Origin of the sequence: Acidovorax sp. NB1, assembly GCF_005405905.1 — a bacterium.
Taxonomy (GTDB): Bacteria; Pseudomonadota; Gammaproteobacteria; order Burkholderiales; family Burkholderiaceae_C; genus Acidovorax.
Window position 1 is genome coordinate 282,875 of the sequence record NZ_BJHU01000021.1, and the last position, 56,343, is coordinate 339,217.

A 56,343-nucleotide genomic window follows, 5' to 3' on the forward strand; every position below is an offset into this window, starting at 1 on the left:
TACAGAGAAACCATATTGGCGCACGATCAACTGCGTCAGTTGCGCGCCGCCAAAGGCTTGGTCGCGGTCATAAAGGACTTCTTCATTGCGAATAACCTGCATGCTGGTGGTCAACGCCCCGACCTCGAACAATGCCACCATCGCATCGACACCTTTGTTGGGCAGTGCCTCAATCACACGTCCCGCAGCCAGCCGGGAGGCATGGGACTCGATATCCACTACCACCGGCTTCAGCCCCGCAGCTTCCGCCAAGCCCTGTCGATCCTGGACCTTCTCGCGCCGCGAGGCGGCGATGAGCACATCCACGTCGCCGGGAGCATTTTTGCTCGGTCCGATCACGCAGAAGTCCAGGCTCACTTCATCCAGAGAAAATGGAATGTATTGATTGGCTTCCGACTCGACCTGAACTTCGAGTTCCTGTTCCGTCATTCCACCCGGCAGAGTGATCTTCTTCGTGATGACGGCGGACGGCGGCAGAGCGAGTGCGACATTTTTTGTCCGCGTACCGCTCTTCTTCACAAGCCGACGCAGCGCGTCTGCGACCTCGTCGAACTTTTCGATGTTGCCATCCGTGATCCAGCCACGTTCTAGTGGCTCGATGGCGCAGCGCTCCAGAACCAGGCCACCCGCCTTATCACGCCCCAACTCCACCAGTTTGACACTGGAGGAACTGATGTCGATTCCCAGCAGCGGAGCAGACTGGCGACTGAACAAAGACCCCATTGAGATCAAGATTGGTCCCCTGTAACTTGCCAAAATGAGGCAACAAAACTTAACACTTCACATGAATGCTATCAGTAAGATAGTTCTCCAGCAAAGATTTTTCCCGTTGTAACGTCTGCGTAGCGTTGCCAAAAGCAGACGAAATTTCGACGGCCGGCAATACCGTTCGACAAGGATCGGACGCCTTTCGGCAGCAGCGGAATGGCTGGAATTTGAGATTCCAGGGACGCTCGGGCAGACATTTTTATAATGGGCAGCCTTACCCATCCGGAGCGATATGCCGCCCTCCCCCTCGAAGTCGTCCGACAAGTCGGACACATCCTCCGCTCGCCCCCGGTCCACCTGGCTTCGCTGGCTTCTTCGCATCACGCTGTGGATGGCGGGGCTGGCGGCGGCTGGGGCTGCCGGGCTTGCACTGATCATTGCGGTGGCGCTCTCGGTGGCCTACCCCAACCTTCCTGACATCTCGGATCTGGCCGACTACCGGCCCAAGCTGCCCCTGCGCGTCTACTCTGCCGAAGGTGCCTTGCTGGGTGAGTTTGGTGAAGAGCGCAGAAACCTCACGCCCATTGAAGACATCCCGAAGGTGATGAAGGACGCGGTCCTGGCGATTGAAGACGCGCGTTTCTTCCAGCACGGGGGCGTGGACTACAAAGGTGTGTTGCGTGCAGGCCTTGCCAATTTGGGCCGCGTGAAGAGCCAGGGGGCATCGACTATCACAATGCAAGTGGCACGCAATGTTTATCTGTCTTCAGAAAAAACATTTACCCGCAAAATTTACGAAATCTTACTGACATTCAAACTGGAGCACTTACTGACCAAGGATCAGATTCTTGAGATTTACATGAATCAGATTTTCTTGGGCAATCGCGCTTATGGTTTTGCGGCAGCTTCGGAAGCTTATTTTGGCAAGCCGCTGAAATCACTCTCGATTGCAGAAGCCGCCATGCTCGCGGGCCTGCCCAAGGCCCCATCGGCCTACAACCCCATCAGCAACCCCAAACGTGCCCGCGTTCGCCAGCAGTACATCATCGAACGCATGGAGGAAAACGGGTTCATCACGGCGCAGCAGGCGGCAGAAGCCAAGAAGGAAGAACTCAAGATCCGGACCGGCCCCGACAACACGCGGGTCCATGCCGAATACGTGGCCGAGATGGCGCGCCAGCTGATTTTTACGCAGTACGGCAACGAGGCCTACACGCGGGGCCTCAACGTCTACACCACGCTGAATGCGGCAGAGCAAGAGGCGGCCTACAGCGCTTTGCGCCGAGGCATCATGGACTACGAGCGGCGCCAGCAGTACCGGGGCCCCGAGAAGTTCGTGACGTTGCCTACGGCCCAGCAGGAAGTCGAGGATGCAATTGACGACGCCCTGGCCAACCACCCGGACAACGGCGATGTGCTTTCAGCCGTGGTGCTGGAGGCCAGCCCGCGCAAGATCGTGGCGGCCCGCGCCAATGGCGATGCACTGGAGATCACGGGCGACGGCTTGAAGCCTGCGCAGTCCGGCCTGAGCGATAAGGCACCGCCCAACATCAAAATCCGCCGTGGAGCAGTGATCCGCGTAGTCAAGACCCCCAAGGGTGCCTGGGAGATCACGCAACTGCCTGAAGTGGAAGGCGCCTTTGTGGCCCTCGACCCGCGCAACGGCTCCATCCGAGCCCTGGTGGGTGGTTTCGACTTCGATAAGAACAAGTTCAACCACGCCGCTCAAGCGTGGCGCCAGCCGGGCTCCAGCTTCAAGCCGTTCATCTACTCGGCAGCCCTCGAAAAAGGCTTCACCCCGGCCACGGTCATCAACGACGCGCCCCTTTTCTTTGACGCAGGGGTCACTGGCGGCCAACCTTGGGAGCCGAAGAACTACGACGGCAAATACGATGGCCCCATGAGCATGCGCACGGGTCTGGCCAAGTCTAAGAACATGATCTCGATCCGCATCCTGCAGGCCGTGGGCCCCAAGACGGCGCAAGAGTGGGTGGGGCGTTTTGGCTTCGACCCCGAAAAACACCCCGCCTACCTGACCATGGCGCTGGGCGCGGGATCCGTCACGCCGCTACAGATGGCGACCGCCTACTCGGTGTTTGCCAACGGGGGCTACCGCGTGAACCCCTGGTTGATCACCAAGGTGACCGACCACAAGGGCCGGGTGATTTCCGAGACCACACCGCCGGTGACCAGCGAACAACCTCGGGCGATTGAGGCACGCAACGCTTTTCTGATGAACAGCCTGCTGCAGGAAGTCACCCGCTCCGGGACTGCGGCCCGTGCCCAGGCCACCCTCAAGCGCCCCGACCTTTACGGCAAGACCGGTACCACCAACGATTCGGTGGACGCCTGGTTTGCGGGCTACCAGCCGACCATCGCAGCCGTGACCTGGATCGGATACGACACGCCCCGCAACCTGGGCAGCCGTGAAACCGGGGGTGGACTCAGCCTGCCTGTCTGGATCAGCTTCATGGAGCGTGCGCTCAAGGGCGTGCCGGTCATGGAGCCCACCGTGCCGGCAGGCGTAGTCAATGTCGGCGGGGAATGGTTCTACGACGAATACGCACGCAGCTCTGGCGTGTCCAGCGTGGGGCTGGAAGACCATCGCTCAGCCTCACCGGCGGTTACCCCCCAGGCGCCCCCGCCTTCCGAAGAGCGCAGCCGCATTCTGGACTTGTTCCGCAACTGATCGGCGCTTCCCCCCGACACTGCATTGGTGTTGGGGGGCTGAACAGCCCGACAGGATGACGTTGCAGCAGGGGCCACCCGGCGCCAGCCGTTTTGGGGGTTGAAGCCGGTCGGCCGGGCAGGGGCGCCTAAAGGGCGGCCGCAAACTGCAGGGGCAGCCCTGATTGCTGGGTCGCATCGCGGCTCAGGCACACGAAAAACTCTCCCGCCCCCTTGGTGTCTTGCCACACGCTGCCATCAAACCGGTAGTGGTAGCCCCCGGAGCGGGCGGCCATCCAGACCTCCTGCAGAGGCTTTTGCAGGTTGATCACGATCTGGCTGCGGTTGGGGAAAGTCAACGTCACCATGCCTCCCGACCGCTGGGCGTCCACATCGGCATCCGTGGTGTCGTTGATGCGATCACAACTGCGCTCGACGGCAAGCAGCAGTTGTTCGGCGTGGTCCATGTATTCAAGGTCGGTCATTACAATTTGCGCATGTTGAAAGCTCCCCAAATTCTAGTCAGGACGCTTGTCCTTGCTGCCAGCGCGGCGGCCCTGTTTGGCTGTGGACAGCGGGGGCCGCTGTATCTTCCTACCGGGCCCGCTGCAGGGCAACGCGCCACGCTGCCCGAGACGCTGACGCCCGGCAGCAGCGCCGGGGCCACGCAGGCGCCCACTCCGGCAGCATCGGCCCCTCGCTAGCCCGACCGGGGCAAGCGCCGCGAGCGCCTCTTCACCCAGGGGCGCCAATGCCCATTCACTTGATTTCTATCAAGTACAAACCCTAGGGGCACTCGTACAGTCTGCGCTTTATTGCACCGCAGGATGGCCATGGCCCTGGAACTCTACCGCGACAAGAATCACGCTTGCCTGATGTTCACCGACCTCATTGAGGAGGACGGCCAGGCCGTGCAGGCCAATCAGTTTTTGATCGTTGATGACGACACGGGCGCCATCATCGACCCGGGTGGCAACCTGGCCTTCAACGAGCTGTTCATGGGGATGACCAAACATTTCCCACCCCACAAGCTCTCGTACCTGATTGCATCGCACGCCGACCCGGACATCATCGCCTCGCTCGACCGCTGGATGACAAGCACCAAGGCCAACCTGGTGATCTCGCGCGTGTGGGAACGTTTTGCGCCCCACTTCACCAAGGTGGGCAAGACCGAGAACCGCGTGATCGGCGTGCCCGACAGCGGCGGCCACCTGCCCCTGGGCCGCCATGAGCTGGTGCTGCTGCCTGCGCACTTCATGCATTCCGAAGGCAACTTCCACTTCTACGACCCGGTCAGCCGCATCCTGTTCACAGGTGACCTGGGCGTGTCGATGATGTCGGGCGCCGAAGCCCGGGTGCCGGTGACCGACCTCAAGGCGCACATCCCGCGCATGGAGGGTTTCCACCGCCGCTACATGGTGTCCAACAAGATCCTGCGCCTGTGGGTGCGCATGGTGCGTCAGCTCGACATTGCCATGCTGGTGCCACAACACGGAGCCCCCATCATGGGCAAGGAAGCCATCAACGACTTCTTTGAGTGGATAGAGAACCTGATGTGTGGCATTGACCTGTTCGACGACCGGGCCTACCAGATCCCCACGGCCTACATCGACCCGGTGACCCGGCAGATGCGCCCTGCACTGCGGGCCGTCAACGGATAAAAACCTGCCCCCACAAGGAAAAAGAGCCTTCTCCGCGCGATGGGCAAGCAAAGTTTGCTATTAAACATATAGCAAACAGCTAGTGATGCTATGGCGAACCCGCCGGATTGCCGCGCCCGCGCTGGGACGCGGTCACAGTGGGCTGCGGCCTGCGCCAGCGGTGCCAGGCACGCCAGCCCAACAGCGCAGCCAGGATAGAGGCATACAGCGCGACCTCGGCAAAGTCATTCTTCCCGGCGCGCATCCAGAAAAAATGCAGCACCGCCAGGCCCGCCACCGCATAGACCGTACGGTGCAGCGCTTGCCAGCGCTTGCCTCCCAAGGCCTTGATCGCCCGGTTGAACGAGGTGCCCGCCAGCAGTGCCAGCAGCAGCAACGCCAGCGATCCCACCAGGATGAAGGGCCGCTTGGCGATGTCGCGCAGGATGTCGGCCACATCAAAGCCCATGTCGAACCAGGCATAGCTCAGCAGGTGCAGCACCCCGTAGAAAAACACGAACAGGCCCAGCATGCGCCGAAACCGCGCCAGCTGTGGCGTGGCCGTGAGCACCCGCAGCGGCGTGACAGCCAGCACCAGGCACAGTGCCCGCAGCGTCCAGTCACCCGTGGCGCGGATCAGGGCCTCGGCCGGGTTGGCGCCTAGTTGGCTGGTGGCGGTGGCCACCACCAGCCACACCAGGGGGAGCAGGCACAGAACGAACACCAAGGGTTTGGCAGCGGGGTGGAGCAGGAGTTTGCGCATGGGGATCAGTGCCTGGCCTTGCCGCTGCAACCCACACGCGGCGGGCCGGGCGCAACACAAGAACCAGGGAGCATCAGGCCGTGATCGTCGGAGGTCGTCGATGACTACCGGAATCAGTAGAACTTCTTGAGGTCCATGCCCGCATAGAGCTGGCCGACCTGGGCTTCGTAACCGTTGAACATCAACGTCTTGCGCTTCTTGGCAAACAGGCCGTCTTCGCCAATGCGCCTCTCGGTGGCCTGGCTCCAGCGCGGGTGGTCCACCTCAGGGTTCACGTTCGAGTAGAAACCGTATTCCTGCTTGGCCGCCTTGTTCCAGGCCGTGCCCGGCTCCTTTTCGACGAAGCGGATTTTGACGATGCTCTTAGCACTCTTGAAGCCGTATTTCCAGGGCACCACCAGGCGCACCGGCGCACCGTTCTGATTGGGCAGCACTTCGCCGTACATGCCAAAAGCGAGCAGAGTCAGTGGGTTCATGGCTTCGTCCAGGCGCAAGCCTTCCACATACGGCCAGTCGAGCACCCGCGAGCCCACGTAAGGCATGGTGGCCTTGTCGGCCAGCGTCACAAACTCCACGTACTTGGCGCTGCCCTGCGGCTCCACGCGCTTGATCAGCTCGGCCAGCGAGTACCCCACCCAGGGGATCACCATAGACCAGCCCTCCACGCAGCGCAGCCGGTAGATACGCTCTTCTTGCGCGCTGAGCTTGATCAGGTCTTCGATGCCGTATTTGCCGGGTTTCTTGACCAGGCCTTCCACTTCCACTGTCCAGGGGGTGGTCTTGAGCGTATGGGCATTGCGCGCGGGGTCGGCCTTGTCGGTGCCGAACTCGTAGAAGTTGTTGTAGGTGCTCGCGTCTTTGTAGTCGGTGAGCTTTTCCATCGTGATCGCACCGGCCACGGTGGACTTGGCGCCCGCCAGCGCAGCCAGCTTGTTGGGCCGCATCACCTGGGCCTGCTGCGCCAGCGCTTCGCGGCCCGCCCAGGCCGCCATCGCGGCACCTGCCGCGCCGCCCGCCATGAGCTTGAGCATCTGGCGGCGGTCTTCGTAGACCGCGCGGGGCGTGATTTCGGAGGGATGGGGGTGGTTGAAACCCGAGTCGCGCGAGGGGATCAGCATGGGGAGGCTCCGGTCATGGTCTGGTGGAAACAGCTGCAGCGGTAGAGCTGCACAACTGTTAGTTCGTTCCCTGAACCACGCAGGTTACACCGACGACGCAATAGTTGCAGCCTCCTGCGCCGATGCCCGACAGGGGCGCCATCCCTTCAACCCTTAGAGCCTGTTTACGATCTCGCGGGGGATCGCGCTGGCGCGCAATCGGGATGAGTGGATGCTTCGGATGCGCCGCATGGGCTCATGCCCATGCAAGCAGCCGGGGCGTTCAATCGCCCGATTTCGCTCCAACCCTTCGGGCAGTGGTCTTTGCGGGCAGTCTGCGGCGTTGCGGCGCTTGTGGGTAGCCGGGCTATTCACACCGCGCACCGCGCCTTGCATCCCATCCCGCAAAGACCGCTGCGCGACCCCTGGGAGATCGTAAACAGGCTCTTAGAACGTGTTGACGTTCTTACAACGTGCCATAGCTGTGCAGGCCGCTCAGGAACATGTTCACCCCGAGGAACGCGAACGTGGTCACCGCCAGGCCCACCAGCGCCCACCAGGCGGACACTGTGCCGCGCAGCCCCTTCATGAGGCGCATGTGCAGCCAGGCGGCGTAGTTGAGCCAGACGATCAGCGCCCAGGTCTCCTTCGGGTCCCAGCTCCAGTAGCCGCCCCAGGCCTCGGCCGCCCAGAGGGCGCCCAGCACCGTGGCGATGGTGAAAAACGCAAAGCCCACGGCGATGGACTTGTACATCACATCGTCCAGGATCTCGAACGACGGCAGGCGCGCCGCAATGCGCTTGCGGCCCAGCAGGATGCCCGCGACGATGAGCGCGGAGATGCCGAAATACACCATCCAGTAGCTGCCGCCGTTTTCGGTCGCCCCTTGGCGGAACACGATGGGCTCAAAACACAGCACCACGCCCAGCAGCCACAGCGGGGCCAGTTTGTACCAGCGGGTTTCGGTGGCCTGTTGCTTGATGAGATACGCAAACGCCACCATGGCAGCCAGCGCAAAGGTGCCGTAGCCGATGAAGTTGGCGGGCACGTGCAGCTTCATCCACCAGCTCTTGAGGGCGGGTACCAGGGGCTGGATTTCGTGCGCCTCGCGCACCACGGTGTACCAGAGCAAAAAGCCCACGGCCGCGCTCACCACCAGCATCACAAAGCCACCCAGGGCGCGCGTGTCGTACTGCTCTTCGTAGTACAGGTAGAACGCCGCCGTCATCCAGCAAAACAGCACGAATACTTCGTACAAATTGCTCACGGGAATGTGGCCGATGTCGGGGCCGATGAGGTAGCTCTCGTACCAGCGCACCAGGGTGCCGATGAGCGCCATGGCCACCGCCACCCAGGCGATGCGCGAGCCGAGCATGCCCATGGTCTTGCCTTCTCCGCGCGAGAACATGCCCACCCAGTAGAAGATGGTGCTCATGAAGAACAGCATGCTCATCCACAGGATGGCCGACTGGCTGGAGAGGAAGTATTTGAGGCCGAACACGGTATCGGCCCGCGTCAGGCTGCCCGCCCCGTCCTGCTGGTAGAGCCCGATCGCCATCAGCGCCACGGCTGCCACGATGAGCAGCAGCACCCGCAGCGGGCGCCAGAACCAGCACAGCCAGATCGTGCACGGGATGGTACCGAGCAGGATGCCTTTTTCGTAGCCGTCCATGAAGCTGCCGTAGCGCTGCAGCGCGTAGAGCCCCCCCACGGTCACGACGACCGCAAACAGCCAGTCCAGCCAGTTGCGGCGGGCAAAGAAGCCCTCGTTCAGGGTGATCGTGGTAGCGGTCGAGGAAGAAGTCGCGGTGTTCATGCGGTGCCTTCGCGGGGCGATGCCCCGATCAGTTTGTGTGCGAGCTGGACGAACTCCTGATCGCCATCCATGGTCTTGCGGTTGGTGGACAGGGCCATGGTGGCGTGGGTGCGTCCATCCTGCGGCGCCACCCAGACCCAGACGCGCCGCTCGCGCACGTAGAGCATGGCAAAAACGCCCAGAATCAGCAAGGCGCAGCCCAGATAGACAACATTCTTGCCAGGGGCGCGCGCCACCTGGAACACGCTGGCCTGCACCTGGGTGAAGTCCTTGAGTTCGAACGCCAGCGGCGCGGGGTAGATCTGCGCGTCAGACAGCGAGAGCACGGCCTGCGTCATGAAGCCCTGGGTGCGGTCATCCTGCTGCAGCGGCGCCTGGCCCGCCTGCTTGCGCGCGAGCTGGGCCACCTCGAACAGCGTACCGTTGAGGATGCGCACCAGCACCTCGCCCGCCCGCGCACGCTCGGCCTCGGGCACATTGGTTTCCATGAAATCCGACACCGCCTGCAGACCGCCCGTGGGCTTGCCATCGACCATGCCCTGGCCCGCAAACAGCGCCAGCGCGCGGGATGCCGAAAGGCGAAGCTGCTCGGCCAGCTCGGGCCGCGACGAATCCATGGCCTGCGACACATAGCGGCGCACAGCCTGCTCGCGCGCATCGGGGTCGGCCAGCAAGGCCTTCATGCGCAGGAACCCATCCATGCTGCCGTTGTCGTCGGCAGGCACACGCAGATACCGGAAGGGGTCGGCGGGCGACTCACGCACGCCGAGCAGGAACACCGGCACGCCATCGCCGGTGTCCACCGGCAGCATGTAGTTGTGAAACTCGCGCGCCTGGCCTGCGGCGTCGCGCAGCTTGTAGCTCACGCTGGGGCCCACGTTGCGCAGCTCTTTTTTGGTCACGGTCTTGTTGGCGGCCCCCAGACGGGATTCCACCGATTCGCGCAGGTCCACCTTGCGCACGTCCGCGCCGCTGCCGCCAGGGCCCGCGCCGCCAAAGTTCTCGACGTTGATGGTGCGCAGGGCCGTGAACTCCAGCGTCAGCGTATCGCTGCCCGGGCCGCCGCCCTTGTTGGTGAGCTGGGTGGAGCCGCCCACCACACCCTCCACATCAAACGGCTTGGCACCCGCCACCATGGGCGCAGCGCGCAGCTTGAGGTGCGAGCCGCCGTCGTCAAAACTCGACTGGTAAATCTCGATGCCTTTGTAGCTGGCCGGGTGGTTCACCTCGACGCGCGCAGGGGTCTTTTCGCCCGTGGCCTTGTCGTGGATCACGATCTCGCTGGCAAACAGCTTGGGCATGCCAGTGGAGTAATGCTCCACGATGAACTTCTTGAGTTCAATGGCAAACGGCAGGTCCTGCAGCAGCACGCCGTCGGACTGGTTCAGGATGGCCGTGCTCGACTGCGTGCCTTCGGCCACCAGCAGATTGCCACGGAAGGTGGGGTTGCGCTCGGACAGCCGGTGCTCGGGCTTAACGTCGGCAATCAGCCCGCCGCCCTGGTACGGCGTCTTGCCGCCCAGCAGCATCTGGGCGCGCACAATGAGGTCGCCGTCCAGCAGGCCGCCCACACACACCAGCACGATGGCGCTGTGCGCCGCGATGTAGCCGATCTTGTTGGCCGCACCCGCCTTGGCCGCCACCATCCAGCCCGTGCCGGGGCCTGCGGCGGTGTCGCGCTGCTGCAGGCGCACCTTCCAGCCACCACCGGCCAGCAGGGTGCCAATGCGGCGTGCCTCGGCCTCGGCAGAATCGCTGAGCGCAGCCTCGGCCTTGTGGTGAAACGCTTTCAGGCTTTGCTCACGGATGTTCTCTTTATAGACCTTGAGGTCGGTGAGGATCTTGGGCGTGTTGCGGGCAATGCAAAGCGAAGTGCTGATCACGAGGAACGCCAGGATCAGCAGAAACCACCAGGCGCTGTACACCGCATTGAGCTGGATGGCACCAAACAGCTCGGCCCAGAACGGCCCGAACTGGTTGACGTAGTTGGCCGCAGGCTCGTGCTGCTTGAGCACCGTGCCGATCACCGAGGCAATGCAGATCACCGTCAGCAGGGAGATGGCGAACCGCATGGAGGACAGCAGTTCGATCCCGGCACGCCATGCCTGGGAACCAGACTGGATGCGAAGGCCTTGGGTGTTGTCGGACATGGATAAAACGGGTCTGCGAAGCGCGAAAGAAAAAGGGCGGGACCATCTGTTCAGATGGACCCGCCCTTTTTGGGGTTGTTATTGGCGGTAGGTTCCGCGTGACCCGGTCAAAAAGACGTCATGGGGCCACGGTTTGACGAAGATCAATCAGCGCAGGCCGGCGATGTAATCCGAGACGGCCTTGATTTCCTTGTCGTTGAGCTTGGCAGCCACCTGGGTCATCTGCAGGCTGTTGGCGCGCGAACCGTCGCGGAACATGTTCAGCTGGGCAGTGGTGTAGTCGGCGTGCTGACCCGCCAGACGGGGGTACTGGGCGGGGATGCCTGCGCCATTGGGGCTGTGGCAGCCCGCGCAGGCGGCGATGTTGCGGTCGGCAATGCCGCCACGGTAGATGCGCTCGCCCAGGGCGACCAGGTCCTTGTCCTTGGCGAAACCTGCCTTGGCGGGCTTGGAAGCCAGCCAGTAGGAAATGTTGCGCATGTCGTCGTCCGACAGGGCGGACGCGAAACCCTTCATCACGGCGTTGTTGCGCTTGCCCGACTTGAATTCCTGCAATTGCTTGACCAGGTATTCAGGGTGTTGCTGCGACAGCTTGGGGTTGGCCGCGATGGCCGAATTGCCGTCGGCGCTGTGGCAGGCCGCACACACGGCGGTGAAGCTGGCCTCGCCTTTGACGAGATCCGGCTTGGCCGCCTTGGGGGCGTCGCCCGCCGCGTAGGCCGAGAAAACAGGTGCTGCCAGTGCGGCAGCCGTCAGCAGGGAGGCGAGCAACTTCATATCGAGGGTGTATGTTTATGTGCGCAAAACCGCGCGATTCTACAATGAGGCTTCCTCGCATCCCAATTTCTCATGACGACTTCTCCTACCGCGCCAGTTGCTGGCTCCCTTCCGCCCGCACCCGACGCCAAGATCGCCATGGGCTGGATGCACACGGCCAGGTTCCTGACCACGGCCGCGCAGCTGCACCATCTGCCCCCCATTGATGTGCCCGAAATCGCGTTTGTGGGCCGCTCCAACGCCGGTAAGTCCACCTGCATCAACACGCTGACGCAGCAAAAGCAGCTCGCGTTTGCGTCCAAAAAACCTGGCCGCACGCAGCACATCAACCTGTTTTCGCTGGGCAAGCAGGGCGTGACGGACGCCGTGCTGGCCGACCTGCCCGGCTATGGCTATGCCGCAGTGTCGCGCTCGGACAAGGTGCGCTGGCAGCAGGTGATGGTGAACTACCTCGTCAGCCGCACCAGCCTCACCGGCATCGTGCTGCTGTGCGACCCCCGCCTGGGCCTGACCGAACTGGACGAAGCCCTGCTGGAAGTGGTACGCCCCCGCGTTGAAGAGGGCCTGAAGTTCCTGGTCGTGCTGACCAAGGCCGACAAGCTCACGCGCGCCGAGCAAGCCAAGGTGCTGTCGATTACGCGACTGCACGCGGGCGGCGGCGAGGTGAAGATGTTCTCGGCCCTCAAGAAGCAAGGGGTGGACGAAGTGGCCCAGCTGCTGTGGCAGTGGGCCCACCCGGTACGCCCTGCGGCAGAACCCGAGGCGGCCGACAGCGCGCAGCCTTCTGCAACAGGCCCTGCCCCTGAGGATTCAGACAAAAACAGCCCCTAGCGCGCGACCATCATGCGCTAGAAGCTATTCAATTAGTAGCAAAAGCGCCATGATCCAACAGCCCCCCGTCGCCCTCCCCCATGGCATCACCCTGCACTGCCGCGTAAGTGGCGTGGCGGGGCGCCCGGTGCTGCTGTTCCTGCACGGGTTTCCCGAGGGGGCCTTCATCTGGGACGAGCTGATGCTGCACTTCTCCCGTCCCGAAAACGGCGGCTACCGCTGCGTGGCGCCCTACCTGCGCGGGTTTGGCCCATCGAGCAGCCCGACCGAGGTGGAGGCCTACCGCGCCAAACACCTGGTGCAGGACCTGGTGGCGCTGATCGCCCACGAATGCCCTGGCGGCGCACTGGAATGCCTGGTGGCCCATGACTGGGGCGGCGCCGTGGCCTGGAACCTGGCCAACCAGCAGCCGCAGCTGATGAAGCGCCTGGCGATCATCAACTCCCCCCACCCCGGCGCCTTTGTGCGGGAGCTGTCGCACAACGCGGCGCAGCAGGCGGGCAGCCAGTACATGCACTTCCTGTGCCGCCCAGACGCCGAGGAACTACTGGCAGACAACGATTTCCGCCGCCTGTTCGGCTTTTTTGACGACCCGCACGGCCGTGCACCGGCCTGGCTCACCGACAGCGTGCGCGCCCAGTACCGCGCGCTGTGGCAACAGGGCCTGAAGGGCGCCTGCAACTACTACCGCGCCAGCCCCATCCGCCCGCCACGCGATGGTGACCCCGGCGCGCAGGCCATCACCTTGCCCGAATCGATGCTGACAGTGGACTTGCCCACCCTGGTGCTGTGGGGCATGGACGACCCGGCACTGCTGCCCGGCCTGCTCGACGGGCTGCCGGGCTGGGTGCCCCGGCTGCAACTGCGACAGGTGGAAGCCGCCTCGCACTGGATCGTGCACGAGCACCCGGAGCGCGTGGCCCAGGAGTTGCAGCGCTTCTTTCATCAGAAAGCATAGCTACCAAGGCATACTGGGAGCGCGGAGGCGACCATTTTCACCAAGAATCATGAAGCCCATCAGCGGACCCACGCCACCCAGGCAGAGCCCCACCACCCAAGATCAGTACACCGAATCCTCGCCCTCAGGCCGGGTCTTGAAACGCTTGTGCACCCAGTAGTACTGCTCGGGCATGGTGTCGATCACGGCCTGCAGCTCGCGGTTCATGCGCACGGTGTCGGCCTCGGCATCGTCCGTGGGGTAGTGGGCCCACGCGGGCGAGACCTCGGCCACATAGCCCGTGGGTGTCATGCGCGAGTACACGCCCACCACCTTGGCACGCCCCAGCCGCGCAAAACGCGACAGCGACGGAATGGTGGCCGCGGTCACGCCATAGAACGGCACAAACAGCGAGTCGTTGCGGCCATAGTCCATGTCGGGCAGCAGGTACAGCAGGCCGCCCTTGCGCAGGCTGGAGATGATGGGCTTGACGCCATCGGCGCGGTTGAGCATGCGCACATCACCAAAACGCTGGCGCCCGGCCATGAACCAGGCATCCACCGCCGGATCGGGGTGGGTAGCAAAAATCGACGTGAAGGCGCGCTGGGTGTTCAGCGGCAGCGCCAGGCCGCCTGCGTCCATGCCGTAGAAATGGGGCGCGAACAGGATGGTGGGCGTATCGCCCTCCAGCTCATGGACCGCCCCGGTCAGGCGCACGCGCTGCTCGACCACCGCGCGCGGTGCGGCCCACAGCCAGCTGCGGTCCAGCCAGGTCTGGCAGAACACCACAAAGTTGGCCCGCGCCACAGCCCGGCGGCGCGCCTCGGTCCAGTCAGGGAAACACAGCGCCAGATTGCGCAGCGCCACCTTTCGCCGCCGCACCACCAGCACATAGGCCACCTGCCCCAGCACCCAGCCCATGCCGCGCAGCACGGGCAAGGGCAGCAGCGCCAGCACGCCCATGAACCACACACCCAGGCGGCCGGTCACGCGGCACCTCCTGCAGCAGGCTCGGCGGGCGCGGCGTCCCCGCGTGGCTGCTTGTAGCGGCCGTAGCCCCACAGGTACTGCTCGGGGCATTGGCGGATGAGGTGTTCCATGGCCTGGTTGATCTGCAGCAGGGCCTGGCCCATGTCTGCGGACAGCGGCGCGGGCAGAGGCTCGAAATGCGTGACATAGCCCCGCCCCCAGGACAGGCGCTCGCAGCGCACCAGCACCACGGCGGCGCCGGTCTGCTGCGCCAGGCGCGCGGCAAGGGTCATGGTGTAGGCATCGCGGCCAAAAAACGGCGCCCACTGGCCCTGGCCTTCGGGTGGCACCTGATCGGGCAGCAGGCCCACGGCCTCGCCCCGGCGCAGTGCCTTGATCATCTGGCGCACGCCCGCCAGCGTGGTGGGCACAGCCAGCATGCCGGGGCGGTTGCGCGCGGTCTCCATCACTTTGGCCAGCCAGGCCTGCCGCGCCGGACGGTACAGCACCGTGATCGGGCCCCGTTCGCCACTCCAGCGCCGTGCCACCGCCTGCGCCGACAGCTCAAAACACCCCTGGTGCGGAGTCAGAAGAACGATGCCACGACCGGCAGCATAGGCCTGCTCCACACAGGCTTCGCCTTCGATGCGGCAGGGCAGCGGCGCCCCCAGCCACAGGCGCGGCAGCTCGGCCACCATGCGGCCTGCATGGGCCACGGCGGCCCGCACCGCACCGAACGAATAGCCCGCCAGTGCCGAATTGGCAAGGAAGCGGCGCCGGTAGGTGGGCGACGCGCAAAACGCCATCCAGCCCATGGCCGCGCCCAGGGCATGCAGCAACCACAGTGGAAACACGGAAAAGAATCGGAAGACGACTGGCATTAAAATGATGGGGTCGCTGAGTTAAATGAGCAACTTGCAGGGCGACGTTAAAAAAATCTGCTAAAGCGTTCGCCAGATCTCCTTCGGGGTGAGGGCAACGCCCCAAATGCCGGAACACAGGAGTTTATTCAAATGGCGAACGACTTTCTCTTTACCTCGGAATCCGTTTCCGAAGGCCACCCCGACAAGGTGGCCGACCAGATCTCGGATGCGATTCTCGATGCGATCTTCAAACAGGACCCCCGCAGCCGCGTCGCCGCTGAAACGCTGACCAACACCGGCCTCGTTGTGCTGGCAGGCGAAATCACCACCAACGCCCACGTGGACTACATCCAGGTGGCGCGCGACACCATCAAGCGCATCGGCTACGACAACACCGACTACGGCATTGACTACAAGGGCTGCGCCGTGCTCGTGGCCTACGACAAGCAGAGCAACGACATCGCCCAGGGCGTGGACCACGCAAGCGACGACCACCTGAACACTGGCGCCGGTGACCAGGGCCTGATGTTCGGCTACGCCTGCGACGAAACGCCCGAGCTGATGCCCGCGCCCATCTACTACGCGCACCGCCTCGTCGAGCGCCAGGCCCAGCTGCGCAAGGACGGCCGCCTGCCCTTCCTGCGCCCCGATGCCAAGAGCCAAGTGACCATGCGCTATGTGGACGGCAAGCCCCACAGCATCGACACCGTGGTGCTCTCCACCCAGCACCACCCCGATCAGAGCGAAACGCAGACCAAGATGAAGGCCTCGTTCACCGAAGCCATCATCGAAGAGATCATCAAGCCCGTGCTGCCCAAGGAATGGATCCAGGACACGCGCTACCTGATCAACCCCACCGGCCGTTTTGTCATCGGCGGCCCGCAAGGCGACTGCGGACTGACCGGCCGCAAGATCATCGTGGACACCTACGGCGGAGCCTGCCCCCACGGCGGCGGCGCGTTCAGCGGCAAGGACCCAACGAAGGTGGACCGCTCGGCCGCCTACGCTGCCCGCTACGTGGCCAAGAACATCGTGGCCGCAGGCCTGGCCCGCCAGTGCCAGATCCAGGTGGCCTACGCCATCGGCGTGGCCGAGCCGATGAACATCACGGTTTACACCGAAGGCACAGGCGTGATCCCCGACGACCAGATCGCCAAGCTGGTGCGCGCACACTTCGACCTGCGCCCCAAGGGCATCATCCAGATGCTGGACCTGCTGCGCCCGATCTACGAAAAGACCGCAGCCTACGGCCACTTCGGCCGCGAAGAGCCCGAGTTCAGCTGGGAACGTACGGACAAGGCTGCCGCACTGCGTGCGGCAGCAGGGCTGTAAAGCCCGCTGCGCGAATAGCGCGGTATCGGTCTTCGGGCGAAGTTCATATCGCACAAGCGATGTGAACGGAGACCCAAAAGACCCCCAGAGCCGCCCCACCTCCCAAGCCGCAACGCCCCGCGTTGCGGCTTTTCTTTTGGCGCTTCACCCCAACCCGCCAGCGGCTCTCTCCTACACCCGCCGCCCGCCTGCACTGACGGCGCACCCCACCGCCCGCCGGTATCGTTCCTGCACACCCTCCGCAGCCCCGCGCTGCCTCAACATCCACCGCAAGGAGCGAGCCCCATGCTGAAGTACGCCCTCATTTTTGCCCTGATTTCTCTCGTGGCTGGAGCCCTAGGTTTCACCGGTGTGGCCGCAGGCGCGGCGGGCATCGCCAAGGTGCTGTTTGTGCTGTTCCTGGTGATTGCCGTGGTGTTTGTGGTGCTCGCCGCCATCGGCGTGGGCGCCGCTCGCAAGGTGCTCAAGTAAGGCCACACGCCATCCTCAACACCACTGCACAGCCCACCATGACTGATACCACCAACATCTTCGAAGCCCTGCGCGAAAGCCACGAGCGCCAGCGCTCGCTGTACAGCGCACTCACCAACACCAGCGGCGACACGCCCGAGCGGCGCGATCTGTTCGATCAGCTCAAGAAGGAACTCTCCGCACACGCCCAAGCGGAGGACCGCCACTTCTACATCCCGCTGATGGCGCACGACGCAGGCATTGATCTGTCGCGCCACGCCATTTCCGAGCACCACCAGATCGATGAGCTGGTGGAGTCGTTGGAAGAAACCGAGCCTTCAAGCCCTGCATGGCTGCCCCTGGCCAAAAAGCTCGCCGAGAAGGTGGAGCACCACCTCAAGGAAGAGGAACACCGCTTCTTCCAGATGGCGGGCAAGCTGCTGACAGAAAAGCAGAAGACCGCGCTGGCTGCTGACTACCGGGCGGACTACGAAGAGGCCCTGGCCGCCACGGCCTGAGCCCGCACCCACGAATCAGGCGGCGTCTTCGGCCTGGATCACGCAGTTGCGCCCGCTGGACTTGGCCTTGTAGAGCGCGGTGTCCGCGCGCTTGATCAGCGCATGGCTGTCTTCCTTGTGGTCCCAGGTGGCCACACCAAAGCTGGCGCTCACATGGCCCACGGCGTCGAACGGCACGCCCGCAATGCGCGCGCGCACCGCCTCGGCCATGGCCATGGCGGCGTCCACCGGGGTTTCCTTGAGCAGGATGATGAATTCCTCGCCCCCGAAGCGCGCGGCGCAGTCGGATGAGCGCAGCAGCTCGCGCACGCGCAACGCCGTGTTCTTCAGCACCACATCGCCCGAGTCATGCCCGAAGGTGTCGTTGATGCGCTTGAAGAAGTCGATGTCGAACATCACCACCGACAACTGGCTCTTCTTGACCCGGGTCTCGGCCATGTCGGCCTCCAGCCGCTCGAAGAAACGTCGGCGGTTGACCAGATCGGTGAGGAAGTCCTTGGTCGCCAGGTCTTCCAGCTTGGCATTGAGCCGTGCCATGGGCTCGATCACCAGCGACGACAACGAAAGGTTGAGCACCACAAACAGCAGCGCAAAGCTGGCCACCAGCGCCGCCATCACGGTGTTGAAGGTCTGGCGCGCCTTCTCCAGCGGGAAGTACATGGGTACCTTCACCACCTGGATGCCCACGGTCTCGTTCATGCCCCAGCCAAAGCCGTTCTTGTCGCCATAGACCTTGAGCATGGTGGGCGGCGCCACGGCCGGTGTGCTGTGGCAGGCCATGCACTGGGCCTGCTTGATGGTGATGGGCCGGGCCACATACATGGCGCGGTGCATGCCCTCGCCCACCTCGCCCGTCACTTCCTTCTTGAGGTCAGCGCGGCCTTCGCGGAAGTCGCTGATAAGACGCTCCTCCCACTCGTTGGCGCGGTCGCGCAGGTTGGTGGGGTTGAGCACCGCCTCCTTGTATTCATAGCCCGGAAAGCGGCTTTGCAGGCGGCGCAGCGTCTCGGTGGCGGCGTAGGCGGGCACGGTCTGCGGCAGGAATTTCTCGGCCAGCGTCACGTCCAGGTGCGGCTTGACCAGCTCGGTGGTGTAGTCGCGGATGGCCATGGCGGCGTGCATCATGATCTGCGAGTTGTGCTGCACCTCTTCGATGGCCGACTGCTGCAGGAAGCGGTGCACATAGGCGCCCGCGCCCAGCACCGCCAGCAGCAGCACGCCCGCCAGCACCAGGTTGAATTTGAGCCGCAAAGACATGGATCTCCCTCAGGGACCAGCACCGGGCTGGCGGTTCATTGGCGGTGGCACTGGGGCCGAAGAGTCCGGCCGCGCGCAACCATTGTTCGTGGGACACAAAGTTTGCGTTTGTGCCAGATTTGCACGCGGCGGTCCAATGTTTTGTGCGCCCACCGGGGCAAGGCTACAGGCCCCGGGCACTCAACGACAGCTGGCGCCGGTAAGCGGGGCGCACCCGGTACAGCTGCGCGGGGCGGTGTGCGCCGCCGGTCTGCAGTGCGCCGGGCACGGGCTCCAGCATGGCCAGCTCGTCCACCTTGCGGCGAAAACTCACCTTGTTGACCGGCTCGCCCAGCACCGCTTCGTACACCGCCTGCAGCTGCGGCAGCGTGAAGGGCTCGGCGCACAGGTGCACGGGCAGCGACGAATACTGGCTTTTGCTGCGCACGCGCAACACGGCAGTGTCGATGATCTGGCGGTGGTCGAAGGGCAGCGGCGGCAGTGCATCCACCGCCACCAGTTCCACCCGCTCCCCGGCCTGCGCCAGCACGGTGGCGGGCACCAGGGCGCAATAGGCCACGGCCACCGACCAGCCCCGGGGGTCGCGCACCGCGCCGGTGAAAGTGGCGAGTTGTTCTAGGTAGGGGCTTTCGAGCCCGGCCTTGTCCCGCAGCACCCGCGCGGCGCTGGCCTGGGCGTCCACATCGCCCTGCGCATGGATGTAGCCGCCGGGCAGCGCCAGGGCCTGGGCAAAAGGCTCACGCTCGCGGCGCACCAGGGCCACCTTCAACGTGGATTGCTCCAGGGTCAGCAGCACCACGTCCACGGTGCAGATCACGGCGGGAATGCTGTCGGTTGTCATGCTGCGCGGTAGTTCATTGCAAATTTGGACGAACAAGGCTACCACCAAGCCGCGCATCGGGAAAGCGCTGCAATCCCTCTGTAGCCCGCGCATTGGAAACATCGGCTTGCAAATTACTTAGTTGCAAATTTGAATTAACAAAACTACACTGCAACCATAGCGAAGGAGAAAGACCATGGCAACGCGTACCACCCAGCTTCTGGTGATCGACCCCCAAAACGATTTCTGCGACCTGCCCGCCAGCCACTGCCCCGCAGGCCGCGCGCCCAGCCTGCCCGTGGCGGGGGCCCATGCCGACATGCAGCGGCTGGCGGCCTTCATCCGGGCACAGGGCGGCCAGATAGACGCCATCACCGTCACACTCGACTCGCACCAGAGCTTTGACATCGCCCACCCTGGCTTCTGGCAGACCGGCGCAGAGGCAGAGGTGGCGCCCTTCACCCCCATCACTGCCGCCCAGGTGCGCGCAGGCACCTTCACGCCGCGCGATGCGGCCGCCCTGCCGCGCACGCTGGCCTACCTGGACGCGCTCGAAGCCCAGGGCCGCTACACGCTCATGGTCTGGCCTGTGCACTGCGAGATCGGCAGCTGGGGCCACGGCATCCACACCGATGTGCTGGCCGCCTGTGGCGACTGGCAACTGCAACGCCAACGCGCTGTGCGCAACGTGTTCAAGGGCACCAACCCCTGGACGGAGCACTACAGCGCCATCGAGGCCGAGGTGCCCGATGCGGACGACGCCAGCACCGCGCTCAACACCACCCTGCTGTTGTCGCTGGGCCAGGCCGATGTGCTGTTGATTGCGGGCGAGGCCAGCAGCCACTGCGTGCGCTCGACCACCGAACACATCGTGCAGCACCTGCCCCGCCTGGTGCCCGGCTGGCAGGCCAGCCGCATCGTGCTACTGACCGACGGCATGAGCCCCGTGGGTGGCTTCGAGGCGCAGCACCAGGCGTTCCTGGATGCCATGCGCGCCGCGGGCGTACAGCTGAAAACCATGAATGAAATTGGCCTCTAGCGCCTGACCACATTCCCCTGATAGCTATTAATTCAGGAACAAATCATGTCCCCCATCATCACCAGCCTGCTCGACACCGACCTCTACAAGTTCACCATGTGGCAGGCGCTGCTGCACCGGCACCCACAGACGCAGAGCGAATACCGCTTTGTCTGCCGCAACCAGCCCATCTACCCGCTGGCCGAGCTGTTGCCCGAAGTGAATGCCGCGCTGGACCACCTGTGCACCCTGCGCTTCAGCGAAGACGAGCTGGCCTACCTGGGCGGCCTGCGGTTTATCAAGAGCGACTTCATCGACTTTCTGCGCATCTTCCAGTTCCAGCGCAGCTTCATCCGCGCCTGGGCCGAGGGCGACCAGTTGCATATCGTGGCCCAGGGCCCGCAGGTGCATGTGATGGGCTTCGAGATCTTCGTGCTGGCCATCGTGAACGAGCTGTACTTCCGCCGCTTCGATACCACCGCCGCCCTGGCCAGCGGCCGCGAGCGGCTGGCGGTGAAGGTGCAGCAGCTGCAGGACCTGGCGCAGCAGGCCACACTGCGCAACCCCTTTGAGCTGTTCGACTTTGGCCTGCGACGCCGCTACAGCGGCGCCTGGCAGCGCGAGGTGGTGCAGACCTTTGCCACGCAGACGCCGCAGTGGTTCAAGGGCACCAGCAACGTGCTGCTGGCACGCGACCTGGGCCTGGTGCCCATCGGCACCATGGCGCACGAGTACCTGCAGAGCTACCAGGCGCTGGGCGTGCGCCTGCGTGATTTTCAAAAGGCCGCGCTCGAAGACTGGGTGCAGGAATACCGAGGCGACCTGGGCATTGCACTGACCGACACCGTGGGCATGGACGCCTTTCTGGCCGACTTCGACCTGTACTTCGCCAAGCTGTTCGACGGCCTGCGGCACGACTCGGGCGACCCGGTGGCCTGGGGCGAGAAGGCGCTGTCCCACTATGCCAAGCTGCGCATCGACGCGCACACCAAGCGGCTGGTGTTCTCCGACGGGCTCACGCTGACCAAGGCGCTGGCACTGTACCGGCATTTTGGCGACCGCACTCAGCTGGGTTTTGGCATTGGCACCCACCTCACCAACGACATGGGCGATGCACCGGAGATGAAGCCGCTCAACATCGTGATGAAGCTGGTACGCGCCAACGGGCAACCGGTGGCCAAGCTGTCAGATACGCCGGGCAAGACGCTGTGTGACGATGAAACCTACCTCGCGTACCTGCGCCAAGTCTTCAACGTGAAGGACTGACACCATGCTCCGCATCACCATCGCCCAACTCAACCTCACCGTCGGCGACATTGAAGGTAACGTGGCCCGCATGGTGGCCGCCGCCGAGCAGGCCGCCCGCGAGCAGTCCGACCTCATCGTGTTCAGCGAGCTCGCACTGTGCGGCTACTACCCCGGGGACATGCTGGACGAGCCACCCTTCCTGCAACGCGTGCAGGACGGCCTGGCGGGGTTGCAGAAGGCATCGGCCGACCTGCCCGCGCTGCACTGGGTGGTGGGCGCGCCCACACCCGCCGCAGGCCCGGGCAAGCGCCTGCACAACAGCCTGCTGGTGCTGCAGGGCGGCGCCGTGCGCCTGCAATACGCCAAGCAGTTGCTGCCCACCTACAACATCTTTGACGAGCGCCGCCACTTCGAGCCCGGCCCGGACGTGGCCAAGGTGCTGCGCATTGGCGGCACGCAGGTGGGCCTGCTGGTGTGCGAGGACGGCTGGAACGACCACGGAGCCGACTACGCCACCAACCCCTTCGAGCGCCTGCGCGACGCTGCGCCCGACCTGGTCATCAGCATCAACGCCAGCCCCAGCCACGTGGGCAAGCGCGAGCAGCGCCACCAGATCTTTGGCGGCTCGTCGCGCCGCCACGGCCTGCCCATCCTGTACGTGAACCAGGTCGGCGGGCACGACCAGGTGGTGTACGACGGCGCATCGTTCGCGGCCGAGCCCGAGGCGGGCATCGTGTTCGAGGCGCCGCGTTTTGTGGAGGACCTGCGCACGCTGTGGTTTGACAACGGCCACTTCCTCACCGCCGAAGGGCAGACGCCAGCACGGGTGCCCGCCGAAGGCCTGCCCACCATGGAGTTCTACCGCCAGCAGATCCTGCTGGGCCTGAAGGACTACGCACGGCGCTGCGGTTTCAGCCAGGTGGTGGTGGGCAGCTCAGGTGGCATCGACAGCGCGCTCACGCTGGCATTGGCTGCGCAGGCACTCGGCCCTGAGAACGTGGTGGGCGTGACCATGCCCTCGCGCTACTCCAGCAGCGGCTCGGTCGATGACTCGGTGGCGCTGTGCCAGAACCTGGGCGTGCAGCTGCACACCCACCCGATTGCCGAGCTGGTGGCGGGCTATGCAAAGCAGTTCGAGGGCAGCTTCGGTCCGCCGCTCTCTGGCCTGCCGCTCGAAAACCTGCAGGCCCGCATCCGTGGCACGGTGCTGATGGAATACTCCAACGCCTTCGGCCACCTGCTGCTCACCACGGGCAACAAGAGCGAAATCTCGGTGGGCTACTGCACGCTGTATGGCGACACCAACGGCGGGCTGGGGCTGATTGGCGACCTGTACAAGACCGAGGTGTTTGCGCTGTCGCGCCATGTCAATGCGCAGGCGGGGCGCGAGCTGATTCCGCAGGTCATCATCGACAAGGAGCCATCGGCAGAACTGGCCCCGGGCCAACGCGACGTGGACAGCCTGCCGCCCTACCCCGTGCTGGACGAAGTGCTCAAGCTGCTCATCGAAGGCGAGCGTCTGTCGCCCCCCGAACTGGCCGCCGCACAGGCGTTCGTGGCGCAACTGCAGACCGACGACGCAGGCCGCGCCCTGGTGCAGCGGGTGCGCATGATGGTGGCGCGCAACGAGTACAAACGCCGCCAGGCCCCGCCCATCCTGCGCGTACGGCCCAGGGCATTTGGCAGCGGGCGCCAAATGCCCATTGCTGCGCGGTATGTGTGAGCTGTTCCCCTTCGGTAGAATTACTATAAAAACAATAGCTACTTGGGCATGATGGACGCGCGCAAGGGGCCAAAAAACCTCAAAATTTCGGAGACCCATGTACGACACCGCCCTCCTCATCGGCCGCTTTGAACCCGTGCACAGCGGCCACCTCGCACTGCTGCACGAGGCCCTGCGCATGGCGCCCCAGGTCATCGTGGTGGTGGGCTCAGCCTGGCAGGCCCGCTCGCCCAAGAACCCCTTCACCTGGGCAGAGCGCGAGGCCATGCTGCGCGACGCGCTGCCCCTGGCCGACCGCAGCCGCGTGCGCGTGCTGCCCGTGCGCGACTACTACAACGAAGCCGTGTGGGTGCAGGCCGTGCGCCAGGGCGTGGCACAGCACACCCAGCCCGGTGCCCGCATTGCGCTGGTGGGCCATTTCAAGGACGCGACCAGCAGCTACCTGCGCGCCTTCCCCAGCTGGGCGCTGATCGACCTGCCGCGCCAGGGCAGCATGGACGCCACCACCATCCGCGACGCCTACTTTGGCGCCACGGCCGCCACCGTGGACCAAGCCCTGGCGCCGCTGGCCGCGCAAATCCCGGCGAGCACGCTGGCCCAGCTGCAGGCCTTTGTGCACACCCCGCACTACGCCGCGCTGCAGGAGGAGTGGAGCATGCTGCGCGGCTACCGCCAGGCCTGGTCTGCCGCGCCCTACCCGCCCGTGTTCGTGACGGTGGACGCCGTGCTGCGCTGCCAGGACCAGGTGCTGCTCATCCGCCGTGCGCACGCGCCCGGCAAGGGCCAGCTGGCCGTGCCCGGCGGCTTCATCGAACAGCGCGAAACCGTGTGGCAGTCCTGCCTGCGCGAGCTGGTGGAAGAAACCCACTGCAACCTGCCCGAGGCCCACATGCGCGCCGCGCTGCAGTCAGTGGCCGTGTTCGACCACCCTGACCGCAGCCAACGCGGGCGCACCATCACACATGCGCATTACTTCGACCTGGGCGATGCGCCGTTCCCGGTGGTGCAGGCCGACGACGATGCGGCGCTGGTGCAGTGGACCCGCATCGATCAGCTCGCCGGGATGGAAGAAGAGTTCTTTGAAGACCACTTCCACATGCTGGACCACTTCCTGACGATCACCGGGGCGCCGCTGCGGGGCTGACCGTCCGCCCCGCAACCCCGCCGATCAACGCGGCAGTGGGTGCTTGCGCAGCCAGTCTGTGAGGGCCTGCACCGGCATGGGCCGCGCATACAGGTAGCCCTGGTACTGCGCAATGCCACGCCCTGCCACCCAGTCCAGCTGCTCCTGCGTCTCCACGCCTTCGGCCACGGCGGTGAGTTTCATGAGTGTGGAGAGCGACACAATCAGATCGGCCAGCGAGCGGTTGGCGTCCGTGTCCTGGATGAAGGTCTTGTCGATCTTGAGCGTGTGGATGGGAAAACGCTGCAGGTAGGCCAGGTTGGAATAGCCCGTGCCAAAGTCGTCCAGCGCAATCGTCAGGCCCAGCGCCGACAGTTCGCGCAGCACACTCAGCACATGCTGGTCTTCGCCCAGCAGCATGGATTCGGTGATCTCCAGCTCCATGCGCGCAGGGTTCACTCCGGCTTCGCGCAGCACACCGGTGATGTCGTGCAGCAGGCCGGGCGCGGCAAACTGGCGCGGCGACAGGTTGACGGACACCACCAGGTCCCAGCCCTGCGCGGCCCACGCCACCTGCTGGCGCGCGGCCTGGGCCAGCACCCACAGCCCCAGTGCACCGATGAGGCCCATGCTTTCGCAGGCCGGGATGAACTCGGCGGGCAGCACCATGCCCAGGCGCGGGTGGTTCCAGCGCACCAGCGCCTCCACCGCGCGGATGCGGTTGGTGGCCACATCGACCCGGGGCTGGAAGTACACCTCGAACTCCTCCCGCTCCAGAGCGTGGCGCAGCTCTTTTTCCAACTCGGTGCGGCTGCGCACCGTCTCGGCCATGTGCCCGTCGAAGTAGGCCAGGGTGTTGCGCCCGCGCTGCTTGGCCGCGTACATCGCCAGGTCGGCGTTGCGCAGCAGGATCTCGATGCTCTCGCCGTCCTGCGGGTACAGCGCCACACCGATGCTGGAGGTCACGCGCAGCTGCGTGCCGGCCACCAGCAGCGGCGCAGCCAGCGCCACAGAGATGCGTTCGTGCAGCGCATCCAGGTCCTCGCGGATGCGCGGCGAGGTCAGCAGCACCAGGAACTCGTCGCCTCCCCAGCGGGCCAGCACCTCGGTGCCATGGCGCGTATGGCGCAGGCGCTGCGACAAGGCCACCAGCAGCTCGTCGCCCGCCGCATGGCCCAGGGTGTCGTTCACATCCTTGAAATGGTCCAGGTCGATGAGCAGCAGCGCGGCCTCCAGCGACTGGGCGCGGGCTTCGTCGATGGCGCGCGCAAACCGCTGGGTGAAATGGGCCCGGTTGGGCAGGCCGGTGAGCACGTCGTGCAGCGACTGGAAGTTGGCGCGCTCCTCGGTGTGCTTGATGGCGCTGATGTCGGCCTCGCTCACCAGCACCGCCTCCTGGCCGGTGATGGCGTCATTGCAACGCCGTGCCGACAGCTCGTGCCAGCGGTCGCCCTGGGGGGTGCGCACCGCCAGCGTGAGCGTGCCCACGCCGTGCTGGTCCAGGCTGCGCGACAGCGCGGCAAAGGCCGCCGGGTTACCGACGCGCTCCTGCAGCCGCTCGCCCGGGCTGAGCACAGCAGCCCGCGCGGCCGGGTTGCGGTACAGCGCCGCGCCGCCCTGGTCATACAGGGTGATCATCACCGCCGTGTGCAGCAGGGCCTCCACCGAGCGCAGCGACTCGGGCGGCACCGCGCCCACGGGCTCGGCCTCGCACAGCATGCACGTGCGACCATCGGGCAGCCGGTGGCCGCTGAAGCGCACATTGAGCGACACCGGCACGCCACCGGGGTAGATGGTCCACTGCTCGTTGAAGCTGGCGTCGGCCCGCAGCACAAAGTCGCTCTGGTACTGCGCCAGCCGCCGCGCCACCGACTCGGACATGTCGTGCCCCATGTCGCGCCCACAGAGTTCGGCCAGTGTGGCGGCGTTCCACACCGCCAATGCGGGGGTGTTGGCCCAGTGGACACATTGGCCATCGATGTCAAACACCCAGACGGGGCGCGCCAGCCATTCCAGCGCCGCGTAGCGGGCTGCGCGCGCGGCCAGCTCGCTGGCGGAGGGCAGGCGGTCCGCCGGCAGGCGGGCTGCCGGGGTGGGTGCCGACACGGTCATGCCAACCCGCAGCCGGGCGCCAGGCCCAGGGCCTGCGCACACAAGAGGGTCAGCGACAAACGGGCGGACATGGGCGGTCAGAAGGTGGGAGAAAAACGCAAGAGAGGTTTGCGCCAGAAGCAATTATCAATTGCATCTTCGCACACTCCCATGGCTTGTCCAGCCCACTTTGGCAGGGGCTGCGCCCGCCGCCTGCGCTGCCCGCCTCCGGGGTCAGGCCACGCGGAATTGCCCCACGGTCTGCGACAACGCCACGGCCTGCTGGCTCAGCGACTGGGCGGCTGCCAGGGCTTCCTCCACCAGCGCCGCGTTCTGCTGCGTGCTCTGGTCCATCTGCGAGATGGCCTGGTTGACCTGGGCGATTCCCGCGCTTTGTTCACCGCTGGCGGCGCTGATCTCGGCGACCATGGTGGTCACGCTTTTCACGCCCGCCACCACCTCGCCCATGGTGGCGCCGGCCTGCTCCACCAACTGGGTGCCCACACCCACCTTGGCCACGGAGTCATCGATCAGGCCCTTGATCTCCTTGGCTGCGGCCGCGCTGCGCTGGGCCAGGCTGCGCACCTCGCTGGCCACCACGGCAAAACCCCGGCCCTGCTCACCGGCGCGGGCCGCTTCCACCGCAGCGTTGAGCGCAAGGATGTTGGTCTGGAACGCAATACCGTCGATGACGCTGATGATGTCCACGATCTTGCGCGATGACTGGTCGATGGAGCCCATGGTGCCCACCACCTGCTGCACCACGTCACCGCCGCGCACGGCCATGTCGGATGCCGAGCGGGCCAGCTCATCGGCCCGTTTGGCGTTGGCCGCGTTCTGCTGCACGGTGGAGGTGAGCTGCTCCATCGAGGCCGCTGTCTCCTGCAGCGCGCTGGCCTGCGACTCGGTGCGGGCTGACAGGTCGCCATTGCCTGCGGCAATTTCGGAGGACGCGGTGTTGATGGAGTCGGTGCTGTCGCGCACCTGCTTCACCAGGTGCGAGAGGTTGTCGCGCATGGCGCGGATGGCATGCAGGATGCTGGTGGTGTCGCCGGGCAGCGTCTGCACGTCCACAGCCAGGTTGCCTTCGGCGATCTGGGTGACCACCTCGGCCGCGTACTGGGGCTCGCCGCCAAGCTGGTGCACCAGCGTGCGCAGCATCTGCCAGGCCATCAGCGCCACGATGAGCATCAGCACCGCGCCAATGGACAGCAGGATGGCCGTGTTGCGCCAGAAGGCGTTTTCGATGTCGTCCACATAGTCGCCAAAACCGATGATCCAGTCCCAGGGCTCGAACTTGATGATGGCGTAGAGCTTGTCCACCGGCTCCTTGGCGCCGGGGCGCGTGCCGGGGGCCGTCACGGTGCCCACGGTCACGCCCTGCAGCGCAGCGCGGTAGCGCACGCCCGCCTCCTTGCCGCCTTTTTCATCGACGATGCCGATGCGCTTGGGGTTGGGGTGCACGTAGTTCACATCGTTCGTGAAGCCCCGGACAAAGAAGTATTTATCCTTGTCCACAAAACTGCCGATGGTCTGGGCGGCTTCCTTGATGGCGTCTTCGCGCGAGAGCGCGCCGCTCTTCTCTTTTTCGTGCGACTTCTGGGCGGCCGCATGGGCCAGCACCACCAGGTTGGACAGCTGCGCCGTGCGCTCTTTCATCATCGACTGGTAGAGCGTGGTCAGCGCCATGGCCGACAGCACGACCAGGCCCAGGAGCGTGGCGGCGCACAGCCACAGGATGCGGGTTTTGAGCTTCATGGACCTGTCCTCTTCTCGGAATACGAAATTTAAAGTAACCAGAAGATACAACGCAGCCCATATCCTGTGGGCGTGGTGGCCTAAAAACTGGGGCGCGGAGCCCCGTCTGGCCGCGCCAGATCAGGTCCCTGCCCGCTCCAGCATGGCATGCAGCAACACATTGCACCCCGCCTCGATGTGCTCGGGCTTGGCGTCCTCGATCTCGTTGTGGCTGATGCCGTCCTTGCAGGGGATGAAGATCATGCCGCTGGGCGCGAGCTTGGCCATGTAGACAGCATCGTGCCCTGCACCCGAGACGGCGGGCATGTGGCTGTAGCCGAGCTTGGCCGCAGCGCGGCCCACGGCCTCCACGCACTCGGGCTGGAAGAGCTGCGCGGGGTAGCTGGACACCATCTCGATGTGCACCTGCACGCCATGTTCCTTGGCCACCTGGTCGGCAAAGGCCTTGACCTCGCCGGCCATGGCGTCCACCAGTTCGTCCGTGCTGTTGCGCAGGTCGATGCTGAACTTGACCCGGCCCGGAATCACGTTGCGGCTGTTGGGGAACACCTGCACCATGCCCACGGTGCCCCGGCCATGCGGCGGGTGGCGGTGGGCAGCGGCCACCACGTCTTGCATGATGCGCGTGGCGGCCAGCATCGCGTCTTTGCGCAGGGCCATGGGCGTGGGGCCTGCGTGGGCTTCCATGCCGGTGACGGTGCAGTCAAACCAGCGGATGCCCAGCACGCCGCTGACCACGCCGATGGTCTTGTCGTTGTCTTCCAGCACCGGGCCTTGTTCGATGTGGGTCTCGAAGTACGCGCCAATGGGGTGGTCGCCGGGCTCCTGGTCGCCGATGTAGCCGATGCGCTCCAGCTCGCCCTTCACCGTCTTGCCTTCGGTGTCGGTGGCGGCGTAGGCGTGCTCCAGCGTGAAGGCCTTGGCGAACACGCCCGAGCCCATCATCACGGGCACAAAGCGGCTGCCTTCTTCGTTGGTCCAGAACGCGACTTCGATGGGGGCCTCGGTTTCGATGCCATGGTCATTGAGCGTGCGTACCACCTCGATGCCCGCCAGCACACCATAGTTGCCGTCGAACTTTCCGCCTGTGGGCTGGGTGTCGATGTGGCTGCCGGTCATGATGGGCGGCAGGCTGTTGTTGCGCCCGGGGCGGCGCATGAAGCCGTTGCCGATCTTGTCGATGGTCACCGTCATGCCGGCTTCGCGTGCCCAGCGGGTGACCAGGTCGCGGCCCTGCTTGTCCAGGTCGGTGAGGGTGAGGCGGCACACGCCGCCTTTGGGTGTGGCGCCGATCTGCGCCAGCTCCATGAGCGAATCCCACAGGCGCTGGCCGTTGATGCGCAGGTTCTCAATGTCAGTCTTCACTTTGGTGTCCATGGTTTTCTCCGGATGCATTGCGGCGGTTAGCGCGCCACCGCCGTGGGGGCCAGGTCCTGCGCGCGTTTCTGCACGGCCTGGAAGTTCGCGCCAAACGCGGGGCGCTTGATGTAGCGGCCCTTGCCCTGCTCGGCGCGCAAGTCGCCGTTGGCAAACACCACGCGGCCCTGGCTCACTGTGTGGCTGGGGATGCCGCGCACGGTGCGGCCTTCGAAGATGTTGAAGTCGCCCTTGCTGAACTGGGTCTTGGCCGAGAAGGTCTTGGTGCCTTGCGGGTCCCACACCACCAGATCGGCATCGGCACCTTCGCCGATGAAACCCTTGCGCGGGTAGATGTTGAACAGCTTGGCCGCGTTGGCCGAGGTGATGGCCACGAACTCGCTGGGCGTGAGGCGCCCGGTGTTCACACCGCCGTCCCACAGCGCAGCCATGCGCTCTTCCACGCCGCCGGTGCCGTTGGGGATCTTGGCAAAGTTCTCTTTGCCCATGGCCTTTTGCGCCGCGCAGAAGGTGCAGTGGTCCGTCGCCGTGGTGTGCAGCTGGCCCGACTGCAGGCCGCGCCACAGCGCCTCCTGGTGGCCCTTGGGGCGGAAGGGTGGGCTCATCACATAGGCGGCGGCCTTGGCAAAGTCGGGGTCGCGGTAGACGCTGTCGTCCACCAGCAGGTGGCCGGCCAGCACCTCGCCGTACACGCGCTGGCCGCGTGCGCGGGCACGGGCAATGGCGTCGGCCGATTCCATGCAGCTCACGTGCACCACGTAGATGGGCACGCCCAGCACGTCGGCAATGGCAATGGCGCGGTTGGCGGCCTCGGCCTCGACCATGGGGGGGCGCGACAGTGGATGACCCTCGGGGCCGGTGATGCCCATCTTGGCGACCTCTTGCTGCAGCAGGTAGACCAGCTCGCCGTTCTCGGCATGTACCGTGGGCATGGCGCCCAGCTCCAGCGCGCGCTTGAAGCTGTTCACCAGGGTTTCATCATCACACATGATGGCGTTCTTGTAGGCCATGAAGTGCTTGAAGCTGTTCACGCCTTCTTCCTGCACCAGCGTGCCCATGTCGGCGCGCACCTGCTCGCTCCACCAGGTGACGGCGACATGGAAGGAATAGTCCGCCGCAGACTTCTCCGCCCAGCCGCGCCACTTGCGGTAGGCGTCCATCAGCGGCTCCTGCGGATCGGGGATCACAAAGTCTATGATGCTCGTGGTGCCGCCCGCCAGCGCAGCGGCCGTGCCGGTGAAGAAGTCGTCCATGGTCACAGTGCCCATGAACGGCAGCTGCATGTGCGTGTGCGGGTCGATGCCGCCGGGCAGCACGTACTGGCCGCTGGCGTCCAGCGTCTCTGCACCCGCCGGGGCCTGGGCCGCGGCATCCTCCCCCACGGCCACGATGCGGCCATCGACGCACAACACATCGGCGCGCTGTTCACGGTCGGCGTTGACCACGGTGCCACCGCGGATCACAAGGGCTTGGCTCATGGGGGTCTCCTTCAGGGATACGGATCAATTCAAAAAAAACGGACCCTGCACTGGCACCAGGCCCAGGCAAGGTCCGGGGGATTACTTCTTCTTGGCCGTCAGGTAGTAGTAGGTGCCAGCCACCGCCAGGCTGAAGAACCAGCCCGAGTCGAACAGCGACAGCCAGATGGCAGGCATGCCCGCCTTGTCCGCCACACCCGACACGGCCAAGTAGCCCGGCAGGCAGGGCAGCACACCCAGCGCAAAGGCGATCAGGGCTTGCAGGTTCCAGCCGTTGCTGTATTCGTATTCACCGCCACGGCGGTACAGGTCGTCAACCTTCAGCTCGCTCTTGCGCACCAGGTAGTAGTCCACCAGCAGGATGCCGGCAATGGCCCCCAGCAGCGTGCCATAGCCGCCCAGCCAGGTGAACAGGTAGCCGCCCGACGTGGCCAGCAGCTTCCAGGGCATGAACAGCAGGCCGATGCCCGCAGCGATCAGGCCGCCCATGCGGAAGCTGATCTTGGACGGCGCGCACTGGCTGAAGTCATATGAAGGCGACACCAGGTTGGCGGCCACGTTGGTCGTGAGGTTGGCCAGCAAGATCACCAGCAGGCCCAGGCCTGCGGCCACGCTGCCCATTTGCGTGAGCAGACCATCGGGGAACAGCTGGGCCTTGCCGTACAGGATGGCCGAGGCAGAGAAGCCGATCACGCCCACCATGGAAAACAGCGCCATGGGAATCGGCAGGCCAATCGCCTGGCCCATGACCTGGTCCTTCTGTGACTTGGCAAAGCGCGTGAAGTCCGGGATGTTGAGCGCCAGCGTGGCCCAGAAGCCGACCAGGCCGGTCAGCGCCGCCCAGGTCTTGGGGCCGCCCTCGACCACCTTGGCGGGCAGGTTGAAAAGCTGGCCCGAGGGCACCTTCATCATCAGCACGACGACCAGCGCAATGGACGCAATGATCATCAGCGGCGCGGCAATCACTTCGAGCTTGCGGATGGACTCCGGGCCTTTCCAGATGAACCAGATGTGCACCGCCCAGAACGCCAGGAAGCACATGAACTGCGAAGTGCTGATGGTCTGCCCATCAGCGGGGCCCGCGAGCCCCATGCCCAGGATGTTCAGAAAGCCATGCAGCGCCAGCGCGCCGAAATAGCAGTTGATGGAGAACCAGCCACACGCCACCAGGCCGCGCAACACGGCGGGCAGGTTGGCGCCTTTCACGCCAAACGATGCACGCGCCAGCACAGGAAACGGCACACCATATTTGGGCCCCACGCGACCGATCAGCACCATGGGCACCAGCACGATGCAGTTGGCCAGGAACACCAGCCACACCGCCATCTGCCAGGTAAAGCCCTGGTCCAGCATGGAGCTGGCCATGGTGTAGGTGGGCACACACACGACCATGCCCACCCAGAGTGCGGCAAAGTCCTTCCACGTCCAGTGTCGCTGCGCGGCGGTGGTGGGGAGCAGATCTTCATTGGCGAGCGTGTTGGAGGCTCCGCCGGGCATTAGCCCCGCCACGTGGGCCGCGCTGCCGGTACTGTTGGTCATGCCTGTACTCCTGTTAAAGACGTCGTTGGGGTTGCACACAACCCACCGCCTGTTTCAGCGCCCTCACGCTGGCAGATGGCGGGCAAAGGGAAGCGAGCGATGCTAGAGATCACGCAAGAACTGCACCAGATGCAGTGCAGCATGCGTTGCAAATCGGCACCACAAAGGGTGCTGTCACAACGCCTTGCACGGTCTGTGGCACACGCTCGCACGGGCACATATCAAGCGGCTGCAGACACGCGCTGCGGGTTGTTAGGGTGCGTGGTCCAGTTGGCGTATTCGCCCGTCACCTTTTTGCCGGTGCGCACGTCCACCTCGCCGGGCTCCAGCGCGCGCATGGTGATGCACTCGGGCACGGGGCAGATCGACACGCACAGGTTGCAGCCCACGCACTCGGCCTCGTTGATCTCGAACTTGCGCACGCCGCCTTCTTTGGTGAAGGTGATGGCCTGGTGCGAGGTGTCTTCGCACACCACATGGCAGCGGCCGCACTGGATGCAGGCATCCTGGTTGATGACGGCTTTTTCGATGTGGTTGAGGTTGAGGTTCTTCCAGTCTTTCACCGTGGGCACGGCTTGGCCCTTGAAGTCGTCGAGCGTGGCGTAGCCGTGTTCGTCCATGAAGTTGGACAGGCCATCGCACATGTCCTGCACGATCTTGAAGCCATAGACCATGGCGGCGGTGCACACCTGCACCGTGCCACAACCCAGCGCAATGTATTCGGCCGCATCGCGCCAGGTGGTGATGCCGCCAATGCCGCTGATGGGCAGGCCGGCGGTCTGCGCGTCGCGCGCAATCTCGGCCACCATGTTGAGCGCGATGGGCTTGACGGCCGGGCCGCAGTAGCCGCCGTGCGAGCCCCAGCCATCGGTGCTCGGGCTCATGACCATGCGGTCCAGGTCCACACCCATGATGGAGTTGATGGTGTTGATGAGCGACACGGCATCCGCCCCGCCCGCCTTGGCAGCGCGTGCGGGCTGGCGCACGTCCGTGATGTTGGGCGTGAGCTTCACGATCACCGGCAGCTTGCTGTAGTGCTTGCACCAGGCCGTGACCATCTGGATGTATTCAGGTACCTGGCCCACGGCCGCGCCCATGCCGCGCTCGCTCATGCCGTGCGGGCAGCCGAAGTTGAGCTCAATGCCGTCGGCGCCGGTGTCTTCCACCAGCGGCAAGATGTTCTTCCAGCTCTGCTCCTCGCACGGCACCATCAGCGAGACGATCATGGCCCGGTCCGGCCAGTTGCGTTTGACGCGCTTGATTTCTTCGAGGTTGGTGTGCAGCGGCCGGTCGGTGATCAGCTCGATGTTGTTCAGGCCGATCACGCGGCGGTCTTGCGACATGAGCGTGGAGTAGCGCGGGCCGTTGACGTTGACCACCGGTGGGTCTTCGCCCAGCGTCTTCCACACCACGCCGCCCCAGCCCGCCTCGAAGGCGCGGGTGACGTTGATCTCTTTGTCGGTGGGTGGTGCGGAGGCGAGCCAGAAGGGGTTGGGGCTCTGGATGCCCAGGAAATTGCTGCGAATGTCTGCCATGGGGTGCTCCCGTGAAAACTGGGTGGAAGGGGTTCAGGCCATCAGTGCGGCGTGGATGGAGACAGCGGCGACCTTGCCGTGCTCCACCGCCTCCACCGTGAGGTCGCGGCCGCCCACGCGGCAGTCGCCACCGGCCCACACGCGCGGCAGGCTGGTCTGGCCTTCGGCATCGGTGGCGATGCGCCCGCCCTCCAGCGCAATGCGGCTGCCCACGGGCTCGGCCACAAAGGTCTGGCCGATGGCCTTGAGCACCATGTCGGCTTCGAGCGTGAAGGTCTCGCCGGCTTCCACCAGCTTGCCGCCGCTCAGCGCCGTGGCGGCAAAGCGCACGCCCTTCACCGCGCCGTTTTCGCTCAACACCTCTTTCGGTGCGGCCCAGTGGCGAATGGTCACGCCATTCGTCTGCGCCCATTGCTGCTCCACGGGCGATGCCGACATGGCCTCTGCGCCCCGGCGGTAGACGATGGTCACTTCTTCGGCGCCCAGCTTGCGCGACTGCACGGCGGCGTCCACCGCCGTCATGCCGCCGCCAATCACCACCACGCGGCGGCCCACAGGCAGGGTGGAGAGGTCGGTGCTCTGGCGCAGTTCGGCGATGAAATCCACCGCATTGCTCAAGCCGGTGGCCGTGGGCTCGGCCACGCCCAGCGCGTTCACGCCCTGCAGGCCCAGGCCCAGGAACACGGCGTCGTACGCGCCCAGCAGGCTGTCGAGCGTGATGTCACGGCCCAGTTGCTGCGCCGTGCGCACCTCGATGCCACCGATGGACAGCAGCCACTCCACTTCCTTCTGCGCGAAGTTGTTGGTGGTCTTGTAGCTGGCCAGGCCATATTCATTGAGGCCGCCCAGCTTGGGGCGCGCCTCGAACAGCACCACGTCATGTCCACGCACGGCCAGGCCATGTGCGCAGGCCAGGCCCGCAGGCCCGGCGCCCACCACGGCCACACGCTTGCCGGTGGCTGCTGCGCGCTGGAACAGCGGTGCACCGGGCTTTTCAAAAAATGCGTCAGTCGCATAACGCTGCAGCGAGCCGATCTCCACCGGCTTGTCTTCGTTGGTATTGCGCACACAGGCCTGCTCACACAGCACCTCGGTGGGGCACACGCGGGCGCACATGCCACCGAGCGGGTTGGCCTCCAGGATGGCGCGGGCCGCGCCCCGGTTGTTGTCCTGCGCAATGCGGTGGATGAACGAGGGGATGTCGATGCTCGTGGGGCAGGCCGTGGCGCAGGGTGCGTCGTGGCAGTAGTAGCAGCGCTCGGCCTCGATCAGCGCCTGCGCCCGGGTGAGCGGCGGGTGCGCGTCGCCGAAGTTGACTGCGTAGTCGGCCAGGTTCAGGCGTGCGGCATGAATGCCGCAGGCACGGCTTGCAGGTGTGTCCATCAGGTTTCCTCCGAGAGGGTGAGGGTGAGGGTCTGGGCGCCCAAGGGGCGTGCAAGCGCACGCCGCGCAGCGTTGAAACGCCAGCCAGTGGCGCCAACCAATGCGGCACCAGCGTGGGTGCTGGTGCCCGCAAACTTCGGAGGTTTCATCGTGGTCCTCGCTGTGGGGTGGCAGGTGCCCGCTGCTTTGGTGCGGCGGTGCCCTGCGGTGTGGATCAATTTACCAACGTGTAAAAATTTACCAATTGGTAAAATCCCTAGAGCAAACCGCGTGCCAGCCCCACGCCAGCGATTTGCCAGTTTTCAGTCCCGGCTTGTTCCACAATGGTGCAATGACTGCCGCCGCCTCCCGCCCGCCCAAAGCTCCCTCCGCCCCCCGCGCTCCCAAGGTGCCGCACACCGCCCCTGGCAACAACGTGGCGCCCCGCGCGCCCAAGGCATCGCGCCTGGCCAAGGAGCAGGGCATCCTCACCGAGGCCGAGAACCACTTCGCCCAATTCGGCTTCGAGGGCGCCTCGCTGGAGAACATTGCCGCCGCGGCGGGCATCAGCCGCCACAACCTGCTGTATTACTTCCCGAGCAAGGAGGCGCTGTACCAGCGGGTGCTGGACGATGTGCTCACCCAGTGGCTGGCGGGCATGGAAGACCTGTCGCACAGCGACGACCCGCAGCAGGCGCTGCGGCGCTACATCCGCGCCAAGCTGCACTACTCGCGCACCCGCCCCCAGGGCGCCAAGGTGTTCACCAAAGAGGTGATTGCGGGTGCACCACGGTATGGCACGGCCATCACAGAACGCGTGGCGCCGCTGCTCAAGACCGAGGTGCGCACCTTCGAACGCTGGGCGCGCGAGGGCCGCATTGCCAAGGTCAATTTCACACACCTGATGTTCATCATCTGGTCGGTCACGCAGGCGTATGCGGAGCAGGAAGCGCAGTTCGCCCTGCTGCTGGGCAAACCCGCACTGACCGAGCGCGACTACGAGAAGGCCGAGGAACTGATCGTGCGCATGGTGTTGAGCGCGCTGTCGCCCGACGCGGTGGTCTGAGCGCCGAAAGCGGCATGGTGGCAAAGCCATCCATCGGGCCAAAGCCTGCATGCTATATATTTAATAGCTTAAAAGCCAATATGGTCGCGCGCAGAAGGCCAATTTTTATCCAACCTCCCCTCTCCCCGGCGGCACCAGCGCCCTGAGCCGCCGGTACAGCGAACGTTCGCTGATGCCCAGTTGCCGCGCCAGCGCCGCACGGCTGCCCCGGTGGCTGGCGAGCGCCTGGCGCAGGGTGGCGTCGTCCGGCGGGGCGGAGGCATGTGTTGCACCCGCACCATCCGCCAAGGCTGGCAGGCCGCAGGCCAGCGCCTGGTGCACATGTTCGGCATCGATCAGCGTGTGGTCGCACAGCAGGGCGGCGCGCTCCAGCAGGTTGCGCAGCTCGCGCACGTTGCCCGGGTAGGGCTGCGCCTGCAGCACGGCCACAGCGGCTTCGGACAGGCGCAGCGCGCGGTGGGCAGGGGCCAGGCGGTCGAGCAGCGCCTGCGCCAGCAGCGCGATGTCCTCCTGCCGCTCGCGCAAGGGCGGCAGCAGGATGGGAAAGGTGCCCAGGCGGTAGTACAGGTCTTCACGAAAGCGCCCCTCGGCCACCAGGCGCGGCAGGTGGCGGTGGGTGGCCGACACCACACGCAGGTCGGCATGCCGCAGCTCGGTGCTGCCCACACGGCGGTAGGTGCCGGTCTCCAGCAGGCGCAGCAGCTTGACCTGCTGGGGCAGAGGGATGTCGCCCACCTCGTCCAGAAACAGCGTGCCGCCGTCCGCCACCTCCACCAGCCCGGCCCGGGCCTGGGCCGCACCGGTGAAGGCGCCCTTCTCGTGCCCGAATAGCTCGGCCTCGAACAGGCTTTCGGACAGGCTGGCGCAATCCACCGGCACCAGGGCGCGTGCGGCCCGGGGGCTGCCCCGGTGCAGCGCCCGGGCCACCAGCTCCTTGCCGGTGCCAGACTCGCCCAGCAGCAGCACTGCCGCCCGCACGGGTGCCACACGCGCCACCAGCCCCAGCATGCGCTGAAACGCTGGCGAGCGCCCGACCAGGCCCGGAACGCCGGGCAGGCTGGGGGCTGCCAGGGGCAGCGGCACCATCTTCTCGACGAAGAAGGCGGCCTGCCCGTCAGCCCCCCGTATGGGCGCCAGCGCGATCTGCACGTACTCCTCGCCCTGCGGCGTGTGGTGCAGGTGCAGCACATGTTCGCGCTGGCCCGACTGGCGCGCCTGCGCCAGGGGGCAAGACTCGCCCGCCTGGTCGCAGGGCAGGCTGGCATGGTGCGACACCTCATGGCAGCGGCGGCCCACCACAGGGGCCCCGCCGCCAAACTGCTGCTGGTAGGCCGCATTGGCCGCCAGGATGCGGTAGGCACCGTCCAGCAGGATGTGGGGGTCGGGCAGACCGTCGAGGAAGGACACCAGTTCGGGCGGCGGGAGGTGGGGACTGGCCATGGGTGGATGTGAGGAAGACGGAGCACAAGGCAGAGCGCCGAAGCCCCCACGGTGCCTGAGTTCGGGCGCCCTGGCTTTGATCTATGCCATGGCGTCTGCACCTGGCAGTCAGTTGGCAGTGTTTTGGCAGTGTTTTGGCAGTGGCTCGCATCCCTGGGCAAGCGAAAAGTTTCGGCACCCTGTTGATTCACAAAGGTTTTTCGCCCGGCGCCTCGGTGGCACGCCAATTGCCAAGAGAAAGCCAGGCCGGGACAGCCGCCGGGCGGTTTTGTATCCCCTCTGGTCGCGCCCCCGCCTGCTCCACCGCCCTCTCGCACACTGGAACGCCGCCATGCCCTCCACACTCCTCCCCTCCCCCACCGTCCTTGTCCCCGCTATCGACAACCCGGCCCCCACCGAGCGCCGCCAGATGGTGCTGCTGGCCGCAGCCGCTGGCGGCCTGGCCGCCGCCGGGGTGGCGATCCCCCTGGTATCCAGCCTCGCGCCCAGTGAGCGGGCGCGGGCCCTGGGAGCGAGTGTGGAGGTGGACATCAGCGACCTGCCGCCGGGCGGGCTGGCCACCGTGGAGTGGCGCGGCAAACCGGTGTGGATCCTGCGGCGCACACCCGACATGCTGGCCACCCTGCCCGGGCTGGACCCGGCCCTGGCCGACCCCACATCGCAGAAAGACCAGCAGCCCGAATACGCCCGCAACCCGGCGCGCTCCATCCGCCCCGAACTGCTGGTGGCCGTGGGCATCTGCACCCACCTGGGCTGCTCGCCCAGCGCCATCCCCGCAGGCACGGCCCACCCCAGCGTGGGGCCCGACTGGCAAGGGGGGTTCTTCTGCCCTTGCCACGGCTCCACCTTCGACCTGGCGGGCCGCGTGTTCAAGAACAAGCCAGCGCCCGTCAACCTGGAAGTGCCGCCCCACCACTACGTGTCGGACACCCGTTTGCGGATCGGCGAGGACGCCGCCTGAGTGGCCTGATGACGGCTCTGCGCCGCATCAGCCCTGTTTCTGCTGCCACAACACATCCAGCACATGTTGGGTGGCACGCTCCACGCCGCCTTCGCGGTGGGCAATGCCCAGCGGGCGCCAGAGCGGGCGCTGCAGGGGCAGCATGCGGATGCGCGGGTCCAGGGGTGCAGCAGACGGGGCCTCGTGCGGCAGCAGCGTGGCGCCGTAACCAGCGGCCACCAGGCTTTTGATGGCGTCGTTGTAGTTGAGCTGGATGCGCGCCCGGGGGTGCTCTCCCGCTTGGGCAAACCATTCCTTGCACAGGCGCGACAGGCTGGTGCCCTCGTCGTTCAAGATCAGCGGCTGGCCCGCCAGCCAGCGCGGCGTGGCGCGCCTGGGCGCGGCCCAGGCCGATGGCACAAAGGCCATGACCGGATCACGCCGCCAGGGCAGCACCGCCACCCCGCGCACAGCGGGCTGCGGCAAGGCCACCAGGCCAATGTCCAGCGCCCCGCTGGCCAGCCGGGCCATGGTCTCTGGCGAGGTCAGCACCGCCACCTGCACATCCACGCCCGGGTGGTGCTGGCCCAGCACCTCCAGCGCCTGGGGCAACAGGTGGGCAATGGCGCCGGTGGATGCCCCCAGGCGCACCCGCCCGGCCAGCCCCTGCACCTGGCGCTGAATCAGGTCCAGGGTGTCGTCCGCATCGGACAGCAGGCGCCGCGCGCGTTCGACAAGCGCCTCGCCCACGCCCGAGGGCCGCACCTCGCCGCGTTTGCGCACCAGCAGGGGCGCGCCGATCTGGGCCTCCAGGTCGGCGATATGCAGGCTCACCGTGGGCGGTGCCAGGTGCAGCACCCGTGCGGCTTCGGCGAAGGAGCCGAGGTCGGCAATGGTGACCAGGGTACGCAGCCGGTCAAGGTTGAGTTCGCGCATGACGTTCAGTAAACCTGATGCTGATGTTTGTGAAATTCAACTTTTCAAAGTTTAGACCGGCGCCGAAGATTGCACATCCCTCACATCCCTTCTTTACCGGCACCCATCCACCTCGGCATCCGCCCCCCCCGGCCAGGGATGCTGCCTTGACCACCAGGAGCCCCACCCCATGACTGCATCTCCCCTTGTTTTTATCGACGGCGACCAAGGCACCACCGGCCTACAGATCCACGAGCGCCTGCGCGGCCGCACCGACCTGCGCCTGCTGACCCTGCCCGATGCCGAACGCAAAAATGCGGCCCGCCGGGCCGAGGCCATCAACAGCTGCGACATCGCCATCCTGTGCCTGCCCGATGCCGCCGCGCGCGAGTCCGTGGCCGCCATCACCAACCCGGCAGTGCAGGTGATCGACGCCAGTTCGGCGCACCGCACCGACCCGCAGTGGGTCTATGGTTTTCCTGAAATGGATGCCGCGCAGCCTGCGCGCATTGCAGGCGCCCGGCGGGTAAGCAACCCGGGCTGCTACCCCACCGGGGCGGTGGCCCTGCTGCGCCCCCTGGTGCAAGCGGGACTGCTGGGCCGCGAGCATGCGGTGTCGGTGCACGCGGTATCGGGCTACTCGGGCGGCGGGCGGGCCCGGGTGGAAGCGCATGAAGGCCCCAGCGGCGCGCATGCCCCGGCCTTTCAGCTGTATGGACTGAAGCTGGAGCACAAGCACACGCCCGAAATCGCACAGCACGCGGGCCTGGCCCAGCGCCCGTTTTTTGTGCCCGCCTATGGCGCGTTCCGCCAGGGCATTGTGCTGAGCATTCCCCTGTTCATGCACCAGCTGCCTTCGCGTGCCAGCGGCGAGCGGCTGCACGCCTGTTTGCAGCAGCACTACACGGGCGCCGCCCATGTCGAAGTCATGCCCCTTGCACAGGCCGAAGCCGCCGAACACCTGGACCCGCAGGCCCTCAATGGCACCAACCAGCTGCGGCTGGGCGTGTTCCACAACACGCGGCATGGGCAGGTGCTGCTCACTGCCGTGTTCGACAACCTGGGCAAGGGCGCATCGGGCGCGGCTGTGCAGAACCTGGATTTGATGCTGGCCCACAGGGCCGGTTAGCCCCAGGGCTCTATGAACCAACAAAAAGGGCTCCCGATGGGAGCCCGATCTGTTTGATTTGCAGCCCCGGGGAAAAACACTCCCCATGGCAGCAACACCCCGCCAACGCGGCGTGCCACCACCATGGGAAGGCCCGCAACTGCGTCAACCGATTACATGGCGCTGAATTCGCCCGAAGGGATCTGGCCCGTGCGCAGGGCTTCAGCAGCCTGGGCACGCACCGCAGCGCGGTCAGCCGTGGACTTGTAGGTCACCACACGCGAACCTGCGGGTTCGATGGAGCGAGTCTGGGCCACAGTAGCGGCTTCAGCAGCCACTTCAGCACGGGTGCGGTTCGTGTCGAACTTCAGTGCGAACTGCGAGCCATCGGCTTCGTCAGCGTGGGCGCCGAAGGCAGAGAAAGCAGCCACAGCGGCGATGGACAGGAAACGAGCGGTCTTGTTCATGGTGAAACTCCGATGAAATTCAAAAAAGAGGGATGTACTGGGCAATACGAAACAGGAAGGGCGGTGGATTCAGCGAATCAGACGCTGAGCAATCAACCACGCTCGCCGTAAGAGATCTGGCCAGTGCGCACAGCTTCAGCAGCCTGGGCACGCACAGCAGCGCGGTCAGCGGTGCTCTTGTAGGTCACCACGCGGGAACCAGCAGGCTCAATGCTGCGGGTCTGGGCCACCGTGGCGGCTTCGGCGGCCACTTCAGCACGGGTGCGGTTCGTTTCGAACTTGGTGGCGAACTGCGAAGCATCGGCTTCGTCAGCGTGGGCGCCGAAAGAGGCGAAAGCAGCGACAGCGGCGATGGAGAAGAAACGTGCGGTGTTGTTCATGATGAAAATCCTTGAAGTTAAAAAGCGTCTCAAAAAAGCCGGGCCAAAAAACCATTCCTGAACCGGGTTCGGTGAGTCGCCTTGCGGGTTCGGCTCATCGATGGGTTGAACTGTACGCCGATGGTGTTCAGAGAAAAACCACCGGGTCGCGAACTAACTGTTCCAGTATTAGAAACAATACCGCGTGGCGTGGACAGGCACAAAAAAAGCCCGTGGTTCCTTTCAGAACCACGGGCAGGGCGGGCGCAAACCCTCAGAGCCTGTTTAAAGGCGGCGCTTTCTTGGCGACACGCAAGGGCTGCGCACACCCCCCCGCCGCCGTCTCTCAGTACAGGTACACGGCACCCGCGTTGGTGCGACTTTCGTCGGCCTGGTTGCCCCCAATGCCATTCGCCCCTCCGTCTTCCGTCGAGGCCCCGACGGCCAGCGTGGTGCCGTCGCCCGACAGCGCCACCCGGCCGCCAAAACGGTCGCCACTCCCGGTGTTCGGCGCCTTCAGGTAGGCCTGTTGCACCCAGGTGCCTGCCGTGCGGCGAAACACCAGCACGGCGCCCGCATCTGCGGCCGTGGTGTCGGCCTGGTTACCGTTGAAGCCCGTGGCCGCGCTGTTGTCGCGGTAGGAGGGCACAACCAGCGTGTTGCCGTCGCTCGACATGCTGAGGTTGTTACCAAAGCGGTGCGGGGTGCGGGTGTTGGACGCCTTCAGGTAGGCCTGCGGCTGCCAGGTGCCGCCGGCACGGGTGTAGACAAACACGGCCCCTGAGTTGAGCGCCAGGCTGTTGCTGGCAGGGGGCACCACAAAAACGCCCGTGTGGTCGCTGCTGTCTCCGTCCATGCCCACGGCCAGCGTATTGCCGTCCCCCGACAGTATGACCGCCACGCCAAAGCGGTCCAGCGCCAGAGGGCTGGGCGCCTTGAGGTAGGCCTGCTGGGCCCAGACCCCGGCGCTGCGCTGGAACACATAGGCGGCACCCGCGTCCTGCAGGGAGTCGTCGGCCGGGGTGGCGGCCGAGGCGCTGCGCTCAAAGAACGCCCCCACCGCCAGCGTGTCGCCACTGCCAGACAGGCTGAGGTAGATCCCGAAGAAATCCCCCGCCCCTGCATTGGCGGCCTTGATATAGCCCTGCTGCGCCCAGCTGGTGCCCGTGCGGTTGAACACATAGGCCGCGCCGGACGACGCAAACGCCGCATCGCCGTGGGCGCCCGTCAGGTCCCCGCTTTCGTAGTAGGCACCGACGGCCAGGGTGTTGCCATCGGCCGAGAGCGCAACAAACGCACCGAACAGATCGGAGGCAAAGGTGTTGCTGGCCTTGATGAATGCCTGCTGCGACCACGCGGTGCCCACGCGGGAATAGACATACACGGCGCCAGAGCTGCTGGCCAGGTTGTTGCTGGGGGGCATGGCCGCAAAGGTCCCCGTCTGGTCGCCGCTTTCGCCATCGGCGCCAATCGCCAGGGTGTTGCCATCGGCCGACAGGGCCACGGCATTGCCGAAATAATCGTTGGCCTCGCCATTGGGCGCGGTGATGCGCGCCTGCTGCGACCAGATGCTGCCCGTGCGGGTGAAGACATACACCGCGCCCGTGTTGCCAGCTTCGCCATACGCCCCGACGACCAGGGTCGTGCCGTTGCCGGACAAGGCCACCCGGTTTCCAAACCGCGCCTCCGCTGCCGTGCTGGAGGCTTTGAAGTAGCCAACGGCCTGCACCATGTCTGCCGCCACCGAGGCCGAGGGGGCGCTACACCCGCTGACGTTGCAGGCCCGCACCGTGTAGGTGGCATTCAGCCGCAGGTGCAGCAGCACCGGCACCGCATGCGCGAGCGTGGTGCTGGCCGTGGTGCCGATCTGCGCAGCCGCCAGCGGCCCCGGCCCGTCAGGGTCTTCGTACACGGTGTAGCTGGTGGCATGAACAGCGGCCTGCCACGAAAAGTTCAGTGCCTTCGTCCCATAGGCAATGGCCATGCCCAGAGGAGCAGCAGCAATGGGTGGAGGGGGCGGTGGCGGGGGGGGCACATCGATCGTGCGACAGGTCACCCGCACCTGCGTCACCTCTGTCAACGCCACGCCGGTGGCGCCATTGGCCTCGCAAAACTGGTCCACCGGCTGCACCTGCACAGCCACCGAATAAGTGCTGCCATGGGGCACGGCCTGGGCAAAGCGGAATGCCCCATCGATGGTCACCAACAGGTCGGCCGTGCCATTGAGCCGCAAGGTCAGCGCCCCCGCGAGGCCCGCCACCGTCCCGCCCACCGCATAGGTGTTGGTGGTGCAGCGGACCAGCACATTGGTGACCGGCCCCGCCACCACGCCCGCGCCGTTCTCCACCAGGCAGGTCTGCCCCGTGGGCTGGGTGCGCACCACGATGTTGTACGACTCGCCCTGCGCCACCTGGGTGGCATAGCTGCCGCTGGTGGTGATGGTCCATTCCCCCCGCGTGCCATTGGCCAGCACCAGCACCCCGGCGAGCCCGCTCACCTGGCCACCCACGGGGTGCTGCACTGCTTCGGGCGGCGGAGGCGGAGGGGTCGCCGCGCCATCGCCCCCCCCGCAGGCCACCAGCGCGCTGCCCACCACCCCCATCAACACACCGGCCGCCCAGCGGCGCATGCGCAGCAGCGCCTGGGGCAGCCCGAGCGGCCCACACGGTGCCCCGCTGGGGCGCTGTGGGCAAAGGGTTGGGCTAGGGGTAGGGGAGGGAAAAGAAGCAGATCGGGACATCAAGGGTTCTCCGCGCACGGGACAGGGACAGCGGCCCGGCAGGCCAGCACGCACTCTAGTTTTTGCAAGCGCTCGCACCCACCCCACCGAAGCCGGGTTGACAGACGGGGCTGGCGGTGTGCTTGCCTTTCAGTTCTGCGGCTGGCTGCCGATAAACCCTGGATAAAACCAACGAGAAAAACCCAGCAATGAGTGTTGTCGGCCTGTCCAGCCTCTCCCCCACCCCGGCGACCGCGTGGAGCCCCGCAGTGACCCCCGCCCCATCGGCAGCCACGCCCCTGGTCACCGCACCGCCGACACCCATCACAGTCAACCCCACCACGCCCAGCCACAGCGTCGCTGCCACCCCATCGGTGAATGGCAGCAGCCAGTTCCTGCACATCACGCAGAGGCCAGGCAGCCTGGAGACAGCCACTGCCACCTACGAAGCGCTGCTGGAAATGCAAAACCGGGGCGGGCGCATGCAGGTGTGGGAACAGGCCCCCGACAACACGCTGGCTGAGGTGATGGGCCGCAACACCAGCGGCACCACGCAACAGGGCCGCCTGGCGGGCCTGGGCTCGGCGCTGCTGGAGCAGGTGGCCAGCACGGGGGCGGGCTACCGACAAACCGTGGTGTACATGGCTCCTGCCTATTCGCCCGACCGGATCCAGGGCAAGGCGATGGATGCGCTCTGGTCCTTCAAGAGCCGCCCGAGCGGCAGCGTGGAACTCTCCATCGAGACCCGCTCCGGCGCCCGGGTGCGCCTGTCCATCCACGACCAGCGCGAGCCCAGCGCCACGGGTTCTGGCATGTCGGTTGAAATCGTGGTGGACGGAAAACTCAGCGTGCAGGAGCGCGAGGCGCTTCGGGCCCTGGCGGGCGGGTTCGACAAGGCCGTGCAAGGCCTGTCAGGCGACGACCCCAAACTGGATGTGGAAGAACTGCTCCGGTTCGACACCAAGGCTTTCGCCCGGCTGGAACTGCAGCTGGAGAGTTACGGCAAGGACAGGGACGGCAACCGGGTGCTGACGCTGGGTGCACAGCTTCAGGTCGATGGAGACCGGCGCGCAGTGCAGCTGCGCAGCCGCGAGGGGGTGGTGAAGATGGCCACCGACCTGCGCCAACCCGCGCAGTGGGGCACAGAGGCACAACGGGCCAACGCGGTGGAACACTACCTGGGCCGCATCGACAAGGCGGCAGAACGCGGCCAGGCCCAACCGGCGCTGGTGGACCTGTTCAAGTCCACCTTTGCGGCCATGCACAGCCGCTACGACGCCCCCCAGGCGGGCGTCGGCCTGAAGCTTGGCACCCCGCTGCACACCCAAACAGGCACCTTCGGCGAAGAGGATCAGGGCCTGCTGACGGGCCTGGCAGACTTCGATGCCAGCATCACCGCCACCACCCGGGCCACCAACCCGCGCCGTACACAGGAACTCGACACGTTCCACTACACGCTGAACCAGTCCACCCACATCACGGGCAGCTCCAGCCGCAACCGGGCCGTCAGCCAGACCCAGACGGCGCAGCTCATGGCGTCCTACCACCAGTCCCTGCTGGTGTCGGCCGCGCCCCGGCTCGACACCACCTCGGCATCGCAGAACTACCTCTACAACAAGGTGGAAGACCGCAGCAGCACGGAGGTAGACCTGGCCTACGACAACGGCGAGGCCATCCGCGCCACGCTCACACAGGCCATGTCCCGCTCGCAGCACACCACCCGGGTCGAGAACAACCAGGTCACCGCCAGCACCACCACCGCGCCTGGCGAGCAGTCCCGGCACACCGACCTGCTCCCCCTGCTCAAGCAGTTGCAGCGCCAGCAAGAGGCCCAGGATGCGGACGACACCGCCCGCCGCGAGCGGCAGGCCACCCTGCAGGCCTGGCACACCCAGGTATTGCAGGGCCTGTAACGGCCGCCCCGGCAACCTGCCCAGCGCCTGTCACCCGGAGCCTCCACCCCTGCCCCACCCGGGCGGCGGCGTTCTGCACACCTTCGCCTCCCTTTTTGCCCTTCCAAACCCCCAGGCGTCTGCAGGGGGTGTCTTGAAACGGCCACAAATGCCCGTATCATTAGCACTCACTGCAGACGAGTGCTAACACGCCCCGCCTGCCGGAAGTTTGGTAGCGCCTGGGCATCCAGGCGCTGAGTACGTCAGCTTTTTTACTGAAAACAGGAGCATTGCAATGAACCTTCGCCCTCTGCACGATCGCGTGATCGTCAAGCGTATTGAAAGCGAAACCACGACCGCCTCCGGCATCGTGATCCCCGACAACGCTGCTGAAAAGCCTGATCAAGGTGAAGTGCTGGCCGTGGGCCCTGGCAAGAAGAACGACAAGGGCGAAGTGGTTGCCCTGAACGTGAAGGTCGGCGACCGCGTTCTGTTCGGCAAGTACTCGGGCCAGACCGTCAAGGTCAAGGGCGACGAGCTGCTGGTCATGAAGGAAGACGACCTGTTCGCCGTGGTCGAGAAGTAATCCCTTCTCCCTCGTTTACTCACTTTTTCATAGCTGCTAGCGCTTACTGGATAGGCGCAAGCAGCCAATTTGAATCAAATTTTAGGAGCCAAACATGGCAGCAAAAGACGTAGTTTTCGGCGGCGAAGCCCGCGCTCGCATGGTTGAAGGCGTGAACATCCTGGCCAACGCGGTCAAGGTCACGCTGGGCCCCAAGGGTCGCAATGTGGTGCTGGAGCGCTCGTTCGGCGCCCCTACCGTGACCAAGGACGGCGTGTCCGTGGCCAAGGAAATCGAACTCAAGGACAAGCTGCAAAACATGGGCGCCCAGCTCGTGAAGGAAGTGGCCTCCAAGACCAGCGACAACGCTGGTGACGGCACCACCACCGCCACCGTGCTGGCACAAGCCATCGTGCGCGAAGGCTTCAAGTACGTGGCCGCTGGCATCAACCCGATGGACCTGAAGCGCGGTATCGACAAGGCTGTGGCAGCCCTGGTGATCGAGCTGAAGAAGGCTTCCAAGCCCACCACCACCTCCAAGGAAATCGCCCAAGTGGGTTCGATCTCCGCCAACTCCGACGAAACCATCGGCAAGCTGATCGCTGACGCCATGGACAAGGTCGGCAAGGAAGGCGTGATCACCGTGGAAGACGGCAAGTCGCTGGACAGCGAACTGGACGTCGTGGAAGGCATGCAGTTCGACCGCGGCTACCTGTCGCCCTACTTCATCAACAACCCAGAAAAGCAATCCGCCATTCTGGACAACCCCTTCGTGCTGCTGTTCGACAAGAAGATCAGCAACATCCGCGACCTGCTGCCTACGCTGGAACAAGTCGCCAAGGCTGGCCGTCCCCTGCTGATCATTGCCGAAGAAGTTGACGGCGAAGCCCTGGCTACGCTGGTGGTCAACACGATCCGCGGCATCCTGAAGGTTGTGGCTGTCAAGGCTCCTGGCTTCGGCGACCGCCGCAAGGCCATGCTGGAAGACATCGCCATCCTGACGGGCGGCAAGGTCATCGCTGAAGAAGTGGGCCTGACCCTGGAAAAGGTCACGCTGGCCGACCTGGGCCAAGCCAAGCGCATCGAAGTGGGCAAGGAAAACACCATCATCATCGACGGCGCTGGCGCTGCCGCTGACATCGAAGCCCGCGTCAAGCAAGTGCGCGTACAGATCGAAGAAGCCACGTCCGACTACGACCGCGAAAAGCTGCAAGAGCGCGTGGCCAAGCTGGCTGGCGGCGTGGCCGTGATCAAGGTCGGCGCTGCCACCGAAGTCGAAATGAAGGAAAAGAAGGCCCGCGTGGAAGACGCACTGCACGCTACCCGTGCAGCTGTGGAAGAAGGCGTTGTGGCCGGTGGTGGCGTGGCTCTGCTGCGTGCCAAGCAAGCTGTGGGCGACTCGGTCAAGGGCGACAACGCCGACCAAGAAGCCGGTATCAAGCTGGTGCTGAAGGCCATCGAAGCGCCTCTGCGCGAAATCGTGAACAACGCCGGTGGCGAAGCCTCGGTGGTGGTGAACGCTGTGCTGGCCGGCAAGGGCAACTACGGCTTCAACGCATCGAACGACACGTACGGCGACATGCTCGAACTGGGCATCCTGGACCCCACGAAGGTCACCCGCACGGCCCTGCAGAACGCTGCTTCCGTGGCATCGCTGCTGCTGACGACCGAAGCCATGGTGGCTGAGGCTCCGAAGGAAGAAGCCGGTGCCGGCGGCGGCATGCCCGACATGGGCGGCATGGGTGGCATGGGCGGCATGGGCATGTAATTGCCCGGCTGCTGAGCCCCTGGCTCCGCACCACCAAGCCCGCAGGCCCCACGGCCTGCGGGCTTTTTTCATGGCGGAAGCAAACCGCATTCACCCGCCTATATGCGATATCAGCAGTTAACAAATATCAACAATTCATAGGTCCTCATACTGAATACGCCATTCAGCGTGGAACACCCAATTAGTTATATTTCGATACAATTTTTAGCGTTCCGTCCCCCTCTGCGTGGATTCGCTGGCGATCTTCCTTGCAGCGCCGCGTCTCGGAGCCCCCCTCCCCCTCCACGACCATGGCGTTCACCCCTCCCACCGTCACCGTTCTTGACCTGACCGCCCGGCTGGGCCTGCATGCCCTGGCGCAGCTGGGGGTGGCCAATGCGTCTGGCCCCGGGCCCTGGCTGCAGGTGCCGCTGGCCGACGCCAGCGTGGCGCCCATGATCGACTGGCTGCGCCCCGCCAGCGCCAAGGAGCTGCGGCTGCCCTCGCCCGCAAGCGCCGCCGTGATCTTGCTGGTGGGCCCGGGCTCGGTGAACCTGGTGCGCGCCACGCTGGAGTGGCTGGCCCCCCAGAACCCCGCCGTGGTCTGGGCCTTCCTGATGCCCAACGCGCTCATGGAGGAGTCCATCTTCAAGTCTGCGCCACCTGCACAGATGGCGCGCACCCATGTCTACCAACTGCCCGACAGCAGCCCCCAGACCCTGTGGTTCATCCTGATGGAGCAGCTGGGCAAGCTCAGCGCCATGGATGAACTGGCCCTCCAACACACCCACAACCTTTTGCAGACCGACGATATGAGTTCCAACCTGAAGCAATGTATGGATGCCGCAATGACCATCGACGGCGCGCAAGCGGTGGCGCTGGTGGACTACCGCAGCGGCATGTGCCTGGCGCAGGCAGGCGGTGGCCTGGACCTGGACTTGGCGGCCGCCGGCAACACCGAAGTGGTCAGGGCCAAGCTCAAGACCATGGAGATGCTGGGCCTGCGCCGCGGCATCGAGGACATCCTCATCACCCTGGGCGACCAGTACCACCTGATCCGCCTGGTGCCCAACAACCTGGGCCTGTTCCTGTACCTGGTGCTCGACAAGGCCAAGGGCAACCTCGCCCTGGCGCGCTACAAGCTCACGGACATCGAGCGCTCGCTCAAGGTCTGAAGCCCGCGCGGCCCGCCGCGCCTCCGACCCGCCACAAAAAAGCCCGCAGACCTCATGGCCTGCGGGCTTTGTTTCTTTGGGCAGCTCTGCGCTGAGGGCGCGGGCGCCTGCGCAGCGGGGTTCAATCGTCGCCGCTGGGCTGCACCCACCAGTAGATCAAGACCAGCGAGCCGATGCCGGTGAGCGACAGCAGCTGCCACCAGCCCGAGCGCCCGATGTCATGCAAGCGGCGCGCACCCACGGCCAGTGCTGGGAGCAGCAGCGCCAGCGCAGCAATGCCATAAAGCACTTGGCTCACCAGGGTGGCAATCACCAACACGCCCAGCTGGAACAAGGCAAACCACCAGAACTCCGAACGGGGCGCGCGGCCCGAAAACCCTGCGTACTGCGCAAAGCAGCTTTTGACAGCCGAAACAAAATCCATAGTGAACTCCCTCTCTTGGTTGAAAAAGCAAACCAGCGATGTGGGGGCACAGCCCCCCGCGCCATGATAGGGGCGCTCCGCGTCAGAGCCTGAAGGAAACTGCCTGGCGCCGCCTGGCTGCTCTTGGCAGCGCTGGCGGCCTGCGGCGCATCCGCAGCCATTCACTACTATTTCTATAGCTAAAAAGGCTTACCTATCAGGCGGCAGCGGCCATTTTGACTATATTTTTCGGTATCAACCCGCTGTGCGCAGCGACTGCGTGGCGCGTGCCAGCTCGGTGATGCGTGCCCAGTCGCCCGCACGCACCGCGTCGGTGGGCGTGAGCCACGAGCCGCCCACGCAGCGCACATTGGGCAGTGCCAGGTAGTTGGGGGCAGTGGCGTTGGTGATGCCGCCGGTGGGGCAAAAGCTCACCTGGCCAAACGGGCTGGCCCAGGACTTGAGCAGCGGGATGCCGCCCACGGCCTCGGCCGGGAACAGCTTGAGGAACGAGAACCCATCGGCCAGCGCCGCCATGATCTCGCTCGACGTGGCCACCCCGGGCAGCAGTGGCAGGTTCAGGCCCTTGCAGGCACTGCCCACTTCCGACGTGTAGCCAGGGCTCACAGCAAAACGCGCACCGGCTTCGCTCGCGCGGCGGGCGTCATCGGCGTTGAGCACCGTGCCCACGCCCACGACGGCTTCGGGCAGATGGCGGGCGATGGTTTCGATGGCGGGCAGACCGGCAGCGGTGCGCAGCGTCACCTCCAGCACCTTCACGCCACCGGCCAGCAGGGCCTCGGCCAGGGGCAGCGCGTCTTCCACGCGGTCAATCACGATGACAGGGATCACAGGGCCGTGGCTGGCGATGTCGAGAGGGTTCATGGGTTGGTGCTCCTTGGTGTGTTCGATGTCGGATGCCGCAAGCGGCCTACAAAACGGGCGCTACGCGATGCCAGTGCACCCGTGGAACTGGCTTCGCCAGGCCACCGGGTGCGTCCCCCTCCCGCGCAGCGAGAGAGGGGGAAGGCGCGCAGCGACTCAGGGGGTGCATCCTGCTACAGCCAGGTGCAGGCGCCTTGCTCGGCGCCACCCGCGTGGCGGCGGAAGTTGGTGAAGAGTTCGCGGCCAAAGCCGGTTTGGGATGGGGCGCTGTACGGCGCTGGTGTGCGTGCCGCCCAGGTGGCTTCATCGACCAGCACATCGAGCGTGCCCGCTACCGCATCGACCCGCACGATGTCGCCATCGCGCACCTTGGCCAGCGGGCCACCGGCCAGCGCCTCGGGCGTGACGTGGATCGCGGCGGGCACCTTGCCCGATGCGCCGCTCATGCGGCCGTCGGTCACCAGCGCCACTTTGAAGCCCTGGTTCTGCAGCACCGCCAGCGGGGGCGTGAGCTTGTGCAGCTCGGGCATGCCATTGGCCTGCGGGCCCTGAAAGCGCACCACGGCCACCATGTCCTGGTTCACCTCGCCCGCGCTGAAAGCGGCGAGCAACGCCTCTTGCGAATCGAACACGCGGGCGGGAGCTTCGATGATGTGGCGGTCTTCGGGTACGGCCGACACCTTGATCACCGCGCGGCCCAGGCGGCCTTGCAGCAGGCGCAGGCCACCCGTGGGCGAGAACGGCGCGCTCACGGGCCGCAGCACCGAGGTGTCGCCCGACACGGCCGGTGCGCTCTTGCCGCCATCGGCAATGCCGCCCGCGTTCACACTCATCACATCGGGGTGCATGAAGCCGCCCGCCAGCAGCTCGCGCAGGATCCAGGGCGGGCCGCCTGCGGCCTGGAACTGGTTCACATCGGCATCGCCATTGGGGTACACGCGGGCCAGCAGCGGCACGGCGGACGAGAGTTCGTCAAAGTCCGTCCAGTCGATCAAGATGCCCGCGCTGCGCGCAATCGCCACCCAGTGGATCAGGTGGTTGGTGGAGCCGCCCGTGGCCAGCAGGGCCACCATGGCGTTGACGATGCAGCGCTCGTCCACCAGCTTGCCGATGGGCGTGAAGCGCTTGCTGCGCTTGCCGATGTCGAGCACGGTGCGCATCGCCTGGCGGGTGAAGGCCTCGCGCGCCTCAGTGCCGGGCGACTCGAACGCTGCGCCGGGCACATGCAGGCCCATGGCTTCCAGCAGCATCTGGTTGCTGTTGGCCGTGCCATAAAACGTGCAGGTGCCTGGGCTGTGGTACGCGGCCGATTCGGCCTTGAGCAGCTCGTCGCGGCCCACCAGGCCTTGTGCGTACTGCTCGCGCACCTTGGCTTTGTCTTTGTTCGACAGGCCCGTGCCCATGGGGCCTGCGGGCACAAACACGCAGGGCAAGTGGCCGTAGTGCAGCGCGCCGATCAGCAGGCCCGGCACGATCTTGTCGCACACGCCCAGCAGCAGCGCACCGTCAAACACATCGTGGGACAGCGCTACCGCCGTGGCCATGGCAATGGCATCGCGGGAGAACAGCGACAACTCCATGCCGGGCGTGCCCTGCGTCACACCGTCGCACATCGCAGGCACACCGCCCGCCACTTGCACCGTGGCGCCAAGCTGGGCGGCTTCGTCGCGCAAAACGGCGGGGTAGCCCTGGTACGGCTGATGGGCCGAGAGCATGTCGTTGTAGGCCGTGACGATGCCGATGTTGGGGGCCTTCTCGACCGTGACCTTGAACTTGTCCGAGCCCGGCAGCGCCGCGTAGGCATGGGCCAGGTTGGCGCAGCCCATGCGGTCTTGTGCGGGCTTGCGGGCGATCATGGCGTCGATGCCAGCAAGGTATGCGCCGCGCGTGTCTGCGCTGCGCTGGACAATGCGCTCGGTGACGCGCGCTACAACTGGATGCATGGAAGTCTCCATCGGTGGGTGGCTCGGCCCCGTGCATGGTGCCGGGGCTCAGTATCTGAGGCCCTAGAATGTAACTCGATAACCATCCCACTTCAACCCATGTCCCTGCAAACCTTGCCCTTGCCGCCGTCCGAACTGGGCGAATCCCCCTTCTGGCACCCCGAGGAGCAGCAGCTCTACTGGTGCGATATTCAGGGTTTTGCAGTGCATGCGTGGAGCCCCAGTACCGGCCAGCATCGCCAATGGCGCGTGCCCAGCGAGCCCGGCTGCTGCGCGCCAGCGGCGGATGGACGATTGGTAATCGGGTTACGAAACGGTTTCTATCTTCTGGACACGGCCAAGGACAGCGCAGACCCCACCGCCCTTACCTGCCTGGCCCTGCTGCCGCACGAGCAGCACGACACCGCTGTGCTGCGCCTGAATGACGGGCGTTGCGACACCGCAGGCCGGTTCTGGGCGGGCTCGGTCATCACGCCCCGCACTGCGCCCCATGCCGCGCTGTGGTGCCTGCAGGCCGATGCCAGCAGCGCCACTGGCTACAGCGTGCGCCACATGGCAGGCGACAACTTCACCGCCAACGGCCTGGCCTTCAGCCCCGACAACCGCACGCTGTACTGGTCTAACACGCCAGAGCACCGCATCGATCAATTCGAGTTCGATGCGGCCACAGGCGAAATCACCAATCGCCGCCCCTGGGTGCAGTTCGACCGCAAGGTGGAAGGCCAGCCCTACGGTGGCCGGCCCGATGGCGCGGCAGTGGATGTGGAGGGGAACTACTGGGTGGCGATGTACGAGGGGGCTTGTGTGTTGCAGCTCTCGCCAGCGGGTGAGGTGCTGCAGCGCATCGCCGTGCCGGTGCAGTGCCCGACCATGGTGTGTTTTGGAGGGGAGGATTTGCGGACGCTGTTCATCACGTCGGCACGGGCGGGGAGGCCGGTGGAGGAGCAGCAGGCAGACATTCCTGCGGGGTCGCTGTTCAGCGTGCGGGTGGAGACTGCTGGACTACAAGTGAATCTCTTCACGTACTGAGGACGCTGGGCAGCTCAAGAGACATTGCAGACGTTTGACCTCTCTGAAGGTCGGCACCTACTACCCACGCTTACTCTGACGACAGGAGAGCTAGGCTTCACTGAGGTAGCCCCTTTCAACTTGCTGCTTCTGATTCTCAAAAACAGCCATGGCAGTCTTCATTCGCAAGAAGCCGAACTTCCTATAGAAAGGCTCTTTGCCAGGGACTGCATACAAGATGATTTTCTTGTGTCCGCATGACATTTCCATCAAGTTGCTGACAACCTGTTTGCCAAGGCCAGTCCCCTGATGACTGGGCGATACCGCAATGTCGCAGATGTACGAGCAATCTGCACCATCTGCGAGCGCACGCCCCACCGCTACCAGCTTTGCATTCTCGTAGACGAAACACTTGAACATGCTGTTCGAGAAGACCTTCTGCAGATGAAGCGGGCTCTTCTCACCCAGAGGCGCGGCTCGATAAAGAGCAGAAAGTTCTTCCCAGTCGATCCCATCCGTAGAGTGTTTCCATTCGATTGACACTTGTGACTCCCTTGTCCGAAATTGACCGATAGCCATCATTCTTGCTCACACACCACCACACCCAACGCGTCACAACACGCCCCTATGTTGTGACGGCCCCCGCATTGCCCTTCTCGCAGGTGGTGTTGCGGTTGTCGCGGCGCAGGATGCCAAACCACGCGACCGGCCCCGGCTGCAAAATGCCCACCGTAAGCACAATTACGGACGCCGAGCGCTACGCCGTTCAGTAGACTGGCCACTCCCATAAAAAGAGAAGCGCTCGGAACCCTGTTCCGGGCGCTTCTTGCATTCATAACAGTGGAGTTCAGTATGGAGTTTGTTCAAAGTGCCGATTTCTGGATCGGCCTGGTGAAGATCGTCTGGATCAACATCATTCTTTCCGGCGACAACGCCGTGGTCATTGCCTTGGCGGCCCGCTCGCTTCCGCCGCACCAGCAGCGCAAGGCAGTTTTCTGGGGCTCGGGCGCGGCCGTCGTGCTGCGCATTGCGCTCACTGTTGTTGCAGCCAAATTGCTGCAACTGTCCTTCCTGCAGATTTTGGGCGGATGCCTGCTGCTGTGGATCGGCTTCCAGCTGCTCAGCAACGATGAAGAAGACGAAGGCGAATCGAAGACCTATGGCAGCCTGATGGCCGCTGTGCGCACGATCCTGATCGCCGACCTGGTGATGAGCCTGGACAACGTGATTGCCGTGGCTGCTGCGGCGCAAGGCAGCGTCTTGCTGCTGGTGCTGGGCCTGGCCATCAGCATCCCGCTGGTGATCTTCGGCAGCACGCTGATGATCAAGTTGATGGAACGCTTCCCCGTCATCGTGCTGCTGGGTGCAGCACTCATTGGATGGGTGGGCGGGGAAACCATCGCCAGCGACGCAGCGCTGCATGACTATGCCGTGGCACACCCTGCGCTGCACTACATCGCCGCAGCCTTGGGCGCAGCGCTGGTCGTGGGGGTCGGCAAGTTCTGGCCTTCCAGAGCAGCCCGCAACTCAGCGGCTTGAGCGCGCACTGGCCAGGCGCCGTCGGGACGGGAACCACGGCAGCCCTGGCGCCGCCGTAACGGCTCTTCAAGGGTTGTTGCGGCGCGTGGCGCAGCAGTGCTGACAGCGAAAGCGGGCCAGCACCGTCACCGGTTCTCAAGGGTGGCCAGGGGCCACAAAACGGCTTTCCCCCAAGAATCCCTGCGCGTCCAGCGCCCACAACAACACGTCATAACACGCCCCCATGTTGTGATAGTCCACCTTCCCCGCGTTGCTCTTCTCGCGGGTGGTGTTGTGGTTGTCGCGGTGCAGGATGCGAAACCACGCGCCGTGTTCGTGGTCCACA

At 65.3% G+C, this 56,343-nt stretch carries 50 protein-coding genes (2 of these 50 only partly in view); 21 read left to right on the forward strand and 29 right to left on the reverse strand.

Going from position 1 to position 56,343, the window contains the following annotated elements; genetic code table 11:
- Window positions 1-732, reverse strand: the 5' portion of a protein-coding gene (locus AvAM_RS09650) for a pilus assembly protein PilM (protein WP_137746845.1). It extends 348 nt beyond the left edge of the window; only the first 732 of its 1,080 coding nucleotides appear in the window; the start codon lies at window positions 730-732; its stop codon lies beyond the left edge, outside the window.
- Window positions 733-1,000: 268 nt separating this feature from the next.
- Between AvAM_RS09650 and AvAM_RS09655 the strand changes: the two genes are divergently transcribed.
- On the forward strand, window positions 1,001-3,397 hold the full coding sequence (locus AvAM_RS09655) for a penicillin-binding protein 1A (protein ID WP_137746846.1): 2,397 nt from the start codon (window positions 1,001-1,003) through the stop codon (window positions 3,395-3,397).
- 127 nt (window positions 3,398-3,524) lie between these two features.
- Here AvAM_RS09655 and cyaY read toward each other — a convergent pair whose 3' ends face one another.
- On the reverse strand, window positions 3,525-3,860 hold the full coding sequence (gene cyaY / locus AvAM_RS09660) for an iron donor protein CyaY (RefSeq protein ID WP_137746847.1): 336 nt from the start codon (window positions 3,858-3,860) through the stop codon (window positions 3,525-3,527).
- Window positions 3,861-3,872: 12 nt separating this feature from the next.
- Between cyaY and AvAM_RS09665 the strand changes: the two genes are divergently transcribed.
- Both AvAM_RS09665 and AvAM_RS09670 read left to right on the forward strand, forming a co-directional pair.
- Window positions 3,873-4,079, forward strand: a complete 207-nt coding sequence (locus tag AvAM_RS09665; protein WP_137746848.1) for a lipoprotein — start codon at window positions 3,873-3,875, stop codon at window positions 4,077-4,079.
- Between the two features lie 129 nt (window positions 4,080-4,208).
- Complete coding sequence (locus AvAM_RS09670) at window positions 4,209-5,036, forward strand: MBL fold metallo-hydrolase (RefSeq protein WP_137746849.1); 828 nt, start codon at window positions 4,209-4,211, stop codon at window positions 5,034-5,036.
- Window positions 5,037-5,124: 88 nt separating this feature from the next.
- Here AvAM_RS09670 and AvAM_RS09675 read toward each other — a convergent pair whose 3' ends face one another.
- The 5 genes from AvAM_RS09675 to AvAM_RS09700 all read right to left on the reverse strand — a co-directional run bounded on the left by AvAM_RS09675 (window position 5,125) and on the right by AvAM_RS09700 (window position 11,618).
- On the reverse strand, window positions 5,125-5,778 hold the full coding sequence (locus AvAM_RS09675) for a sulfite oxidase heme-binding subunit YedZ (protein ID WP_137746850.1): 654 nt from the start codon (window positions 5,776-5,778) through the stop codon (window positions 5,125-5,127).
- Between the two features lie 113 nt (window positions 5,779-5,891).
- Window positions 5,892-6,896, reverse strand: a complete 1,005-nt coding sequence (gene msrP / locus AvAM_RS09680; protein ID WP_137746851.1) for a protein-methionine-sulfoxide reductase catalytic subunit MsrP — start codon at window positions 6,894-6,896, stop codon at window positions 5,892-5,894.
- A gap of 445 nt (window positions 6,897-7,341) precedes the next feature.
- The gene (ccsB, locus tag AvAM_RS09690; RefSeq protein ID WP_137746852.1) at window positions 7,342-8,691 is read right to left on the reverse strand and encodes a c-type cytochrome biogenesis protein CcsB; all 1,350 of its coding nucleotides are present in this window, start codon (window positions 8,689-8,691) and stop codon (window positions 7,342-7,344) included.
- Complete coding sequence (locus tag AvAM_RS09695; protein WP_137746853.1) at window positions 8,688-10,841, reverse strand: cytochrome c biogenesis protein ResB; 2,154 nt, start codon at window positions 10,839-10,841, stop codon at window positions 8,688-8,690. Before AvAM_RS09695 ends, ccsB begins: the two co-directional genes overlap by 4 nt.
- Before the next feature lie 147 nt (window positions 10,842-10,988).
- Window positions 10,989-11,618, reverse strand: coding sequence for a cytochrome c (locus tag AvAM_RS09700; RefSeq protein ID WP_137746854.1), 630 nt, complete (start codon window positions 11,616-11,618; stop codon window positions 10,989-10,991).
- A 72-nt stretch (window positions 11,619-11,690) separates the two neighbouring features.
- Between AvAM_RS09700 and yihA the strand changes: the two genes are divergently transcribed.
- The gene (gene yihA / locus AvAM_RS09705) at window positions 11,691-12,449 is read left to right on the forward strand and encodes a ribosome biogenesis GTP-binding protein YihA/YsxC (RefSeq protein WP_137746855.1); all 759 of its coding nucleotides are present in this window, start codon (window positions 11,691-11,693) and stop codon (window positions 12,447-12,449) included.
- 49 nt (window positions 12,450-12,498) lie between these two features.
- Entirely contained in the window at window positions 12,499-13,407 is a 909-nt protein-coding gene (locus AvAM_RS09710; protein WP_137746856.1) for an alpha/beta fold hydrolase, read from the forward strand.
- A gap of 102 nt (window positions 13,408-13,509) precedes the next feature.
- Here AvAM_RS09710 and AvAM_RS09715 read toward each other — a convergent pair whose 3' ends face one another.
- Together AvAM_RS09715 and AvAM_RS09720 are read right to left on the reverse strand one after the other, a co-directional pair.
- Entirely contained in the window at window positions 13,510-14,376 is an 867-nt protein-coding gene (locus AvAM_RS09715) for a lysophospholipid acyltransferase family protein (RefSeq protein ID WP_137746857.1), read from the reverse strand.
- Window positions 14,373-15,236, reverse strand: a complete 864-nt coding sequence (locus tag AvAM_RS09720; protein WP_137746858.1) for a lysophospholipid acyltransferase family protein — start codon at window positions 15,234-15,236, stop codon at window positions 14,373-14,375. Before AvAM_RS09720 ends, AvAM_RS09715 begins: the two co-directional genes overlap by 4 nt.
- A gap of 132 nt (window positions 15,237-15,368) precedes the next feature.
- Between AvAM_RS09720 and metK the strand changes: the two genes are divergently transcribed.
- The 3 genes from metK (at window position 15,369) to AvAM_RS09735 (ending at window position 17,518) form a co-directional block, all read left to right on the forward strand.
- Window positions 15,369-16,550: a methionine adenosyltransferase gene (metK, locus tag AvAM_RS09725; RefSeq protein ID WP_121943734.1), complete on the forward strand. Its 1,182-nt coding sequence runs from the start codon at window positions 15,369-15,371 to the stop codon at window positions 16,548-16,550.
- A gap of 285 nt (window positions 16,551-16,835) precedes the next feature.
- Entirely contained in the window at window positions 16,836-17,021 is a 186-nt protein-coding gene (locus AvAM_RS09730; protein ID WP_137746859.1) for a DUF1328 domain-containing protein, read from the forward strand.
- Window positions 17,022-17,059: 38 nt separating this feature from the next.
- Entirely contained in the window at window positions 17,060-17,518 is a 459-nt protein-coding gene (locus AvAM_RS09735; protein ID WP_137746860.1) for a hemerythrin domain-containing protein, read from the forward strand.
- Window positions 17,519-17,533: 15 nt separating this feature from the next.
- Here the strand turns inward: AvAM_RS09735 and AvAM_RS09740 are convergent, their stop codons facing one another.
- Together AvAM_RS09740 and AvAM_RS09745 are read right to left on the reverse strand one after the other, a co-directional pair.
- Window positions 17,534-18,775, reverse strand: coding sequence for a diguanylate cyclase (locus tag AvAM_RS09740; protein ID WP_137746861.1), 1,242 nt, complete (start codon window positions 18,773-18,775; stop codon window positions 17,534-17,536).
- A gap of 163 nt (window positions 18,776-18,938) precedes the next feature.
- A complete protein-coding gene (locus AvAM_RS09745) occupies window positions 18,939-19,616 on the reverse strand; it encodes an NUDIX domain-containing protein (RefSeq protein ID WP_137746862.1) in 678 nt (225 codons plus the stop codon).
- Between the two features lie 175 nt (window positions 19,617-19,791).
- Here AvAM_RS09745 and AvAM_RS09750 point away from each other — a divergent pair, with 175 nt between their 5' ends.
- From AvAM_RS09750 to AvAM_RS09765, 4 genes are all read left to right on the forward strand, one after another.
- A complete protein-coding gene (locus AvAM_RS09750) occupies window positions 19,792-20,634 on the forward strand; it encodes a cysteine hydrolase (protein WP_137746863.1) in 843 nt (280 codons plus the stop codon).
- Between the two features lie 45 nt (window positions 20,635-20,679).
- Entirely contained in the window at window positions 20,680-21,879 is a 1,200-nt protein-coding gene (pncB, locus tag AvAM_RS09755) for a nicotinate phosphoribosyltransferase (RefSeq protein WP_137746864.1), read from the forward strand.
- A 4-nt stretch (window positions 21,880-21,883) separates the two neighbouring features.
- Window positions 21,884-23,584, forward strand: a complete 1,701-nt coding sequence (locus tag AvAM_RS09760) for an NAD+ synthase (protein WP_137746865.1) — start codon at window positions 21,884-21,886, stop codon at window positions 23,582-23,584.
- 97 nt (window positions 23,585-23,681) lie between these two features.
- Window positions 23,682-24,728 carry a bifunctional nicotinamide-nucleotide adenylyltransferase/Nudix hydroxylase gene (locus AvAM_RS09765; protein WP_137746866.1) on the forward strand — a complete coding sequence of 349 codons (1,047 nt, stop codon included), beginning with the start codon at window positions 23,682-23,684 and terminating at the stop codon, window positions 24,726-24,728.
- Between the two features lie 24 nt (window positions 24,729-24,752).
- On the opposite strand, the gene AvAM_RS09770 is transcribed toward AvAM_RS09765, so the two are convergent.
- From AvAM_RS09770 to AvAM_RS25625, 8 genes are all read right to left on the reverse strand, one after another.
- On the reverse strand, window positions 24,753-26,819 hold the full coding sequence (locus AvAM_RS09770) for a bifunctional diguanylate cyclase/phosphodiesterase (RefSeq protein ID WP_137746867.1): 2,067 nt from the start codon (window positions 26,817-26,819) through the stop codon (window positions 24,753-24,755).
- A gap of 213 nt (window positions 26,820-27,032) precedes the next feature.
- Complete coding sequence (locus AvAM_RS09775; protein WP_137746868.1) at window positions 27,033-28,556, reverse strand: methyl-accepting chemotaxis protein; 1,524 nt, start codon at window positions 28,554-28,556, stop codon at window positions 27,033-27,035.
- 120 nt (window positions 28,557-28,676) lie between these two features.
- Window positions 28,677-29,933 (reverse strand): Zn-dependent hydrolase, encoded by a 1,257-nt coding sequence (locus tag AvAM_RS09780; protein ID WP_137746869.1) that lies wholly within the window; start codon window positions 29,931-29,933, stop codon window positions 28,677-28,679.
- 26 nt (window positions 29,934-29,959) lie between these two features.
- Window positions 29,960-31,411, reverse strand: a complete 1,452-nt coding sequence (gene hydA / locus AvAM_RS09785; RefSeq protein ID WP_137746870.1) for a dihydropyrimidinase — start codon at window positions 31,409-31,411, stop codon at window positions 29,960-29,962.
- A gap of 81 nt (window positions 31,412-31,492) precedes the next feature.
- Window positions 31,493-32,950, reverse strand: a complete 1,458-nt coding sequence (locus AvAM_RS09790) for an NCS1 family nucleobase:cation symporter-1 (RefSeq protein ID WP_137746871.1) — start codon at window positions 32,948-32,950, stop codon at window positions 31,493-31,495.
- A 221-nt stretch (window positions 32,951-33,171) separates the two neighbouring features.
- Window positions 33,172-34,485 (reverse strand): NAD-dependent dihydropyrimidine dehydrogenase subunit PreA, encoded by a 1,314-nt coding sequence (gene preA, locus AvAM_RS09795; protein ID WP_137746872.1) that lies wholly within the window; start codon window positions 34,483-34,485, stop codon window positions 33,172-33,174.
- Between the two features lie 33 nt (window positions 34,486-34,518).
- On the reverse strand, window positions 34,519-35,868 hold the full coding sequence (locus AvAM_RS09800) for an NAD(P)-dependent oxidoreductase (RefSeq protein WP_137746873.1): 1,350 nt from the start codon (window positions 35,866-35,868) through the stop codon (window positions 34,519-34,521).
- Window positions 35,868-36,017 (reverse strand): hypothetical protein, encoded by a 150-nt coding sequence (locus AvAM_RS25625; protein WP_171012181.1) that lies wholly within the window; start codon window positions 36,015-36,017, stop codon window positions 35,868-35,870. Before AvAM_RS25625 ends, AvAM_RS09800 begins: the two co-directional genes overlap by 1 nt.
- A 182-nt stretch (window positions 36,018-36,199) precedes the next feature.
- On the opposite strand from AvAM_RS25625, the gene AvAM_RS09805 reads away from it, so the two are divergent.
- Window positions 36,200-36,913, forward strand: coding sequence for a TetR family transcriptional regulator C-terminal domain-containing protein (locus AvAM_RS09805; protein WP_171012182.1), 714 nt, complete (start codon window positions 36,200-36,202; stop codon window positions 36,911-36,913).
- Between the two features lie 105 nt (window positions 36,914-37,018).
- Here the strand turns inward: AvAM_RS09805 and AvAM_RS09810 are convergent, their stop codons facing one another.
- The gene (locus tag AvAM_RS09810) at window positions 37,019-38,353 is read right to left on the reverse strand and encodes a sigma-54-dependent Fis family transcriptional regulator (protein ID WP_137746874.1); all 1,335 of its coding nucleotides are present in this window, start codon (window positions 38,351-38,353) and stop codon (window positions 37,019-37,021) included.
- A 409-nt stretch (window positions 38,354-38,762) separates the two neighbouring features.
- Here AvAM_RS09810 and petA point away from each other — a divergent pair, with 409 nt between their 5' ends.
- A complete protein-coding gene (petA, locus tag AvAM_RS09815) occupies window positions 38,763-39,314 on the forward strand; it encodes a ubiquinol-cytochrome c reductase iron-sulfur subunit (protein WP_249368052.1) in 552 nt (183 codons plus the stop codon).
- Between the two features lie 27 nt (window positions 39,315-39,341).
- Here the strand turns inward: petA and AvAM_RS09820 are convergent, their stop codons facing one another.
- Window positions 39,342-40,229: a LysR family transcriptional regulator gene (locus AvAM_RS09820; RefSeq protein WP_137746876.1), complete on the reverse strand. Its 888-nt coding sequence runs from the start codon at window positions 40,227-40,229 to the stop codon at window positions 39,342-39,344.
- A gap of 169 nt (window positions 40,230-40,398) precedes the next feature.
- Between AvAM_RS09820 and argC the strand changes: the two genes are divergently transcribed.
- Entirely contained in the window at window positions 40,399-41,337 is a 939-nt protein-coding gene (gene argC, locus AvAM_RS09825) for an N-acetyl-gamma-glutamyl-phosphate reductase (RefSeq protein WP_137746877.1), read from the forward strand.
- A 152-nt stretch (window positions 41,338-41,489) separates the two neighbouring features.
- On the opposite strand, the gene AvAM_RS09830 is transcribed toward argC, so the two are convergent.
- The 3 genes from AvAM_RS09830 to AvAM_RS09840 form a co-directional block, all read right to left on the reverse strand.
- Window positions 41,490-41,783: a DUF4148 domain-containing protein gene (locus AvAM_RS09830; protein ID WP_137746878.1), complete on the reverse strand. Its 294-nt coding sequence runs from the start codon at window positions 41,781-41,783 to the stop codon at window positions 41,490-41,492.
- Between the two features lie 92 nt (window positions 41,784-41,875).
- Window positions 41,876-42,163, reverse strand: coding sequence for a DUF4148 domain-containing protein (locus AvAM_RS09835; protein ID WP_137746879.1), 288 nt, complete (start codon window positions 42,161-42,163; stop codon window positions 41,876-41,878).
- Window positions 42,164-42,488: 325 nt separating this feature from the next.
- Complete coding sequence (locus AvAM_RS09840) at window positions 42,489-44,771, reverse strand: FG-GAP repeat protein (protein ID WP_137746880.1); 2,283 nt, start codon at window positions 44,769-44,771, stop codon at window positions 42,489-42,491.
- Between the two features lie 299 nt (window positions 44,772-45,070).
- Between AvAM_RS09840 and AvAM_RS09845 the strand changes: the two genes are divergently transcribed.
- The 4 genes from AvAM_RS09845 (at window position 45,071) to AvAM_RS09860 (ending at window position 50,240) form a co-directional block, all read left to right on the forward strand.
- On the forward strand, window positions 45,071-46,774 hold the full coding sequence (locus AvAM_RS09845; RefSeq protein ID WP_212742266.1) for a hypothetical protein: 1,704 nt from the start codon (window positions 45,071-45,073) through the stop codon (window positions 46,772-46,774).
- A gap of 274 nt (window positions 46,775-47,048) precedes the next feature.
- Window positions 47,049-47,339: a co-chaperone GroES gene (locus AvAM_RS09850; protein ID WP_137746882.1), complete on the forward strand. Its 291-nt coding sequence runs from the start codon at window positions 47,049-47,051 to the stop codon at window positions 47,337-47,339.
- 94 nt (window positions 47,340-47,433) lie between these two features.
- Entirely contained in the window at window positions 47,434-49,086 is a 1,653-nt protein-coding gene (gene groL, locus AvAM_RS09855; protein ID WP_063460143.1) for a chaperonin GroEL, read from the forward strand.
- A gap of 791 nt (window positions 49,087-49,877) precedes the next feature.
- Window positions 49,878-50,240, forward strand: coding sequence for a hypothetical protein (locus AvAM_RS09860; protein WP_137747092.1), 363 nt, complete (start codon window positions 49,878-49,880; stop codon window positions 50,238-50,240).
- Window positions 50,241-50,361: 121 nt separating this feature from the next.
- Here the strand turns inward: AvAM_RS09860 and AvAM_RS09865 are convergent, their stop codons facing one another.
- The 3 genes from AvAM_RS09865 to edd all read right to left on the reverse strand — a co-directional run bounded on the left by AvAM_RS09865 (window position 50,362) and on the right by edd (window position 53,471).
- Entirely contained in the window at window positions 50,362-50,664 is a 303-nt protein-coding gene (locus AvAM_RS09865) for a DUF805 domain-containing protein (RefSeq protein WP_137746883.1), read from the reverse strand.
- A gap of 234 nt (window positions 50,665-50,898) precedes the next feature.
- Window positions 50,899-51,528 (reverse strand): bifunctional 4-hydroxy-2-oxoglutarate aldolase/2-dehydro-3-deoxy-phosphogluconate aldolase, encoded by a 630-nt coding sequence (gene eda, locus AvAM_RS09870; protein WP_137746884.1) that lies wholly within the window; start codon window positions 51,526-51,528, stop codon window positions 50,899-50,901.
- A gap of 173 nt (window positions 51,529-51,701) precedes the next feature.
- A complete protein-coding gene (edd, locus tag AvAM_RS09875; RefSeq protein ID WP_137746885.1) occupies window positions 51,702-53,471 on the reverse strand; it encodes a phosphogluconate dehydratase in 1,770 nt (589 codons plus the stop codon).
- Window positions 53,472-53,570: 99 nt separating this feature from the next.
- On the opposite strand from edd, the gene AvAM_RS09880 reads away from it, so the two are divergent.
- Window positions 53,571-54,500 carry an SMP-30/gluconolactonase/LRE family protein gene (locus tag AvAM_RS09880; RefSeq protein WP_137746886.1) on the forward strand — a complete coding sequence of 310 codons (930 nt, stop codon included), beginning with the start codon at window positions 53,571-53,573 and terminating at the stop codon, window positions 54,498-54,500.
- 90 nt (window positions 54,501-54,590) lie between these two features.
- On the opposite strand, the gene AvAM_RS09885 is transcribed toward AvAM_RS09880, so the two are convergent.
- On the reverse strand, window positions 54,591-55,022 hold the full coding sequence (locus AvAM_RS09885; RefSeq protein WP_137746887.1) for a GNAT family N-acetyltransferase: 432 nt from the start codon (window positions 55,020-55,022) through the stop codon (window positions 54,591-54,593).
- 309 nt (window positions 55,023-55,331) lie between these two features.
- Between AvAM_RS09885 and AvAM_RS09890 the strand changes: the two genes are divergently transcribed.
- Window positions 55,332-56,018, forward strand: coding sequence for a TerC family protein (locus tag AvAM_RS09890; RefSeq protein WP_137746888.1), 687 nt, complete (start codon window positions 55,332-55,334; stop codon window positions 56,016-56,018).
- A gap of 135 nt (window positions 56,019-56,153) precedes the next feature.
- Here AvAM_RS09890 and AvAM_RS09895 read toward each other — a convergent pair whose 3' ends face one another.
- Window positions 56,154-56,343: the 3' end of an AGE family epimerase/isomerase gene (locus AvAM_RS09895; RefSeq protein ID WP_137746889.1), read on the reverse strand. 1,085 nt of this gene lie beyond the right edge of the window; only the last 190 of its 1,275 coding nucleotides appear in the window; its start codon lies off the right edge, out of view; the stop codon is at window positions 56,154-56,156.

Excerpts from the sequence above, each read along its gene's own strand:
- AvAM_RS09760 (WP_137746865.1), top strand. The coding sequence starts at position 21,884 with ATGCTCCGCATCACCATCGCCCAACTCAACCTCACCGTCGGCGACATT.
- AvAM_RS09670 (WP_137746849.1), top strand. The coding sequence starts at position 4,209 with ATGGCCCTGGAACTCTACCGCGACAAGAATCACGCTTGCCTGATGTTC.
- edd (WP_137746885.1), bottom strand. The coding sequence starts at position 53,471 with ATGCATCCAGTTGTAGCGCGCGTCACCGAGCGCATTGTCCAGCGCAGC.
- AvAM_RS09655 (WP_137746846.1), top strand. The coding sequence starts at position 1,001 with ATGCCGCCCTCCCCCTCGAAGTCGTCCGACAAGTCGGACACATCCTCC.
- AvAM_RS09820 (WP_137746876.1), bottom strand. The coding sequence starts at position 40,229 with ATGCGCGAACTCAACCTTGACCGGCTGCGTACCCTGGTCACCATTGCC.
- AvAM_RS09840 (WP_137746880.1), bottom strand. The coding sequence starts at position 44,771 with ATGCGCCGCTGGGCGGCCGGTGTGTTGATGGGGGTGGTGGGCAGCGCG.
- AvAM_RS09810 (WP_137746874.1), bottom strand. The coding sequence starts at position 38,353 with ATGGCCAGTCCCCACCTCCCGCCGCCCGAACTGGTGTCCTTCCTCGAC.
- groL (WP_063460143.1), top strand. The coding sequence starts at position 47,434 with ATGGCAGCAAAAGACGTAGTTTTCGGCGGCGAAGCCCGCGCTCGCATG.
- AvAM_RS09800 (WP_137746873.1), bottom strand. The coding sequence starts at position 35,868 with ATGGACACACCTGCAAGCCGTGCCTGCGGCATTCATGCCGCACGCCTG.
- AvAM_RS09780 (WP_137746869.1), bottom strand. The coding sequence starts at position 29,933 with ATGGACACCAAAGTGAAGACTGACATTGAGAACCTGCGCATCAACGGC.
- preA (WP_137746872.1), bottom strand. The coding sequence starts at position 34,485 with ATGGCAGACATTCGCAGCAATTTCCTGGGCATCCAGAGCCCCAACCCC.
- eda (WP_137746884.1), bottom strand. The coding sequence starts at position 51,528 with ATGAACCCTCTCGACATCGCCAGCCACGGCCCTGTGATCCCTGTCATC.
- msrP (WP_137746851.1), bottom strand. The coding sequence starts at position 6,896 with ATGCTGATCCCCTCGCGCGACTCGGGTTTCAACCACCCCCATCCCTCC.
- AvAM_RS09775 (WP_137746868.1), bottom strand. The coding sequence starts at position 28,556 with ATGAAGCTCAAAACCCGCATCCTGTGGCTGTGCGCCGCCACGCTCCTG.
- AvAM_RS09770 (WP_137746867.1), bottom strand. The coding sequence starts at position 26,819 with ATGACCGTGTCGGCACCCACCCCGGCAGCCCGCCTGCCGGCGGACCGC.
- AvAM_RS09835 (WP_137746879.1), bottom strand. The coding sequence starts at position 42,163 with ATGAACAACACCGCACGTTTCTTCTCCATCGCCGCTGTCGCTGCTTTC.
- AvAM_RS09765 (WP_137746866.1), top strand. The coding sequence starts at position 23,682 with ATGTACGACACCGCCCTCCTCATCGGCCGCTTTGAACCCGTGCACAGC.
- petA (WP_249368052.1), top strand. The coding sequence starts at position 38,763 with ATGGTGCTGCTGGCCGCAGCCGCTGGCGGCCTGGCCGCCGCCGGGGTG.
- metK (WP_121943734.1), top strand. The coding sequence starts at position 15,369 with ATGGCGAACGACTTTCTCTTTACCTCGGAATCCGTTTCCGAAGGCCAC.
- pncB (WP_137746864.1), top strand. The coding sequence starts at position 20,680 with ATGTCCCCCATCATCACCAGCCTGCTCGACACCGACCTCTACAAGTTC.
- AvAM_RS09720 (WP_137746858.1), bottom strand. The coding sequence starts at position 15,236 with ATGCCAGTCGTCTTCCGATTCTTTTCCGTGTTTCCACTGTGGTTGCTG.
- AvAM_RS09890 (WP_137746888.1), top strand. The coding sequence starts at position 55,332 with ATGGAGTTTGTTCAAAGTGCCGATTTCTGGATCGGCCTGGTGAAGATC.
- AvAM_RS09730 (WP_137746859.1), top strand. The coding sequence starts at position 16,836 with ATGCTGAAGTACGCCCTCATTTTTGCCCTGATTTCTCTCGTGGCTGGA.
- AvAM_RS09860 (WP_137747092.1), top strand. The coding sequence starts at position 49,878 with ATGAGTTCCAACCTGAAGCAATGTATGGATGCCGCAATGACCATCGAC.
- AvAM_RS09675 (WP_137746850.1), bottom strand. The coding sequence starts at position 5,778 with ATGCGCAAACTCCTGCTCCACCCCGCTGCCAAACCCTTGGTGTTCGTT.
- AvAM_RS09830 (WP_137746878.1), bottom strand. The coding sequence starts at position 41,783 with ATGAACAAGACCGCTCGTTTCCTGTCCATCGCCGCTGTGGCTGCTTTC.
- yihA (WP_137746855.1), top strand. The coding sequence starts at position 11,691 with ATGACGACTTCTCCTACCGCGCCAGTTGCTGGCTCCCTTCCGCCCGCA.
- hydA (WP_137746870.1), bottom strand. The coding sequence starts at position 31,411 with ATGAGCCAAGCCCTTGTGATCCGCGGTGGCACCGTGGTCAACGCCGAC.
- AvAM_RS09700 (WP_137746854.1), bottom strand. The coding sequence starts at position 11,618 with ATGAAGTTGCTCGCCTCCCTGCTGACGGCTGCCGCACTGGCAGCACCT.
- AvAM_RS09850 (WP_137746882.1), top strand. The coding sequence starts at position 47,049 with ATGAACCTTCGCCCTCTGCACGATCGCGTGATCGTCAAGCGTATTGAA.
- AvAM_RS09865 (WP_137746883.1), bottom strand. The coding sequence starts at position 50,664 with ATGGATTTTGTTTCGGCTGTCAAAAGCTGCTTTGCGCAGTACGCAGGG.
- AvAM_RS09790 (WP_137746871.1), bottom strand. The coding sequence starts at position 32,950 with ATGACCAACAGTACCGGCAGCGCGGCCCACGTGGCGGGGCTAATGCCC.
- AvAM_RS09750 (WP_137746863.1), top strand. The coding sequence starts at position 19,792 with ATGGCAACGCGTACCACCCAGCTTCTGGTGATCGACCCCCAAAACGAT.
- AvAM_RS09845 (WP_212742266.1), top strand. The coding sequence starts at position 45,071 with ATGAGTGTTGTCGGCCTGTCCAGCCTCTCCCCCACCCCGGCGACCGCG.
- AvAM_RS09805 (WP_171012182.1), top strand. The coding sequence starts at position 36,200 with ATGACTGCCGCCGCCTCCCGCCCGCCCAAAGCTCCCTCCGCCCCCCGC.
- AvAM_RS09735 (WP_137746860.1), top strand. The coding sequence starts at position 17,060 with ATGACTGATACCACCAACATCTTCGAAGCCCTGCGCGAAAGCCACGAG.
- AvAM_RS09745 (WP_137746862.1), bottom strand. The coding sequence starts at position 19,616 with ATGACAACCGACAGCATTCCCGCCGTGATCTGCACCGTGGACGTGGTG.
- AvAM_RS09880 (WP_137746886.1), top strand. The coding sequence starts at position 53,571 with ATGTCCCTGCAAACCTTGCCCTTGCCGCCGTCCGAACTGGGCGAATCC.
- AvAM_RS09695 (WP_137746853.1), bottom strand. The coding sequence starts at position 10,841 with ATGTCCGACAACACCCAAGGCCTTCGCATCCAGTCTGGTTCCCAGGCA.
- AvAM_RS09665 (WP_137746848.1), top strand. The coding sequence starts at position 3,873 with ATGTTGAAAGCTCCCCAAATTCTAGTCAGGACGCTTGTCCTTGCTGCC.
- argC (WP_137746877.1), top strand. The coding sequence starts at position 40,399 with ATGACTGCATCTCCCCTTGTTTTTATCGACGGCGACCAAGGCACCACC.
- AvAM_RS09740 (WP_137746861.1), bottom strand. The coding sequence starts at position 18,775 with ATGTCTTTGCGGCTCAAATTCAACCTGGTGCTGGCGGGCGTGCTGCTG.
- ccsB (WP_137746852.1), bottom strand. The coding sequence starts at position 8,691 with ATGAACACCGCGACTTCTTCCTCGACCGCTACCACGATCACCCTGAAC.
- AvAM_RS25625 (WP_171012181.1), bottom strand. The coding sequence starts at position 36,017 with ATGAAACCTCCGAAGTTTGCGGGCACCAGCACCCACGCTGGTGCCGCA.
- cyaY (WP_137746847.1), bottom strand. The coding sequence starts at position 3,860 with ATGACCGACCTTGAATACATGGACCACGCCGAACAACTGCTGCTTGCC.
- AvAM_RS09710 (WP_137746856.1), top strand. The coding sequence starts at position 12,499 with ATGATCCAACAGCCCCCCGTCGCCCTCCCCCATGGCATCACCCTGCAC.